The 54569-nt window shown below is 65.2% G+C and carries 56 protein-coding genes and 2 tRNA genes (2 of these 58 cut by a window edge); 32 read left to right on the forward strand and 26 right to left on the reverse strand.

All coding sequences use genetic code 11. The features are described 5' to 3' along the window. The 5 genes from AC1DGP_RS12665 to AC1DGP_RS12685 all read right to left on the reverse strand — a co-directional run. On the reverse strand, positions 1-1826 hold the 5' portion of the coding sequence (locus tag AC1DGP_RS12665) for an efflux RND transporter permease subunit (RefSeq protein ID WP_441505852.1). It extends 1315 nt beyond the left edge of the window; the window shows 1826 of its 3141 coding nt (coding positions 1-1826); the start codon lies at positions 1824-1826; its stop codon lies beyond the left edge, outside the window. Continuing rightward, entirely contained in the window at positions 1823-3031 is a 1209-nt protein-coding gene (locus AC1DGP_RS12670; protein WP_441505851.1) for an efflux RND transporter periplasmic adaptor subunit, read from the reverse strand. Before AC1DGP_RS12670 ends, AC1DGP_RS12665 begins: the two co-directional genes overlap by 4 nt. Positions 3032-3050: 19 nt before the next feature. Then, positions 3051-3542 carry a MarR family winged helix-turn-helix transcriptional regulator gene (locus AC1DGP_RS12675; RefSeq protein WP_441505850.1) on the reverse strand — a complete coding sequence of 164 codons (492 nt, stop codon included), beginning with the start codon at positions 3540-3542 and terminating at the stop codon, positions 3051-3053. A 94-nt stretch (positions 3543-3636) separates the two neighbouring features. Then, positions 3637-3957: a hypothetical protein gene (locus AC1DGP_RS12680; RefSeq protein ID WP_441505849.1), complete on the reverse strand. Its 321-nt coding sequence runs from the start codon at positions 3955-3957 to the stop codon at positions 3637-3639. Positions 3958-4163: 206 nt separating this feature from the next. Further along, on the reverse strand, positions 4164-4325 hold the full coding sequence (locus tag AC1DGP_RS12685; RefSeq protein WP_441479381.1) for a hypothetical protein: 162 nt from the start codon (positions 4323-4325) through the stop codon (positions 4164-4166). 490 nt (positions 4326-4815) lie between these two features. On the opposite strand from AC1DGP_RS12685, the gene AC1DGP_RS12690 reads away from it, so the two are divergent. From AC1DGP_RS12690 to AC1DGP_RS12715, 6 genes are read left to right on the forward strand one after another with little or no spacing between them, the layout of a single operon-like run. Continuing rightward, positions 4816-5418: a nitroreductase family protein gene (locus AC1DGP_RS12690; RefSeq protein ID WP_441489856.1), complete on the forward strand. Its 603-nt coding sequence runs from the start codon at positions 4816-4818 to the stop codon at positions 5416-5418. Positions 5419-5427: 9 nt separating this feature from the next. Then, a complete protein-coding gene (locus tag AC1DGP_RS12695) occupies positions 5428-6303 on the forward strand; it encodes an ABC transporter substrate-binding protein (protein ID WP_441489857.1) in 876 nt (291 codons plus the stop codon). Positions 6304-6332: 29 nt separating this feature from the next. Then, on the forward strand, positions 6333-7463 hold the full coding sequence (locus tag AC1DGP_RS12700; RefSeq protein WP_441489858.1) for an LLM class flavin-dependent oxidoreductase: 1131 nt from the start codon (positions 6333-6335) through the stop codon (positions 7461-7463). Positions 7464-7466: 3 nt separating this feature from the next. After that, positions 7467-7781, forward strand: coding sequence for an NIPSNAP family protein (locus AC1DGP_RS12705; protein ID WP_043235378.1), 315 nt, complete (start codon positions 7467-7469; stop codon positions 7779-7781). An 18-nt stretch (positions 7782-7799) separates the two neighbouring features. Then, complete coding sequence (locus tag AC1DGP_RS12710; RefSeq protein WP_441489859.1) at positions 7800-9668, forward strand: TRAP transporter large permease; 1869 nt, start codon at positions 7800-7802, stop codon at positions 9666-9668. After that, the gene (locus AC1DGP_RS12715; RefSeq protein WP_441489860.1) at positions 9668-10654 is read left to right on the forward strand and encodes a TRAP transporter substrate-binding protein; all 987 of its coding nucleotides are present in this window, start codon (positions 9668-9670) and stop codon (positions 10652-10654) included. Before AC1DGP_RS12710 ends, AC1DGP_RS12715 begins: the two co-directional genes overlap by 1 nt. Before the next feature lie 19 nt (positions 10655-10673). On the opposite strand, the gene AC1DGP_RS12720 is transcribed toward AC1DGP_RS12715, so the two are convergent. Next, the gene (locus tag AC1DGP_RS12720) at positions 10674-11501 is read right to left on the reverse strand and encodes an IclR family transcriptional regulator (RefSeq protein WP_441489861.1); all 828 of its coding nucleotides are present in this window, start codon (positions 11499-11501) and stop codon (positions 10674-10676) included. 182 nt (positions 11502-11683) lie between these two features. On the opposite strand from AC1DGP_RS12720, the gene AC1DGP_RS12725 reads away from it, so the two are divergent. The 7 genes from AC1DGP_RS12725 to AC1DGP_RS12755 are packed head-to-tail and all read left to right on the forward strand — an operon-like array spanning position 11684 to position 18339. After that, positions 11684-12757, forward strand: a complete 1074-nt coding sequence (locus tag AC1DGP_RS12725) for an ABC transporter ATP-binding protein (RefSeq protein ID WP_441489862.1) — start codon at positions 11684-11686, stop codon at positions 12755-12757. Beyond that, complete coding sequence (locus AC1DGP_RS12730; RefSeq protein ID WP_069880418.1) at positions 12754-13611, forward strand: ABC transporter permease; 858 nt, start codon at positions 12754-12756, stop codon at positions 13609-13611. The genes AC1DGP_RS12725 and AC1DGP_RS12730 overlap by 4 nt, the downstream gene beginning before the upstream one ends. Positions 13612-13616: 5 nt before the next feature. After that, on the forward strand, positions 13617-14411 hold the full coding sequence (locus tag AC1DGP_RS12735) for an ABC transporter permease (protein WP_113519132.1): 795 nt from the start codon (positions 13617-13619) through the stop codon (positions 14409-14411). Between the two features lie 10 nt (positions 14412-14421). Next, positions 14422-14712 carry a (2Fe-2S)-binding protein gene (locus AC1DGP_RS12740; RefSeq protein WP_441505847.1) on the forward strand — a complete coding sequence of 97 codons (291 nt, stop codon included), beginning with the start codon at positions 14422-14424 and terminating at the stop codon, positions 14710-14712. Next, on the forward strand, positions 14709-16097 hold the full coding sequence (locus AC1DGP_RS12745) for an FAD/NAD(P)-dependent oxidoreductase (protein WP_441505846.1): 1389 nt from the start codon (positions 14709-14711) through the stop codon (positions 16095-16097). The genes AC1DGP_RS12740 and AC1DGP_RS12745 overlap by 4 nt, the downstream gene beginning before the upstream one ends. Then, the gene (locus AC1DGP_RS12750; protein WP_441505845.1) at positions 16094-17290 is read left to right on the forward strand and encodes an NAD(P)/FAD-dependent oxidoreductase; all 1197 of its coding nucleotides are present in this window, start codon (positions 16094-16096) and stop codon (positions 17288-17290) included. Before AC1DGP_RS12745 ends, AC1DGP_RS12750 begins: the two co-directional genes overlap by 4 nt. Next, entirely contained in the window at positions 17287-18339 is a 1053-nt protein-coding gene (locus tag AC1DGP_RS12755; RefSeq protein WP_069880423.1) for a polyamine ABC transporter substrate-binding protein, read from the forward strand. Before AC1DGP_RS12750 ends, AC1DGP_RS12755 begins: the two co-directional genes overlap by 4 nt. Positions 18340-18409: 70 nt before the next feature. On the opposite strand, the gene AC1DGP_RS12760 is transcribed toward AC1DGP_RS12755, so the two are convergent. From AC1DGP_RS12760 to modA, 4 genes are all read right to left on the reverse strand, one after another. Beyond that, complete coding sequence (locus AC1DGP_RS12760; protein ID WP_441489866.1) at positions 18410-18787, reverse strand: winged helix-turn-helix domain-containing protein; 378 nt, start codon at positions 18785-18787, stop codon at positions 18410-18412. Positions 18788-18922: 135 nt separating this feature from the next. Beyond that, complete coding sequence (modC, locus tag AC1DGP_RS12765) at positions 18923-20017, reverse strand: molybdenum ABC transporter ATP-binding protein (RefSeq protein WP_476832197.1); 1095 nt, start codon at positions 20015-20017, stop codon at positions 18923-18925. Further along, positions 20014-20712: a molybdate ABC transporter permease subunit gene (gene modB, locus AC1DGP_RS12770; RefSeq protein WP_441489868.1), complete on the reverse strand. Its 699-nt coding sequence runs from the start codon at positions 20710-20712 to the stop codon at positions 20014-20016. Before modB ends, modC begins: the two co-directional genes overlap by 4 nt. Then, positions 20709-21512 (reverse strand): molybdate ABC transporter substrate-binding protein, encoded by an 804-nt coding sequence (gene modA / locus AC1DGP_RS12775; protein WP_441489869.1) that lies wholly within the window; start codon positions 21510-21512, stop codon positions 20709-20711. Before modA ends, modB begins: the two co-directional genes overlap by 4 nt. Before the next feature lie 128 nt (positions 21513-21640). Between modA and AC1DGP_RS12780 the strand changes: the two genes are divergently transcribed. Next, on the forward strand, positions 21641-21847 hold the full coding sequence (locus AC1DGP_RS12780; RefSeq protein ID WP_441479394.1) for a TOBE domain-containing protein: 207 nt from the start codon (positions 21641-21643) through the stop codon (positions 21845-21847). Between the two features lie 5 nt (positions 21848-21852). Beyond that, positions 21853-22347 carry a tRNA (N6-threonylcarbamoyladenosine(37)-N6)-methyltransferase TrmO gene (gene tsaA / locus AC1DGP_RS12785; RefSeq protein ID WP_441489870.1) on the forward strand — a complete coding sequence of 165 codons (495 nt, stop codon included), beginning with the start codon at positions 21853-21855 and terminating at the stop codon, positions 22345-22347. Here the strand turns inward: tsaA and AC1DGP_RS12790 are convergent. From AC1DGP_RS12790 to AC1DGP_RS12810, 5 genes are all read right to left on the reverse strand, one after another. Beyond that, positions 22344-22862 carry a cupin domain-containing protein gene (locus AC1DGP_RS12790; RefSeq protein WP_441489871.1) on the reverse strand — a complete coding sequence of 173 codons (519 nt, stop codon included), beginning with the start codon at positions 22860-22862 and terminating at the stop codon, positions 22344-22346. The genes tsaA and AC1DGP_RS12790 overlap by 4 nt on opposite strands. 53 nt (positions 22863-22915) lie before the next feature. Beyond that, the gene (locus AC1DGP_RS12795; RefSeq protein WP_441505844.1) at positions 22916-23707 is read right to left on the reverse strand and encodes an ABC transporter ATP-binding protein; all 792 of its coding nucleotides are present in this window, start codon (positions 23705-23707) and stop codon (positions 22916-22918) included. Positions 23708-23714: 7 nt separating this feature from the next. Further along, complete coding sequence (locus tag AC1DGP_RS12800; protein WP_441505843.1) at positions 23715-24707, reverse strand: ABC transporter substrate-binding protein; 993 nt, start codon at positions 24705-24707, stop codon at positions 23715-23717. Positions 24708-24775: 68 nt separating this feature from the next. Next, positions 24776-25600 carry an ABC transporter permease gene (locus tag AC1DGP_RS12805; protein ID WP_441505842.1) on the reverse strand — a complete coding sequence of 275 codons (825 nt, stop codon included), beginning with the start codon at positions 25598-25600 and terminating at the stop codon, positions 24776-24778. Next, positions 25597-26448 (reverse strand): IclR family transcriptional regulator, encoded by an 852-nt coding sequence (locus AC1DGP_RS12810; RefSeq protein WP_441505841.1) that lies wholly within the window; start codon positions 26446-26448, stop codon positions 25597-25599. Before AC1DGP_RS12810 ends, AC1DGP_RS12805 begins: the two co-directional genes overlap by 4 nt. 116 nt (positions 26449-26564) lie before the next feature. Between AC1DGP_RS12810 and AC1DGP_RS12815 the strand changes: the two genes are divergently transcribed. Both AC1DGP_RS12815 and AC1DGP_RS12820 read left to right on the forward strand, forming a co-directional pair. After that, positions 26565-27263, forward strand: coding sequence for a hypothetical protein (locus tag AC1DGP_RS12815; protein WP_441505840.1), 699 nt, complete (start codon positions 26565-26567; stop codon positions 27261-27263). Continuing rightward, positions 27263-28042: an SDR family NAD(P)-dependent oxidoreductase gene (locus AC1DGP_RS12820; RefSeq protein ID WP_441505839.1), complete on the forward strand. Its 780-nt coding sequence runs from the start codon at positions 27263-27265 to the stop codon at positions 28040-28042. Before AC1DGP_RS12815 ends, AC1DGP_RS12820 begins: the two co-directional genes overlap by 1 nt. A gap of 120 nt (positions 28043-28162) precedes the next feature. Here AC1DGP_RS12820 and sseA read toward each other — a convergent pair whose 3' ends face one another. Then, positions 28163-29020: a 3-mercaptopyruvate sulfurtransferase gene (gene sseA / locus AC1DGP_RS12825; protein WP_441505838.1), complete on the reverse strand. Its 858-nt coding sequence runs from the start codon at positions 29018-29020 to the stop codon at positions 28163-28165. Between the two features lie 39 nt (positions 29021-29059). Beyond that, positions 29060-29776, reverse strand: a complete 717-nt coding sequence (locus AC1DGP_RS12830; protein ID WP_441505837.1) for an alanyl-tRNA editing protein — start codon at positions 29774-29776, stop codon at positions 29060-29062. 199 nt (positions 29777-29975) lie between these two features. On the opposite strand from AC1DGP_RS12830, the gene AC1DGP_RS12835 reads away from it, so the two are divergent. Continuing rightward, the gene (locus tag AC1DGP_RS12835; RefSeq protein WP_441505836.1) at positions 29976-30773 is read left to right on the forward strand and encodes an SDR family NAD(P)-dependent oxidoreductase; all 798 of its coding nucleotides are present in this window, start codon (positions 29976-29978) and stop codon (positions 30771-30773) included. On the opposite strand, the gene aac(3) is transcribed toward AC1DGP_RS12835, so the two are convergent. Together aac(3) and AC1DGP_RS12845 are read right to left on the reverse strand one after the other, a co-directional pair. Continuing rightward, positions 30742-31590 carry an aminoglycoside 3-N-acetyltransferase gene (gene aac(3) / locus AC1DGP_RS12840; protein ID WP_476770036.1) on the reverse strand — a complete coding sequence of 283 codons (849 nt, stop codon included), beginning with the start codon at positions 31588-31590 and terminating at the stop codon, positions 30742-30744. The genes AC1DGP_RS12835 and aac(3) overlap by 32 nt on opposite strands. Positions 31591-31649: 59 nt before the next feature. After that, positions 31650-32582, reverse strand: a complete 933-nt coding sequence (locus tag AC1DGP_RS12845) for a LysR family transcriptional regulator (RefSeq protein ID WP_441505834.1) — start codon at positions 32580-32582, stop codon at positions 31650-31652. 71 nt (positions 32583-32653) lie between these two features. On the opposite strand from AC1DGP_RS12845, the gene AC1DGP_RS12850 reads away from it, so the two are divergent. Further along, positions 32654-33631 (forward strand): hypothetical protein, encoded by a 978-nt coding sequence (locus AC1DGP_RS12850; protein ID WP_476832198.1) that lies wholly within the window; start codon positions 32654-32656, stop codon positions 33629-33631. After that, a complete protein-coding gene (locus tag AC1DGP_RS12855; protein WP_441505832.1) occupies positions 33618-34625 on the forward strand; it encodes a DUF2891 domain-containing protein in 1008 nt (335 codons plus the stop codon). The genes AC1DGP_RS12850 and AC1DGP_RS12855 overlap by 14 nt, the downstream gene beginning before the upstream one ends. Positions 34626-34648: 23 nt before the next feature. Here AC1DGP_RS12855 and AC1DGP_RS12860 read toward each other — a convergent pair whose 3' ends face one another. From AC1DGP_RS12860 to AC1DGP_RS12870, 3 genes are all read right to left on the reverse strand, one after another. Further along, positions 34649-36103 carry a cryptochrome/photolyase family protein gene (locus AC1DGP_RS12860; protein WP_441505831.1) on the reverse strand — a complete coding sequence of 485 codons (1455 nt, stop codon included), beginning with the start codon at positions 36101-36103 and terminating at the stop codon, positions 34649-34651. Between the two features lie 127 nt (positions 36104-36230). Beyond that, entirely contained in the window at positions 36231-36524 is a 294-nt protein-coding gene (locus tag AC1DGP_RS12865) for a hypothetical protein (protein ID WP_441489886.1), read from the reverse strand. Between the two features lie 154 nt (positions 36525-36678). Next, positions 36679-36752: transfer RNA gene (locus tag AC1DGP_RS12870), tRNA-Cys, on the reverse strand. 193 nt (positions 36753-36945) lie between these two features. Between AC1DGP_RS12870 and AC1DGP_RS12875 the strand changes: the two genes are divergently transcribed. From AC1DGP_RS12875 to AC1DGP_RS12890, 4 genes are all read left to right on the forward strand, one after another. Further along, a tRNA-Asn gene (locus AC1DGP_RS12875) sits at positions 36946-37020 on the forward strand. A 579-nt stretch (positions 37021-37599) separates the two neighbouring features. Next, entirely contained in the window at positions 37600-38241 is a 642-nt protein-coding gene (locus AC1DGP_RS12880) for a protein-L-isoaspartate O-methyltransferase family protein (protein WP_441505830.1), read from the forward strand. 160 nt (positions 38242-38401) lie between these two features. Beyond that, positions 38402-39802 (forward strand): TolC family outer membrane protein, encoded by a 1401-nt coding sequence (locus tag AC1DGP_RS12885; protein ID WP_441489888.1) that lies wholly within the window; start codon positions 38402-38404, stop codon positions 39800-39802. A 236-nt stretch (positions 39803-40038) separates the two neighbouring features. Beyond that, positions 40039-40641: a PopZ family protein gene (locus AC1DGP_RS12890; protein ID WP_441505829.1), complete on the forward strand. Its 603-nt coding sequence runs from the start codon at positions 40039-40041 to the stop codon at positions 40639-40641. A 125-nt stretch (positions 40642-40766) separates the two neighbouring features. Here AC1DGP_RS12890 and AC1DGP_RS12895 read toward each other — a convergent pair whose 3' ends face one another. After that, a complete protein-coding gene (locus tag AC1DGP_RS12895; RefSeq protein WP_441489890.1) occupies positions 40767-40994 on the reverse strand; it encodes a hypothetical protein in 228 nt (75 codons plus the stop codon). 211 nt (positions 40995-41205) lie between these two features. Between AC1DGP_RS12895 and dps the strand changes: the two genes are divergently transcribed. From dps to AC1DGP_RS12930, 7 genes are all read left to right on the forward strand, one after another. Further along, on the forward strand, positions 41206-41685 hold the full coding sequence (gene dps / locus AC1DGP_RS12900) for a DNA starvation/stationary phase protection protein Dps (RefSeq protein ID WP_441489891.1): 480 nt from the start codon (positions 41206-41208) through the stop codon (positions 41683-41685). 118 nt (positions 41686-41803) lie between these two features. Then, positions 41804-44623, forward strand: a complete 2820-nt coding sequence (locus AC1DGP_RS12905) for a valine--tRNA ligase (protein ID WP_441505828.1) — start codon at positions 41804-41806, stop codon at positions 44621-44623. Between the two features lie 71 nt (positions 44624-44694). Then, on the forward strand, positions 44695-46323 hold the full coding sequence (locus AC1DGP_RS12910) for an alkaline phosphatase D family protein (protein ID WP_441505827.1): 1629 nt from the start codon (positions 44695-44697) through the stop codon (positions 46321-46323). A gap of 160 nt (positions 46324-46483) precedes the next feature. After that, on the forward strand, positions 46484-47065 hold the full coding sequence (locus AC1DGP_RS12915) for a YqaA family protein (RefSeq protein WP_441505826.1): 582 nt from the start codon (positions 46484-46486) through the stop codon (positions 47063-47065). Positions 47066-47343: 278 nt separating this feature from the next. Continuing rightward, on the forward strand, positions 47344-49074 hold the full coding sequence (gene ilvD, locus AC1DGP_RS12920; protein ID WP_441505825.1) for a dihydroxy-acid dehydratase: 1731 nt from the start codon (positions 47344-47346) through the stop codon (positions 49072-49074). Beyond that, positions 49061-50014: a tetratricopeptide repeat protein gene (locus AC1DGP_RS12925; protein WP_441505824.1), complete on the forward strand. Its 954-nt coding sequence runs from the start codon at positions 49061-49063 to the stop codon at positions 50012-50014. Before ilvD ends, AC1DGP_RS12925 begins: the two co-directional genes overlap by 14 nt. Before the next feature lie 392 nt (positions 50015-50406). After that, complete coding sequence (locus AC1DGP_RS12930; RefSeq protein WP_441505823.1) at positions 50407-50847, forward strand: hypothetical protein; 441 nt, start codon at positions 50407-50409, stop codon at positions 50845-50847. A gap of 64 nt (positions 50848-50911) precedes the next feature. On the opposite strand, the gene xth is transcribed toward AC1DGP_RS12930, so the two are convergent. After that, the gene (xth, locus tag AC1DGP_RS12935; protein WP_441505822.1) at positions 50912-51697 is read right to left on the reverse strand and encodes an exodeoxyribonuclease III; all 786 of its coding nucleotides are present in this window, start codon (positions 51695-51697) and stop codon (positions 50912-50914) included. A gap of 188 nt (positions 51698-51885) precedes the next feature. Beyond that, positions 51886-52335: a BA14K family protein gene (locus tag AC1DGP_RS12940; RefSeq protein WP_441505821.1), complete on the reverse strand. Its 450-nt coding sequence runs from the start codon at positions 52333-52335 to the stop codon at positions 51886-51888. 272 nt (positions 52336-52607) lie between these two features. On the opposite strand from AC1DGP_RS12940, the gene AC1DGP_RS12945 reads away from it, so the two are divergent. Further along, positions 52608-53174: a TIGR00645 family protein gene (locus AC1DGP_RS12945; RefSeq protein WP_476832199.1), complete on the forward strand. Its 567-nt coding sequence runs from the start codon at positions 52608-52610 to the stop codon at positions 53172-53174. A gap of 8 nt (positions 53175-53182) precedes the next feature. Here AC1DGP_RS12945 and AC1DGP_RS12950 read toward each other — a convergent pair whose 3' ends face one another. Then, positions 53183-54569, reverse strand: partial view of a helicase HerA domain-containing protein gene (locus AC1DGP_RS12950; RefSeq protein ID WP_069880451.1) — the 3' portion only. The gene runs 128 nt beyond the window's last position; 1387 of the gene's 1515 nt are visible here — the last part of the coding sequence; the start codon falls outside the window, past its right edge — the gene reads right to left on this strand; it ends in the stop codon at positions 53183-53185.

The following is a 54569-nucleotide window of genomic DNA, read 5'->3' on the forward strand; positions in this document are numbered from 1 at the left end:
CCACCGCCGCCTCCGCCTCCGACTGAGGACGCGACATGGCTGACATAGGGCGAGTTGCGGAAGACGTCGGCAACCTCCTTCTGCAGCCTTTGCATCGCGGGGAATGAGATATCCTGCCTCGCTTCCGTCGCGACCTGGAGCTGACCTATATCCTCTTGCGGGAAGAAACCTTTGGGCGCGGTCTGGAAGAGCCAGACCGTGCCGATCACTGTTGCGAAGAAGGCAGCAAGCATCAGCGGCTGCACACGCAGACAGAGAGTCAGCGCGCGGTCATAGCCGCGGAGCACGCTCTCAAAGCCGCGTTCGAGCACATGGCCAAGGCCGTGCTCGGGAGCGTGCTGGTCGGCGTTGGTCAACAGCCGCGAGCAGAGCATCGGCGTCAGTGTCAGGGACACGAAGGCCGAGGCGAGGATCGCGACGGTGACGACCACCGCGAACTCGTTGAAGATCCGGCCAATGACACCACCCATCAACAGCACGGGGATGAAGACCGCGACAAGCGAGAGCGAGATCGAGATGATGGTGAAGCCGATTTCGCGCGAGCCCTTGAGAGCTGCGTCAAAGGCTGAGAGCCCATCCTCTTCCATGTGCCGCACGATGTTCTCGAGCATGACGATGGCGTCGTCGACGACGAGGCCGACCGAGAGCGTCAGGCCAAGCAGCGAGATGTTGTCGATGGAGAAGCCGAGCACATACATCGCCGCGAGCGTTGATATGATCGAGATCGGCACGGCAACTGCCGGGATCAGGGTCGCGGTGAGCCTTCTCAGGAAGACGAAGATCACCATGATGACCAGAACGATGGTCAGCCCCAGCGTGAACTGAACATCCTCGACCGCGGCGCGGATCGAGGTCGAGCGGTCATTGAGCTGCGCCAGTTGCGCTGCCGCCGGCAACTGCTCGCGGAACGCCGGCAGCATGGCCTTGACCCTGTCGACGACGTCGACGGTGTTGGCATCGGGCTGGCGCTGCACTGCGAGCACGACGGCCGGCATGCCGTCATAGGTGCTGGCTGTCTGCGTATTCTCGACCGAGTCGATCACCTTCGCGACATCGCCGAGGCGCACGGGCTTGCCGTTGCGCGTGGCGATGATGACATCGGCGAACTGGGCTGCATTTGCGAGCTGTGTGCTGGCCTGGATCGTCAGCTGCTGCCGGTCGTTCTGCACCGTGCCGACCGGAGAATTGTCGTTGGCGGAGGTGATCGCATTCTGCAAGGTGTCGACGCCGATGCCGCGAGCCGCCAGCGCGGTCGGGTCGATGCGGATGCGCACCGCATATTTCTGGCTGCCGAAGATCAGGACCTGCGCAACGCCGTCGACAGTCGACAGGGCAGGCGAGATCACCTGCTGTGCGAAAGCATCGAGTTGCGAGAGCGGGATGATATCGCTCTTCAGCGCGAGCAGGATGATCGGCGCGTCGGCCGGGTTCACCTTGCGATAGCTCGGCGGCGCGGTCATCTCGATCGGCAGCTGCTTCTGGGCGCGCGCAATCGCGGCCTGCACATCGGCGGCGGCGGCATCGATGTTGCGATTGAGTACGAACTGGATGGCAATCGAGGTTGCGCCCTGGGAATTTGTCGTCGCAATGCTGTCGATGCCGGCGATCGTGGCGAACTGTTTGATCAAGGGCGTCGCGACCGAGGTCGCCATGGTGTCGGGAGAGGCGCCGGGCAGTTGCGCCGAGACGTTCACCACCGGGAATTCGGCGCGGGGCAGGGCCGCGACCGGCAGGAAGCGATAGGCGAAGAGCCCTGCGAGGACCAGCGAGACCGACATCAGGATGGTCGCCACGGGGTGGCGGATGCAGAAGCCAGAGATGCTCATGACCGACCTCCGTCGGCGATGGTCTCCTTGCCTGCCGCGGGCTTGGTATCCGCTCCGGGGGGAGCGCGCTCGCGGACGCGGGTTCCGGGCTTGAGCCGCATCTGGCCGTCGACGACCACGCGCTCGCCTGCCGCAACACCGTCCGTGATCACCGTCCTGTCGCCATCGACGAGGGCGATGCTGACCTGCCTCAGCTCGGTCGTGTCGTCCGGCTTGATGACATAGACATAGGAGCCCTTCTGCCCCACCTGCACGGCGACCGTCGGAATGATCGTGGCATTGTCGAGCCTGTCGGCCTCGACTGCGACATCGACATACTGGCCTGGCCAGAGCGAGAGGTCGGCATTGGCGAAAGCAGCCTTGGCCGCGATGGTGCCGGAAGCGATGTCCACACTGGAATCGACGAAGGTGAGGGTTCCTTCTGCCGGCGGGCGCGGCGAGTCGGCGGGTTTCGCGGTGACCTTGAGAACCTTGCCGGCCGTGAGCGCCGCTTGCAGCATGGGTACCTCGCGTTCGGGCAAGGTGAAGGCGACGCGGATCGGCTTGACCTGCGTGATCGTGACGAGGCCCGGGCCCGCGCTGTTGGCGCTGACGAGATTGCCCGGCGTGACCAGCACGGCGCCCGCTCGTCCATCGATCGGTGAGGTGATCTTGCTATAGCTCAGCTTGAGCATGTCTGACTCAAGCGCTGCCTTGTCCGCCAGGATCGTCGCGGCTGCCGTCTTCTCATCGGCAATACCCTGGTCCACGGATTGCTGCGTGCCGGCGTTCTTCGCCAGCAATTGCTGGAAGCGGGCAAGGTCGGCCTGGGCACGGTCATGGGTCGCCTGGTCGCGGGCGAGAGCAGCCTGATCCCTGGCAATCTGAGTGCGCAGATCGCGGTCGTCGAGTGTGAAGAGCAGGTCGCCGGCCCTAACGAATTGCCCGTCCTTGACGTGCTGCTCCATGATCTGGCTGTCGAGCCGCGATTTGACGGTGACGATCGCAGGGGATTCGACGAAGCCGATAGCCCGCTTATGTACGGGGACGTCGTCCGTTGTCGCCTTGGCGGTCACGACCGAAACGGGTGCTTCGCTGCGCGTCGTGGTGGCGCGGGAGCCGCCGTCCTTGCCCTGGTTTGCGCTTGGGAGCTTCAGCCACAGGCCGGCGCCGACGGCGCCCACGGCGAGAATGGCGATCACCCAGAGTGATTTTGAGCCTTTCATCGAGCCTACTCCGCGCAACTCAAAGGGCGCTGCCAGCAGGCACGCGACGCGCGGCTGGCTTCGTCTCGGCGCGCTCCGGGGCTCCGTGCCTCAGCCTGTCCCGGACAGATGCGAGTGTCGCGAGGGTCGTCGAGAGAGAAGGTTCGTCGATACTGTCGAGTACCTCGCCGGCGATCTCTGCGCGCAGCGCATCGAGATCGTCAACGAGCTTTCGACCCGCAGAGGTCAGGTGCAGGAGCCGTGCGCGTCGGTCCTGGGGATCAAGGCGGCGCTCGACGAGTTCCTGGCCTTCCAGCCGGTCAAGCAGGCGCGTCAACGAGATCGGTTGCAGCTCGAGCATCTCGGCGAGCGTGGCCTGATTGAGACCTTCCGCGCGGCGCAGACGAGCCAGCACGCTCCATTGCGCGCGGGTCGTGCCATTTTCCCGTGCGCGCTGGTCGACATAGCTGCGCAGTTGTCGGGAGGTCTCGAGAAGCTGGAAAACGAGTTCGCGCTTGAGTGGGCGCCGCATGCTCAGGCCTCCATATCATAAGCTAGCTCATGGTATGGAGGCGATTGCGGCATTTCGGCGTTGCGGTGGTGGAGATTTGAAGTCGAAGCCGATGTCAGGATGCAGGGTGAGGAGGCTGCGGCACCCGGGCCGGCTTCGACTGCCCGACATGACACGCCAGTTCCGAGAAGGAGAGCGGGGAGTCCCCGGTATTCCTCAAGGCGGCGCTCAGAAAGCGCACGGGGAATGTGACGGCGTCGGCATTGCTCTCCCGGAGTTGGCCCATGCGTCTGTGGTCGGAGCGGAGGCTCGTTTCCGCACGGTCCAGCGCCCACTCGACCTCGGCTTCCTCGACAAGTCCCTTGCGAACCAGCAGGCGCGTGAGTTCGGCTACGGCGACAAGCAGGCCTTCTAGCTGCAGGTTGGCTGTATTCATCGCGAACTCCCATCTGGACCGTGGGCTGCGAGGCCGGCGGCGGCCGCCACCTCAAGTCTGGTCAAAACCCGCCTATGCCTGGTGGCAAGGCTCGGACAGCGCAGACGATCCTACGCTCAACTCTGGCCGGGGCGAAGCAGCAAGCAGGATGCAGCGCGAGCCTTCGTAACGAAGGGCGCCTTTCACACCAAAGAGCAGACAAGAATTCAGCTCGAGGCTTCGATGCCTGCGATGGTGATCAGCCCAGCCAAGGCTAGCCCTGACCAGACAAACTCAGCGAAAAATCCGTGGGTGGGAATACTCCCGGTGAGGACCGAAACGATGCCTCCGCAAAGGACGACTGCCGAGGCGAACACCACGCCATTCATGACCGCAACCTCCCGCATTTCGCCGCAAACGCCGCAGCGACGCAAAGGTTCCGCCTGCTGTCGGAATTTTTCTCGCGGCGGCCGGAGAAGAACCCGGGCGGAGCGTCAGAGGAAGGAAGGGCAAGTTCACGTTCGTTCGGCATGACGGATTCTTGTGCGGTGATCGTGCGGCAGATTTGGGTTTTTGGGCTGCATTCCCCAACGGCAAACGGCAATGGAGAATTGGTTGCTCGTATCTAGAGGCTGTTCGTAAAGAATCTTCCAAATCGATCGTTCGTTTAAACAGACAATTCTATTGACCGGGGCCGGTCCAAGCTCGATGCTTTCTGCACGATATCAGGCGGTCTTCGTAAGCGGCGAAGGCTCGCTCGGCCAGTCGTGAGAGCGTTATCGCGGACGTTCCCTGCCCGAACGTTCGCAATTCTGCGGCGAACCTGCCTCAGTGCTTTGGTGTCATACTTCTCAATACTGCCTCACGGACATCCGGATCATGCCGACGACTGCCAATGACCGCGCCGCTGACCATGCGATCGATCCACTCTTTCTCGAACGCTGGTCGCCTCGTGCATTCAGTGACGATGAGATCAGCGAAGCCGAGTTGCTCTCTCTGTTCGAAGCCGCGCGCTGGGCGCCATCCTCGTACAATTCCCAGCCCTGGCGTTTCATCTATGCCCGGCGTGCCTCCGCCCATTGGCATCGGCTGCTAGGCCTGCTGAATGCGTTCAATGCGTCATGGGCCAAGGACTCGGCGGCACTCGTCGTGATCGTCTCGAAGTCGACGCTTGCCGTTCCGGGCAAGGTCGAGGAAATCGCCTCCCACACTCATTCCTTCGATGCCGGTGCGGCCTGGGCCCATCTCGCATTGCAGGCGACCCGCTCGGGTTGGCAGGCGCATGGCATGGCGGGGCTCGATCTTGAGCGGGCTGCGGTGGAGTTGAATGTTCCCGGCGGCTATCGGGTCGAGGCGGCCGTCGCCATCGGCAAGGTGGGCGACAAGGCGCAATTGCCCGAGGCACTGCAGGCCCGCGAGGTTCCGAGCCAGCGCAATCCGCTTTCGGCCAGTGTCTTCGAAGGCGCCTTCCCGGCTGGCTGAGGGGACGAGATGAGCGGTCTTCATTCGCCTGGCCGCCTTCGCGTCGGGGTCCATGCCAACAACCTGCATCTGCGCCTTGCGCGGCTGCTCGCGGAGAGGGAGGGCGATCAGCGCTGGGCGTTCGTCGACTATGCCGATGGCCGCGCGACCGGAGAACTGCTCGCCGGCGGCGAGATCGAACTCGGCGGCACCGGCTCGACGCCCCCGCTGACCGCGCAGGATCTGGGGCTCGAGGTGGTCTATCTCGCGGCCTCTCAACCGCGCCCGGCCAATGGTGCCATCCTGAGGCGGAAGGACGAGGCTGAGGTCGCATTGGCAGGCCTCAAAGGCTGCCGGATCGCCCTCGTCGAGGGCTCGTTCCATACCTATCTGCTGGCGCATCTCGCCGAACGGGCTGGCCTGGGCCTTGCGGATTTCAACCGCATCGATCTTTCGCCAGTGGCTTCGGCAAGGGCTCTGCGGCAGGGCGAGGTCGCGGCCTGGATCGCGATGGATCCTCACCTGCCTGTGGAGCTGGATCGAGGCGGGCTTGTCGCCATGGCGGATACGCGAGGCGTCATCCCAAATCGCTCTCTGTTCTGGACGCATCGTCCGGTCCTCGATCGGCGGCCGAACCAGATCGCCGCCTTCCACAAGCACATCGCGCGCATCGCGAGCTTCGTTGAGGACCATGCAGAAGCGGCTGCTCGCCAGCTCTCGGCATCGGGGGATGTCGATGAAGCGCAATGGCTCGCCGTTCTGCGCTCGCGCGATTGGCGCATCTCTGCGATCGACGCCGCCGTTCTGGCCGAACAGGAGCAGGAGGCCGCCTGCCTCGTCCGCCATGGCATTCTTCGGCGAGCGCTCGGCCTCTCCCGGTTCGAAGACGCCGCCGCTTCGGCTTAAGCATCACTGCAAATCATGAGACAAAGCCTATGAATGTGCTCTGGTATCTGACCGCCCCTGACGGCCGCTATCCCTGGAAGAAGGACGGCGCCCGCAAGATGGATCATGCCTATCTGCAGCAATTGGCGCGGGCCTATGATCATCTCGGCTTCACTGGCGCGCTGCTGGCGACCGGTGCGCATGACGTCTGGGTTCTCGGCGCATCGCTGCTGCCCTTCACCGAGCGAATGCGCTTCCTGACGGCGATCCACCCCGGGCTGATCCCGCCGGTGCTGCTGGCCAAGATGGCCGCGACCTTCCAGGAATTCTCCAAGGGGCGGTTGCTGCTCAACATCGTCTCGGGCGACGCCAAGATGCTCGGCGCCTATGGCATGCTGCTGCCCCATGACGAGCGCTACGTGATGGCCGACGAATATCTCACTGTGTTCCGGCGCATCCTCGCCGGCGAAACGGTGACCTTCAAGGGACGCCATGTCGAGACGATCGAGGCCAAGCTCGCTCTCTCGGGTGCTGATCCGATCGTGCAGCCCGATCTCTGGTTCGGGGGCTCTTCCGAGGCTGCGATCGAGGTCGCTGCCAAGCATGTCGATACCTATCTGTCCTGGGGCGAAACCCCGGACGAGATGGCTGCAAAGGTCGGGCATGTGCGGGCGCGCGCCGCGGCCCATGGCCGCGAGTTGAACTATGGCATCCGGCTCTATGTGGTCGTCCGCGAGACCGACGAGGAGGCCTGGGCGGCGGCTCAGGATCTCCATGATCAGATGGACGACGCCGCCATCGCGGCCAATGCCCGTTTCGTGGCCGGCACGGATTCAGTCGGGCAACAGAAGATGACGGCACTGCATGGCGGGTTGAAGCCCAAATTCGCGCGTGACCTCGAGATTGCGCCAGGACTTTGGGCTGGGTTGGGGCTCGTGCGTCCCGGGCCCGGCACTGCAATCGTCGGCTCGCCCGAGACCGTGATCCGGACGTTGCGCGCCTATCAGGCGGCGGGCATCGAGACCTTCATTCTGTCCGGCATGCCGCTGCTCGAGGAAGCCTACCGCTTCGCCGAACTGGTCTTGCCGCATCTCGACGTGGCAAGAACTCCCCGGGCGGGCTCGGCCTTCACCTGGTCCAACCTGTTCGACCGCGACCTCTCAGCGAAAGCCGCAGGCTAAGTCATGATCCTCGACGAACGCACCTATGCCATCAAGCCCGCCCATGTGCGCGATTATCTCGACCTCTATGTCCGCGAAGGCATGGAACTGCAGGTCTCGCATCTCGGCCATCTGATCGGCTGGTTCACCACCGATACCGGCGTGGTCAACGAGGTCGTGCATATGTGGCGCTTCGAGGATGCCGGCGACCGCGAACGTCGGCGTGCCGCAATGGAAGCCGACCCTGCCTGGCAGGCCTTTCGCGCCAAGGCTGCGCCCTATGTTCTCGAGATGCGAAGCCGTATCCTGCGGCCGACCGCCTTTTCGCCCCTGCGCTAAGCTCCTGGCGAACGCGTGATGACAACCTTGGCTGATGTGAGGGCGGAAACGCCCGGGCTTTTGCGTCGCCCTGCCGCGCGCGCGCTGTCGCGCCTCGTCTCGGTCCTCGAGATTGCGGGCGCGGCGTTGCTCGCGATCCTGTTCAGCGTGGTCATTGCGGCTGTCATTCGTCGGTATGTCTTCGGCGGCGGCTTCGTCTGGTCGGACGAGTTGGCGATCTGGCTTCATGCCGCGCTGATCGCCATCGGAGCGCCGCTTGCCGCGACCAGCGCGCTTGCCATGCGGCTCGATGTCATCGTCAGGCTGTTGCCGGCCTCGGGACAGCGAGGGGCGGCGATCCTGGCCGATGGTTTTGCCGTGCATGGCTCACTCGTGCTCGCGCTTGGCGGCGCCGGGGTCGCGGCGCAGGTCGGCGGCGTCTCGACCGTGCTGGGCTTGCCGGAGTCGCTGCGCTTCGGCGTCTTCGCGATCGGGGGCGGACTGACGCTGCTGGTCGTTCTGGCTCGCGCTGCTTTGGACCGCTCCTGGCTCTCGGCAGCGCTTTCGCTTGCGGTCGGGACCGGCTCCTACCTGCTGGCGCAGCAGGTCACCGGGCTCTTCGTCGAGCCACCGAGCCTCATCGCCGCCGGATTTGCCGGGCTTGGCCTGATCCTGGGCGCGCCTCTGCCATTCGCGCTGCTGGCCGGCGTCTCGCTGACAGGGGCCTTTGGCGGGCTGCTTCCCGAGCCAGCGATCGTGCAGAACACGGTCTCCGGGATCAGCAAGTTCCTGCTGCTCGCGGTGCCCTTTTTCCTGTTAGCGGGCGAGTTGCTGACCGAAGGCGGCCTTGCGGAACGGCTCGTGCGCTTTGCCGGCGCGCTCGTCGGGCACCTGCGGGCGGGCCTCGCCCAGACGGCGCTCGTCGCGAGCGTCCTGTTCTCAGGGGCGTCGGGTTCTTCGGTGGCGAATGCCGCCTTCGGGGCCAAGGTGATGGCGCCGACGCTGATCGCCCGTGGTTATCCGCCGGCGCAGGCTGGCGCGATCGTCGCCGGCGTCTCGATGCTGGACAATATCATCCCGCCCTCGATCGCGTTCCTGCTGCTGGCGACTGCGACAAACCTTTCGGTCGGCTCGCTTCTGGTTGGCGGTTTTATCGCTGGTGGGGTGTTGGCGCTGGCTCTCGCCATCGGCATTCATCTCAGCGTGCGCAATGTCGTCGACGCTGCGCCGAAGGCGACCGGTGTCGAGCGCGTGCGAAGCTTTGTCGGGGCGCTGCCCGCGATCGGACTCGGGATCGTCGTGGTGGTCGGCATCCGCTTCGGCGTGGTGACCGTGACGGAAGCGTCTGCGCTCGCGGTGGCCTATTCGTTGGTGACCTGCCTCGCGCTACGGAGCTTGAATGGTCGCACCGTCTTCGCCGCCTTGCGGAAATCGGCGACGGAGGCAGCGGCCGTCGGCCTGCTCATCGGAGCCTCCGCGCCGTTTGCCTTCATGCTCGCGGTCGACCGGGTCTCGGACCAGATGGCAGCCCTGGTGACCGCTCTCGGCGCCGGTCCCTATGCGGTGATCCTGCTCGCCAATCTCGTGCTGCTGGCGGCGGGGCTCTTCCTCGATATCGGCGCTGCGATCCTGCTGCTCGGTCCGCTGCTGTTGCCGGTCGCCGTCGCGGCCGGACTGGACCCGATCCAGTTCGGCGTCATCCTCGTCGTCAACCTGATGATCCACGGGCTGACGCCGCCGCTCGGCATCCTCGTCTATGTCGTCAGCGGCATCTTGCGCATTCCCGCGGGCTCGGTCTTCCGCGCTGTGCTGCCCTTGCTCGGCTCGCTGCTGGTGGCGCTCGCCGTTCTCTCGCTCGGTGCAGCCGTCTGGCCGTCGCTCCCGCTTTCCATCAAGGAGTTCTTCTGATGTCGTTGACCCGCCGCCAAGTCGCCGCAGGCCTGCTTGCCGCGCCCGCGCTCCTCTCGGCTCGTGCGGTCCATGCCGCTGGCCGGCCGGTGACCGTCGCCTCGCTCTTCGGCGAGGACAAGCCAGAGACGAAGATCTGGCGCAGGATCGCGGAGACGCTGAACAGGACCGCGCCCGGCCGCTTCGATCTGCGCATCGTCGGCAACGCGGCACTCGGCGGCGAGAAGGAGGTCGCGGAAGGGATCAGGCTCGGTTCGGTCCAGGCCTCGCTTTCGACGATCTCGGCGCTCTCCTCCTGGGTGCCGGACGGCCAGATCCTCGATCTGCCCTTCCTGTTCCGCGATCGTGGCCATCTCAAGCGCGTGCTTGATGGTGCGCTTGGCGCCGAACTCAAGGCGAAATACGAGGCGCAGGGTTTTGTCGTGCTCGGCTTCATCAATTACGGCGCGCGCCACCTGTTGGCGAAGGAGCCGTTGACGACGCCTGAATCGGTCAAGGGCAAGCGCATCCGCGTAATCCAGAGCCCGCTTCATACCGAGCTCTGGTCGGGACTCGGCGCCTATCCGACGCCGATTCCGATCCCCGAAACCTATAACGCGCTGAAAACCGGCGTCGTCGATGCCATGGACCTCACCAAATCGGCCTATGTCGGCTTCAAGCTGCACGAGGTCGTGCCCTATCTGATCGAGACCGGGCATATCTGGGCGAGCGGCGTCGTCTATGTCTCGGCGTCCTTCTGGAAGGGGCTTACGGCGGAGGATCGCAAGGCGCTGTCCGAGGCGGCAGCCGAAGGCACGTCCTATTTCGATGACCTCATCCTTGCCGACGAGGAGGCATCGATGGCCAAGGCGCAATCCGAGGGGGGCAAGCTCGTCCAACCGGAGGATCGTCCAGGCTGGGAGGCCGGTGCCCGCAAGGTCTGGATCTCATTCGCCCCGAAGCTCGGCGGCATCGAGAAGATCGAAGCGATCGCCAAGGTGGAGTGATCGCGCCCGCCTCGCTTTCTCAGGGATACTGGCGGGCCGTGCTGCTGAGGCTGCGTGAGGGATAGCGCAGCGAAACATCGAACGGATTGAGGCTCGCGCCGAGCGTCGCGGCCTCCCGCTGGAGAATCCGCGCGACATTCGGGCCCCGCTCGTCGCTGAGGCGCTCCGCCAGAGTGCCGATGCTGAGCGCCGCGACGGCGCGGCCTTCTGCATCGAAGACCGGCACGCCGAGGCCGGCCATGCCCGGGATCAGCCCGGTATTGAGGCTGACCCAGCCCAGCTCGCGTGCCTCGGCCAGCGCGATGCGCAGGCCGGCCTCGTCCAGAAAGCCGCGATCGAGCAGACGCGGGATATTGAAGCGGATCACGGCCTCGCGTTCGTCCTCGGGAAGATGCGCGAGAATGGCGAGGCTGCCCTGTCCAATGCCGAGCGGCACCTTGCCGCCGATATCGCCCGTGAAGGACCGGATCGGGAAGGGGCCTTCGACCCGATCGAGACAGACAGCATCGTAGCCGTTGCGGACCAGCAGGAAGATGGTGTCGTGCAGCGTCGCCGAGAGGCGCAGCAGTACCGGCCGTGCAAGATCGCGCAATCCGCTGGCCTGGCCGGCGCGGGCCGCCAGCACGAAGAAGTCCAGGGCCAGCCGGTAACGCTTCCCACCGGTGACCTGCTCGGCGAAACCTTCCGCGATMAGGTCCTGCAAGGCGCGATGCGCCGTCGGCTGGCTGCAGCCTGCCGCCTCGGAGAGGTCCTTCAGGCGTATACCGGCCGGATCCGCTGCCGCGAGGATGCGCAGGAGACCGAGCGCGCGACGCAGGCTCGATGTCGCTTCGGCTGAATCGTTCATTCGGTTGTCCGAATTTGCATTTCGATGTCCTTTAGAAAATTCCATATGTCGAAATTAAGTCAAATGAAATTCTCTTCTATGAAATTATAAATTGACGAATTCGTGCCCCTGCCGCCTCCTTGCGCCGTTGCAGATCGGCGCCCCGTTCGATGCTCCCGGGGTGTCTACCAGGCGAGGTGGAGATGGGCTTCCTGACGCTGGCGTCGCTGAGCAAGGTCTATGGCGATCACGCCGCGGTGCGCGATGTCGACCTCAGCGTCGCCAAGGGCGAGTTCGTTTCGCTGCTCGGTCCGTCCGGCTGCGGCAAGACCACGACGCTTCAGATGATCGCCGGCCTCGTCGAACCGACAGGCGGAAAGATCGCTCTCGACGGGCGCGACATCACCCGTGAGAAGCCGAACACGCGCGGTCTCGGCATCGTCTTCCAGAGCTATGCACTGTTTCCGCACATGACCGTGGCGCAGAACGTCGCCTTCGGCCTGGAGATGCGCAAGGTCGCCCGCGCCGAGCGCGACGAGCGCGTCAAGACGATGCTCGGGCTGGTGCATCTGGCCCAGCTTGCCGACCGATATCCGCGCCAGCTTTCGGGCGGCCAGCGCCAGCGCGTCGCGATCGCGCGTGCACTGGTGATCGTGCCCCCGGTGCTGCTGCTCGACGAGCCGCTTTCCAATCTCGACGCCAAGCTGCGCGAGGAAATGCAGTTCGAACTGCGCCGGATCCAGCAGAGCGTCGGCACGACGACGATCATGGTCACGCATGACCAGGCGGAAGCCTTGTCGATCAGCGATCGGGTGGTCGTGATGGAGCAGGGTCGCATGACCCAGATCGATGCGCCCTACCGGCTCTATGAGCGCCCGGCTACGGCTTTCATCTCCTCCTTCGTCGGCAAGATGAACCGGCTGGACGGCATCTGGCGAGGGCACGGCCCCGCCGGAACACCGCAGATCAACGGCGTGTCCCTGCCTTGCGAGCAGGCGAGCTTCCCGGACGGCCAGACGGTCGCGCTCTCGCTGCGTCCTGAAAAGATCCTGCTGCGGTCGCAGGGCCAGGGCCGGCTCGACGGTACCATCGTCAATCGCTTCTTCCTCGGTAGCTACTGGCTCTTCACCGTCGAGACGCCGGTTGGAGCGCTCTCTGTCTCGGTTCCCAACCATGGCGAAGAGCCGGCAGGCGAGGGCGATGCCGTTGCACTGGACTGGACGCCTGCGAGCCTGCGGGTCGAGGCCGTTACCGCTACGACCGGAGCCGCGGCATGAGTCGGGCCCGCTCGGCGCTGACGCCCTGGCTGCTGGTCTCGCCCGGCGCCCTGCTGTTCCTGGCTCTGGTCATCGTCCCGCTGGTGCTGACGGTGATTTTGTCATTCCACGTCTATGACCACGGCACGGGCATCAAGAACGAATTCACGTTCGCCCACTACCTCGCGGTGGTCACGGACGATTATTATCTCGGTATCTTCTTGCGGACGCTGCGCGTGGCTGCTCTGACGACACTGCTCTGCGCGCTGATCGGTGTGCCCGAGGCCTATATCCTGGCGCGGATGCGCGATCCCTGGCGCTCCGTCTTCCTGCTGGTGATCATCGGGCCGCTGCTCGTCTCGGTGGTGGTGCGTGCCTTTGGCTGGAGCATGCTGCTTGGCTCGACCGGACTGGTGAACCAGGCACTCCAGGCGCTTGGGCTTGGCACCGTGAAGCTGCTCTACACCGAGACGGCGATCGTGATCGCGCTTGTCCACGTCATGCTGCCCTTCATGGTCATCCCGGTCTGGACTTCGCTGCAGAAGCTCGATCCTTCCGTCGAGGCTGCCGCCTGGACGCTTGGCGCCTCGCGTTTCACCGCGCTGCGCCGGGTGGTGATGCCGCAGGTCAGCATGGGCATGCTATCTGGCAGCCTGATCGTCTTCGGGCTCTCGGCCAGCGCCTTCGCGATCCCCGGCCTGCTTGGTGGCCGCCGGCTCAAGATGGCGGCGACGCTCGTCTATGACGAGTTCATGCATGAGCTGAACTGGCCGCTCGGCGCCACGATCGCGATCATCGTGCTCGTCGCGAACCTCATCATCATGCTGGCCTATAACCGCATGGTCGAAGCCCGCGCCCGCCGGACCCTGGGATAAGCGCCATGCAGAAAAATGGTCCGATCGCGCTCGCCTTCCACACGCTCGTCGTCGCCTTCGTGCTGGCGCCGCTGCTGGTCATCTGCCTCGTCGCTTTCACGCCCGAGAACACGCTCTCGATCCCGACCACCAGCTTCTCGCTGCGCTGGTTCCGCGAGATCTTCGTGCACCCGGATTTCGTCGCCTCCTTCGTCAACAGCCTGTGGCTCGCGACACTGTCGGCAACGATCGCGATCGCACTCGCCGTGCCGGCCGGGCTCGCCATCGACCGCTACGACTTTCCCGGCCGTGATGGGCTGAACGCGCTCTTCCTGTCGCCGCTGATCATCCCGCATCTCGTCCTGGGCGTGGCCTTCCTGCGGCTCTTCGCCCTGATCGGCGCGACCGGAAGCTTCACCTGGCTGGTGGTCAGCCATGTCATCATCGTCACGCCCTATGTGCTGCGGCTGGTCCTTGCGGCGCTCTCGGGCATGGATCGCAGTGCCGAGCAGGCGGCGATGACGCTCGGCGCCTCGCACTGGACGGTATTCCGCCGCGTCACCGCGCCGATGATCCTGCCGGGCATCACCGGCGGCTGGCTGCTCGCCTTCATCAACAGCTTCGACGAGCTGACGATGTCGATCTTCGTCACCTCGCCGGCGACCGTGACCTTGCCGGTCCGTATGTACATGTACGCGACCGAATCCATCGACCCGATGATGGCGGCGGTCTCGGCGCTGATGATCGCGCTGACGGCCGGCGCGATGCTGGTGCTCGACCGCGCGTTCGGGCTCGACAAGATCCTCGTCGGACAGAAGTGAGCGCGGACCGATGCCATTGCTTCACCGCATCGCACGCAAAAGCCACCCGGTCATCGCCTTCATTCTCGACGGCGAGCCTTGCGAGGGGCGGGCCGGAGACACCGTGCTGACCGCCATCCTCAATCGCAGCGAGGTGCTGCGGGTGAGCGAGTTCTCGGCTTCGCCGCGCGCCGGCTTCTGCCAGATGGGCGCCTGCCAGGATTGCTGGGTCCGTCTCGAAGGCGGGGCACGCCTGCGCGCCTGCACCACGGCGCTCGCCGCCGGCATGCGGATCGTGACAGCCAAGGGGAGGGTGGCGTGACGGCGCGTGCGCAACCGCTGATCGTTGGCGCCGGGCCCGCCGGCGTCCGGGCCGCCGAGGCACTGGTCAAGGCTGGCCTGCGACCGCTCGTCGTCGACGAGGCGCCCGCCTGCGGCGGTCAGATCTATCGCCAGAGGCTGGTTGCCGACGAACGCAGCAGCGCGGCGCTCTATGGCTCCGAAGCGTCGAAGGCCGAGCGGCTGCACAGCGATTTCGCCGCCCTTGCCGGACGGCTCGACTACTGGCCGCAGGCGCTGCTCTGGAACCTGCGGGACGGCCAGGCCGATATCGCAGTGGCAGGAACCAACCGGCAGATCGCCTATGATGGGTTGATCCTGGCAACCGGGGCGACCGATCGCATCCTGCCGATTCCGGGCTGGACCCTGCCGGGCGTCTTCACCCTCGGTGGTGCCCAGATCGCACTGAAGGCGCAAGGCTGCGCCATTGGCTCGCGCGTCGTCTTCCTCGGCTCCGGGCCGCTGCTCTATCTCGTCGCCTGGCAGTATCTGAAGGCTGGCGTCGACGTCGCCGCGGTGCTGGATACCGCTCCCTTCAACGCGAAGCTCAACCTGCTGCGCGGCCTTGCGCTCGAACCTGCGGTCATCTTGCGCGGCATGCGGATGACGGCCGAACTCAGGCTGCGCGGCGTCGCGCTGCATTATGGCGTGGAGGATGTCCGCGTCGAAGGGGACAGGCGCGTCGAGGCGATCCTGTGGCGCCAGGGCACGCGCTCGCGGAGGCTCTCCTGCGATGGCATCGGCTACGGCCTGGCGCTGCGCTCGGAAACCCAGCTCGCCGATCTCGCCGGTTGCCGCTTCGGGTTCGACGAGCGTGACCGTGCCTGGCTCCCTGAACGCGATGCGGCCGGTCGTGGCAGCGTGCCAGGCGTCTATCTCGCGGGTGACGGGGCTGCCATTGCGGGTGCCGATGCGGCGGAACTCGCGGGCGAGCGCGCCGGGCTAGCCCTGCTCGAGGATCGCGGCTTGCCGCATGACCCGGAGCGCGCCGAGGCCATTGGGCGCGCGCTTTCCCGCATCGGCCGCTTCCGCAATGTCCTCGAAGCCGCGTTCCCGTTCCCGGCGCATTGGGCGAAGGACATTGCCGACGAGACCCCCGTCTGCCGCTGCGAAGAGATCAGCGCTGGCGAGGTTCGCCGCGCGGTCGGTCATTTCGAGATCAGCGAGCTCAATCGGCTGAAGGCCGTCAGCCGGATCGGCATGGGCCGTTGCCAGGGGCGGATCTGCGGCAGCGTGGCGGCCGAGCTTCTCGCCGGAGAGACGGGCCGGGGAATCGACGCTGTCGGCCGGCTGCGGAGCCAGGCGCCGGTCAAGCCGATCCCCCTCGCGTTGACGATGGCCGAGACCGGTGCGGAGGCCGCGGAATGAGCCGGCGTCTTGATGTCGATGTCGCCATCATTGGCGGCGGCCTGGTCGGCAGTTCGGCGGCTCTTGCGCTGCGCGGCATGGGCATGTCGGTGGCGCTGCTCGACAAGGGCTTTTGTGGCGCGCAGGCGAGCGGCGTAAACTATGGCGGTGTGCGTCGCCAGGGACGGCCGCTCGAGCAGTTGCCGCTGTCTCAGCGCGCGCATGCCATCTGGCCGCGGCTGCAGGCGTTGATCGGCATCGATGGCGAGTTCCTGCGCTCCGGCCACCTCAAGCTCGCGCGCGACGAGGCCGACATGGCTGCACTTGAAGCCTATGCCGAGACAGTTGCCGGACAGGGGCTCGGCCTCGAGCTGATTGGCCATAACGGCCTGCGCGAGCGCTTCGGCTGGGTCGGCGGCGACGTGTTCGGCGCCTCCTTCTGCGCCGGCGACGGCCATGCCAATCCGCGACTGGTCTCGACCGGCTTTGCCAGCGCAGCGCGCCGTGTCGGTGTCCATGTGCTGGAGAACACGCCGGTGAAGGGCGTAACGCGCAACGGTGCGGGCTTCGCGCTGGAAGCGGGCGATGATCTCTCGCTGAGCGCGCGTTTCGTCATCAACAGCGCGGGCGCCTGGGCTGACAGCTTCGCTGCGGCATTTGGCGAGCCTGTGCCGCTTGCGCGCATCTATCCCTCGATGGTGGTGACCGAGCCGCTCGAGGCGATCATGACCGCCAATATCGGCATGGAGGGCGGCGGCATCTATGCCCGGCAGGTCGAGCGCGGCAATTGCGTCGTCGGCGGCGAACGCGCCTTGCCCCTGGACGATCCCGATTTCTCGCGCCCACGCGGCGAGGGCGCGCTTGCCATCATGAACCGCGCGGCCGAACTCTTCCCGGGCCTGCGCCACGCCCATGCCATCCGCTTCTGGAGCGGCACCGAGGGAGCGATACCCGATCGCAACCCGGTGATCGGGCCGAGCCTGACGACACCCGGCCTGATCCACGCCTTCGGCTTCACCGGGGCCGGCTTTCAGATCGCTCCCGGCGTCGGCGAGGTCCTCGCCGAACTTGTCCGCGACGGGCGCAGCACGACGCCCATCGACGCGTTCACGATCGGACGCTTCGCGCCCGTTCCGATTTCGACCCGCACAGACCGAGGCTCGGGTGCGGGAGAAGCATCAGAGCCACCACACACAAGGGAGACACGTTCATGATCAACCGCCGTACCGCTCTGGCGAGCACTGTCGCCGCATTTGCCGTCGTCGCCTCCGGCGCCGCCATGGCGCAGTCCAAGACGCTCTATGTCGGCATGAATGGCGGCAATTTCGAGCGCACCTTCACGCAGGCTGTCTTCCCCGAGTTCGAGAAGGCCAATGACGTCAAGATCGTCGTCGTGCCGGGCACTTCCTCGGACATCCTGGCCAAGGCGACTGCGGCCAAGGACAAGCCGCAGATGCATGTGATGTTCCTCGATGACGGCGTCATGGTGCGCGCGATCGGCGCCGGCCTCTGCGAAAAGCTGAAGCCCGGTCCGGAGCTGGCCGAGCTTGCTCAGGGCACCCGGATGAAGGACGACATGGCAGTCGGTATCGACCTCGGCATGACCGGGCTCGCCTATAACAAGAAGATGTTCGACGAGAAGGGCTGGGCTGCGCCGACTTCGTGGATGGATCTCGCCGACCCGAAGTTCAAGGGCAAGGTCGTGTTCCAGTCGGCCTCGGCGTCGTCCTTCGGTCTGCACGCCTTCCTGATGTTCAACCGTATCCAGGGCGGCAACGAGACCAATGTCGAGCCGGGCTTCAGCAAGTTCCGCGACCTGATCGGCAAGAACGTGCTCGAGTTCATCCCGAGCTCGGCCAAGATCTCGGAAATGGTCCAGACCGGCGAAGCAGCGATCTTCCCGCTGACGCCGACGGCGGTCGCGACCTTGAAGGAAAAGGGCATTGCGGCGGAATATGCCCAGCCGAAGGAAGGGTCCGTCGTGCTGATGGTGGCGCAATGCGTCATCGCCAATAACTCGGAGCCGGAGCTGGCACAGAAGCTGGCGGCCTATCTGCTTTCGGCCGATGCGCAGAGCAAGGCGCTGGCTGCCGGCAATGTCGTGCCTTCCAACACCAAGGCAAAGGCCACGACGCCGGAGGCCGAGGAGAAGCTCAAGGCCTTCCACGCCAACATGAAGACCGCAGTGACGCTGGACTGGGATGCGATCAACGCCAAGCGCCCGGAATGGAACAGCCGCTGGAACAAGATGATCGAACGCTGAGCCTGAGGCCCGGCTTCCACGGCGCGCGGTCGGTTCGACCGTGCGCCGTTCTCGTTTCAGGACTTGCCGATCAGGACTTGCCGCCCCGCTCGTCGACGAGCCCGCGCAGGGCTTCGATATGAAGATTGCCCGCCTTCAGTGCCTTGCTCTCGACAGCGCGGTAATGCGCCACGACCTCGCGTCCGAGCGGCGTCAGATGCGCTCCACCGCCCTTGCTGCCGCCGGGCTGGGCTTCCACAAGCGGTTGCCGGAACATCCTGTTGAGTTCGTCGACCAATAGCCAGGCTCGCCTGTAGGACATGGTCATCGCCCGTCCCGCTGCAGAAATCGAGCCCGTCTGCTCGACAGCTTCGAGCAACTCGACCTTGCCCGGGCCGAGTCGGCCGCCGGGCGAGAAGTCGAGCCTGAGGCTGAGTTCGACGGCGGGGGGCGGCGGCGTTTCGGGCATTCAGGCGTCCTTGTTGCGCAACCAGTCTAGCCGGCTTCGGTCAGGCCCGCATCGTCGTTTCCCGCCGCATAGCCATATATGCCGAACTACAGCGCAATGGCACCGCCAGTCTCCATTGCATGCGGCAGGACATCGTCAGGGCGCATCGACCGAGACGCTTTTGATGACCGCATAGATCGGGCTGCCCGGTTTCAGCCCAAGCTGAGACACCGATTTCGTGGTCAGCCGGGCAACGAGCATGGCGCCATTGCAATCGATGCGCAGGTCGACGGCGGCTCCCTCCGTTCCGCGCCCCATGCCGACCTCGGCAATGGTACCCGGCAGCACATTGAGTGCACTGATGCCTTCCAGCGGGTTGAGGCTGAGGAGAACGTCGCTGGCGAGGATGCGGACGCGCAGCCGCGCTCCCGCGCGCAGACCGGGACGCGCGACAAAGAGCCGGCCTGCCTGGGTCGACAGCGTCGCCAGGTGATGGACAGGGTCAAGACCCGTGACTTCGGCGTCGAGGACGGCGCTCGCTTCCGGCGCCCCGGGCAGCATCGCGACATCGAGCCGCGACATCACCTCGGCCGTCGGGCCCGACGCCTTGACCGCGCCCTGGTCGACGATGACCAGATTCGTCGCAAGGCGTGCGACCTCGGCCGCCGAATGCGAGACATAGACGATCGGCAGGCCCATCTCGTCGCGCAATCGCTCGATATAGGGCAGAATCTCGGCCTTGCGTGCTTCGTCAAGCGAAGCGAACGGCTCGTCCATCAAGAGCAGGCGCGGCCTTGCCAGCAGGGCTCGGCCGATCGCCACGCGCTGCTTCTCGCCGCCGGAGAGCCCCGCGGGGCGGCGCTCCAGCAAATGGCCGATGCCGAGCAGTTCGAGTACGCTTGCAATCTCGGTGCCGTCATGGCCGTGGTGCCGGGCGAACCAGCGTCCGAAGAGCAGGTTCTGGCGGACGGTGAGATGCGGGAACAGCCGCGCTTCCTGGAAGACATAGCCGATCCGGCGGCGATGTTTGGGGACGAAGATGCCGCGGTCGGTATCGACCAGGGTTTCGCCGGCGACGACGATCCGGCCACGTGTCGGGCGGATCAGGCCGCCGATGACATTGACCAGCGAGGTCTTGCCCGAGCCGGAGCGCCCGAAGAGAGCCGTCAGACCGCCATCCGCAGTGAAGCGGGCGTCGAGCAGGAAGTTCCCGAGCCGATGCTCAACCGCGACATCGAGAGCCGGTGTCATTCGATCGCGATCCGGCGCCCGACAAACCGCGCCATCGCCTCGGAGGCAAACAGTGCGATGACGGATATGGCAATCGAGATCAGCGTCAGCCGCATGGCTCCGGCCTCGCCTCCCGGCACCTGGGTGAAGGTGTAGATCGCCGAGGGCAGAGTCTGGGTCTCGCCGGGGATGTTCGAGACGAAGGTGATGGTTGCGCCGAACTCGCCCATCGCCTTGGCGAAGCTCAGGATCATGCCAACGACGATGCCGGGCAGGCACAGCGGCAGGGTCACGGCGAGGAAGACCCAGAGCGGACTGGCGCCAAGGGTGCCGGCGGCATCCTCCAACTTGCGATCGACGGCCTCGATCGAGAGCCGGATCGCCCGCACCATAAGCGGAAAGCCCATCACCCCGGCGGCAAGCGCGGCACCGGTCCAGCGGAAGGACAGGACGATGCCGAACCAGTCATAGAGGAACTGCCCGATCGGGCCGCGCCGTCCGAAGCCGATCAGCAGCAGGTAGCCGGTCACGACAGGCGGCATGATCAGCGGCAGATGCACGAGGGCGTCCAGGAGCGACTTGCCCCAGAAACGGCCTCGCGCCAGCAGGAACGCGATCGCGATGCCGATCGGCAGGCTCGCGATCGTGGCCGTCGTTGCGACAAGCAGGCTGAGCCTGACCGCCGTCCACTCCTCAGGGGACAGCCAGTCGCTCACGAAGAGCTGGCAGCCTTGTTCAGCACCGTGAAGCCCTGCTTCTCGAAGGCGCCCTTTGCCGCGGGACCGCGCAGATAGGTCAGGAAGGCCTGGGCGTCAGCATTGGCCGAGTCCTTGGTCACCGCGACCGGATAGATGATCGGCGGGTGCGAGTCCTCGGGGAAAGTGGCGACAACCTTGACCTGCGGGTCCGCGGCGGCATCGGTGGTGTAGACGATGCCGAGCGGCGCCTCGCCGCGCGAGACCAGCAGCAGGGCGGCACGAACGTTGTCGGCCTGTGCCACCTTGTCCTTGATCTTGTCCCAGCCGCCGAGCTTCTCGAGCGCAGCCTTGCCGTATTTGCCGGCGGGCACGGAATCGACATTGCCCATGGCGAGCCGGCCGGAGCCGAGCACGGTGGCCAGATCGACGCCTGGCTTCAGTTCGACCTTGGCAGCCGAATCCTTGGCGGCGATGAGCGCGATCCGGTTGGCCAGCAGACTGACGCGGGTGTCAGACTTGATCAGGTTCTTCGAGGCCGCGTAATCCATCCAGTCGAGATCCGCCGACATGAAGATATCGGCTGGTGCGCCCTGTTCGATCTGCTTGGCCAGCGCGTTGCTCGCCGCGTAGGAGATCTTTGGCGCCGGCTTGCCGCTTTCCTTGACCCAGCTGGCCGCGGCCTCGTCGAGCGCATTCTTGAGGCTCGCAGCCGCGAAAATGACGAGCTCCTTGCTCTGTGCCTGGGCCTTGCCAGAGACAGTGGCCATTCCGAAAAGGAAGGCTGCGGCAAGGCCGAGTACGTGGCGGCGGGTTGTCATGGTCGCGTTCCCTCGAAATCGCAATCGCTGTGCATCGTGGAATATAGCGATCGTTGCGTGGCGTCGAGAGCCGTGTCAATCACCATGAGTGAGGGGATGGCCCTCCGGACATGCTGAGGAGAAAGCTCGTGAAGATCAGCGCCCGCAATCAGCTCAAGGGAAAGATCGTCGAGATCACGAAGGGCGCGACGACCGCCCATGTCCGCATCGACATCGGCGGAGCGATCGTGACCTCGGCCATCACCAACGCAGCGGTCGACGAGCTCAAGCTCACGGTCGGGCAGCAGGCCTACGCCGTGGTGAAGGCCTCCGACGTGATGGTCGCGATCGACTGACGGCGATGGTGCGCGAGAACGAGATCCGCGACCACGAGGTTGCGGTCGCGCCGCCCGTGGCGAGCGATGCCGGACTGGTCTTCATTGGCAGAATCCGGACGCCGTGGAGTTCTCGGTTGACCTGCCCGCGCCAGGGGCGGATCGATGGGCCGCTCTGTCGGATCGAGCTGTTCGAGCCCTGGGATGCGGCGCTTGCCGGGATCGAGCGCTTCGAGCGCCTGGAGGTGCTGTACTGGCTGCACCGGTCCCGACGCGACCTCGTGCTTCAGAGTCCTGCAAGTGACGGGCAGACCCACGGCACTTTCGCGCTTCGCTCCCCCGTCAGGCCCAATCCGATCGGCACCTCGATCGTCACGCTGGCCGCCCGGGAGGGGCCGGTGCTGCTGGTCCGTGGGCTCGATTGTCTCGACGGGACGCCGCTGCTCGACCTCAAGCCCGACCGCACGCTGTTCACGGCGATCGCGCCCGCTCAGCCGGGCGATTTCGAGGTCGGCGGTTAGTCTCGGGAGCCGCCGCCCGGTGGGTGCTTGTGGATCGGGTCGATCCAATAGACCTCTTCAGGCGCCTCGACCGGGTCGACATCGGTGATGTTGACCACTACGGCCTCGTTGTCGGAACGCACCAGCACGCATTCGAGAGGCTCGTCCGGATTGGCGTTGATCTCCTGGTGCGGCACGAAGGGCGGCACGTAGATGAAGTCGCCCGGCCCGGCCTCCGCGACGAATTCGAGCCTCTCCCCCCAACGCATGCGGGCCTTGCCGCGCACGACATAGATCACGCTTTCCAGCTCGCCATGATGATGCACACCGGTCTTGGCATTGGGCTGGATCGAGACCGTGCCGGCCCAGATCTTTTGCGCACCGACCCGGGCGTGGTTGATCGCAGCCTGCCGGAACATGCCAGGCGTCTGGGCGGTGTTGGGATCGAGCTTGTCGCCGGTGATGACGCGCACGCCGTCATGTTTCCAGCGTGGCTCGTCATGGTCGTGCGAATGCGGGTGATCGTGCTCGGCCATCGCAGGCTCCTTCCATCCGGGAAGGCTAGTCCGATGGGCGCTGCTGGCAAGCCTCAATACCGGATCACGCCAAAACGCCTGAAGGCGTCGTGGATGCGGTCGGCATAGGCGTTGAAGCTCGGGTAGTCGCCGAGATGGGCGGGGCGTAGCCGCGGCAGCTCGATCGCGATTTCGTCGACGATGCGCCCGGGTGTCGGCGACATCACCAGCACGCGGTCGGAAAGGCCGATCGCCTCGTCGATGCTGTGGGTGATGAACACGACCGTCTTGCCGGTCTCCAGCCAGAGCATTTCGAGATCGTGCCGGATCTGCGTGCGGGTGATGGCGTCGAGGGCGCCGAAGGGCTCGTCCATCATCAGCACCGACGGATTGTGGATCAGGGCCCGGGCGAGCGAGACGCGCTGGCGCATGCCGCCCGAGAGCTGCTTCGGATAGCGATCGACCGCATGCGAGATGCCGAGCTTGGCGAATAGATCGAGCGCACGGGCGCGTGCCGGCGCCAAGGGCAGGCCACGGATCTCGGCCTGGAGCATGACGTTCTCCAGAGCGGTCCGGAACTCCAGCAGCAGATGGTCCTGGAAGACGATGCCGATATCGGTGAGCGGTTCGGTCAGTGTCCGGCCGTCGACCAGCAATTCGCCGGCGCTGACCGGCATCAGCCCGGCCGCCATGAGCATGAAGGTGCTCTTGCCACAGCCGGAAGGGCCGATCAGGCTGACGAATTCGCCGCTCCGGATATCGAGGGTGAGACCGTCGACGGCGGTGAAGCTGCCGAAGGTCTTGATGACGCCGCGTCCCTGGATGGAGGCGGCGCCGGAGCTCGGGGCTTGAGTCGCGAGGCTCATGGAATCCTCAGGAACAGGCTGGTGCCGAGGCGGGCAGCAGCTCGGTCGAGTAATAGTCTGTGATCGGCTTGTCCTTGGGCAGACCGAGATATTGCGTCAGCAGGTCGAAGCTGACGGTCCAGTTCTTTTCCGGAACCTTGCCGAGTGACGTCGCGCCCGGTGCGCAGAGCAGCTTGTTGACGACGTCGAACTGCGCCAGCACCTGGGCCTTCTTCACCGAAGGAAATTGCGCCACCACTGCATCGGCCGCAGCGTCGGGGTTCTTGCGGGCGGCGTCCCAGCCCTGGAGGCTCGCCTCGACGAATTTCTTGAACAGATCGGCATCGGCCTTGATCCGGTCGTCGCGGGCGATCATCGAGAGGCCGACGGTCGGCACGCCGACATCGCGATAGAAGATGTCGCGCACCTTGAAGCCGCGCTCGCGAATCTGGATCGAATGGAAATCGGCACCGCCGAGGATGGCGTCGACCTTCTTTTCCAGCAGCGCGCCGACAAAGGCGCCGGGATCGATATTGATGATGTCGAGCTTGGTCTTGTCGATCTGGTTGCTGGCCAGGATCGCATCGAGCAGCGTCGTCTGGGCCGTGCCGGGCTGGACCGCGACCTTCTTGCCGATCAGGTCCTTGGGGGAGGCGATGTGGCTCTCTTCGAGCGAGATTATGGCAAAGCCGTTGGTCTGCAGAACCGGGGCGATGATCTTCACCGGCGCGCCCTTAGTGCGCAGCTGCATCGCGGCAGGCGCGTCGGCGAAGCCGATATCGGTCTGGCCGGTCGCGACCATCTGCGCAGTGGTGCCTGAGCCTTTGCCTTCCTCGATGGTCAGGTTGATGCCGGCCTTCTCGTAGAGACCGAGTTGCTTGGCCATCATGAAGCCGGCATTGGGCGCTGCGGCGAGGAAGTTCAGCGTGATCTTCATCGGCTTGCCGGCGCCCTGAGCGAAGGCGGTCGTGGCGCTGAGCGCGATCAGTGTTGCTGCGGCGATGAGACTGCGGCGGTTCATGTTGGTTCCTCCCATGATCATTGTCCGGTGCCCCGGTTCGAGCCGGGTATTTCTTGGTCTTGGATAGGTCAGCCCTTTCGCTGCCAGGGCATCAGCAGCACTTCGAGCCCGTCGACGAGATAGCTGAAGACGATGCCGACGAGGCTGAGCGCAACGAGGCAGGCGAAGATCAGCGGCATGTCGAGGAAGCTGGTGCCGCGCAGCAGCAGATACCCGAGGCCGGCATTGGCGCCGACGAACTCGCCGACGATGGCGCCGGTGGCAGCGAAGACGGCGGAGACCTTCAGGCCGGAGAAGATATAGGTCAGCGCTGCCGGCACCCGGACATAGCGGAAGGTCTGCCAGGCTGAGGCGCCCATCGAGCGCGTCAGGTAGAGCACCCGCTCGTCCAGCGCCCTGAAGCCGGTCATGCTGGCGACCAGTGTTGGGAAGAAGCAGAGCAGGAAGGTCAGCAGCACCTTCGGGAACAAGCCGAAGCCGAACCAGACCACGAAGAGCGGGGCGATCGCGATCTTGGGCACAAGCTGGAAGAAGACGATGACCGGGTAGATCGCCTTCTCCAGGATCTTCACGGAGACGATGATGTAGCCGAGCGGGATCGAGATCACCGCCGCCATCAGGAAGCCGAGCACGATCTCATTGGCGGTCACCAGCGTGTGCTGGGCGATCAGGGCCCGGTCGATCCAGAGCCGCTCGAAGAAGGCGCTCGGCACGGGCAGGATGTATTCCGGGATGCCGGCCATCGGCACGAACCACTGCCAGGCGAGCAGCAGCACGGCAAAGCTGGCAAGAGGCCAGGCAATCGCGGAGACCCAGGCGTGGGCAGGGCCGGTGGCCGGAACAGGTGTCGCGGAGGATGCCGCGGCAGGCGCGATGGCACCATCGTTGCTCATGCCTGGATTCCTGTCTGGAGGAGAGGGCTCGGCCGGCCATTCAGCGAAGGGCTCTGCAGCGATGAACTCTGGCGACGGCGCAACGGCCAGATCTCGGCCATCTCGACTGCGGCCCTGTGCAGAGCGTCGGCAATCGAGCCATGGCGCGCGACCTGCATCCGGGCCGCAGGGCCGGCGACGCTCAATGTGCCGGCGATCGGCGCCTCGGCTCCAGGCGCGGAGCGAAAGGTCGTCGCCATCGCCACAGTGCCGATCTCGCCTTCCTCCACGGCGAGTGCAAAGCCGCGCTGCCGCGTCTCGGCGAGATGGCTGCGCAAGGCCTCGACGCCGGTGACGGCATTGGGACCCGTGCGCCCCTCCGCCTGAAAGCCGCGCGCGCAAACGATGCGAAGCGCCTGGTCTTCGGGCAGGGAGGCGAGCCAGGCCTTGCCGGTCGCCGTGGCATGCAGGACGATTTCCGAGCCCATTGGCGGCTCGTAGCGCAGGCCGGCGGTCGCGCCCTGCGACCGCGCGATCCAGACCAGATTCTCCCCCTCGACCACGGCCAGGCGACAATATTCGCCCGTCGCCTGGGCGAGCCGGTCGAGCACGATCTGACCGGCATCGGGCAGATGACGCAGGTCGAGATTGCGGAAGGCGAGGAGCGAGAGCTTCAGGGTCAGCGCATAGGCGCCGCTAGCGGGATCCTGCGCGACAAAGCCGCGCTCGGCGAAGGTGGTCAGCAGGCGGTGGGTCGCACTGGCAGGCAGGTCGAGCCGCTCGGCGAGGGCGCCGAGATCGATGCCGGCGGGTTCGCCCGACAGCATTTCCAGCATCTTCAGCGCGCGGTCCACCGCTGCGATCGTCACCGTTCCACCCTCATATCTTCTTTTTGGAATAGCATTCCATTTCGGAATTTGATTTCGTATATGAGCGAGGACAGGCCGAGTCAACGGCCCTGCGATGGCTGGAGAGGGGAGCGACCATGAGTTTGGCAGGCGAGGGGGCGGTCGCAATCTGGCACGACATCGCGCCGGAAGGACGCGAGGTCTTCTATGCCTGGCATGGTCAGGAGCACATGCCGGAACGGGTCGGCATTCCTGGATTCCTGCGCGGCCGGCGCTATGTCGCCATTGAGGCCGATCTCGAATTCTTCAATCTCTACGAGGCGCTGAGCGTCGAGGTTCTGAAGGGACAGGATTACACGGCACGCGTGAACGCGCCGACACCCTGGACCCTTGCCGCGGTCAAGCATTTCCGCTCGGTCGCCCGCTCGATCTGCCGGGTGGCGCATAGCGCCGGGCCGGCGCAGGGTGGGCTGATCGCGACGCTGCGCTATGATGTGCCGGACGTGCAGGCGGCGGAACACAAGGCTGCCTTGCTTCGGCAGCTGGTTCCCGATCTGCTGGGGCGACCGGGCGTCGCCGGCGTGCATGTGCTCACCGCCGATGCCGAGGCGAGCGGCGTCGCCACGGCCGAGCAGAAGGCGCGTGGCGTCGCCAATGCCGTCCCACGCTGGGTGTTGCTGCTCGAAGGCTGGGGAGACGAGGCGGAATTCGTGAGCTTGGCCAAGGTGGAGCTCGCGGCTGAGAAACTCACGGCGCTTGGCGGCGAGGGGCCATTCGATCTAGGGCTCTATCGTCACCAGATCACCCGAACCAAGACTGCCTGGAGTGCGGGCTAATGACTGCGACCTACGAATTCGGCGGGCGCCGCGCGATCATCACCGGTGGGGCTGGCGGGCTCGGGCGTGGCATGGCCAAGGCGCTGATGGATGCCGGCGCCGAAGTCGAGCTCTGGGACATGAGCGCGTCGGCGCTGGCGCAGGCGCGGTCGGAACTCGGCCCGGCCATCAGCGTCCGGGAGGTCGACATCACGAATGTGGCGGCGGTCGAACATGCCGCCGATACCGTCTTTACCGGTGGCCGGGTCGATATCCTCGTCAACAATGCCGGTGTGCTCGGCGAGGTCAAACCGGTCTGGGAAACCTCGCCGGAGAATTTTCAGCGCGTGCTGCAGGTGAACCTGTTCGGAGCCTATCTCGTGACGCGTGCGGTCGTCGGGCGCATGCGGGCACAAGCAGCGCGCCACACCGCACAGAACCCGCACCCGTTGCGCGGCCATGTCGTCAACATTGCTTCGATCCAGGGCAAGGAAGGCATGGCGATGGCGGCTGCCTACAGCGCCTCCAAGGCAGGATTGATCGCGCTGACTAAGAGCGTCGCCAAGGAAACCGCACGCGACGGCATTATCGTGACGGCGATCACGCCGGCCGCTGCCGAAACCGCGATGGCCAAGGAAATCTCGGCCGAGCGCCGCGCAGACATCCTTGGCCGTATCCCGATGGGCCGCTTCGTCGAGATCGAGGAGGTGGCCAGAATGGTGCTCTGGCTCTCCTCCGACGAGTGCTCCTTCTCGACCGGGGGCATTTTCGATCTGTCAGGCGGCAGAGCGACTTACTGAGTCAAACTCCAGCGCTTTCTTAGATCGTCGGATCGGATCTGGTGTCCGGTCCGACGACCCAGCCTTCTGCGTTTGGATCGGCTTTCCCGAAAGCCGCAATCCAGTTTTCGAGCCGGTGCTTTAGCTCTTCCTGGCCGGCCCCGTTGCGATCGCCCGGTCGCTCGCGCCCCATTCGGCCCAGGAGCCGTCATAGATGGCGCGCGCCGGTTTGCCGATGGTCTCGAGCGCGGTCGAGAGGATCGCGGCCGAGACGCCCGAGCCGCAACTGGTGATCATCGGCTTGTCCAGATCGACGCCAGCCTCGGTGAAGGCGGCAGCGATCGCCTCCGGCGAACGGAGCCTGCCATCGGCGATGATTGCCGGGAAGGGCAGGTTGAGCGAACCCGGCATATGGCCCGAGCGCACGCCGGCGCGCGGCTCCGGCGCCTCGCCGCGGAAGCGGTCGGCCGGACGGGCGTCGACGACCTGGATCGCAGCGCCATTCAGCGCACGCTCGACATCGCCGGCATCGGCCACGGCGGAGTGGTCGAGACGGGCGGTGAAGGTGCGGGCGGCGCGGGTACGGGGCGGGCCTTCCTCGATCGGGCGACCTTCGGCCTGCCATTTCGGGAAGCCGCCTTCGAGGATGACGACGTCCTTCGCCCCGAAGGTCTTGAAGGTCCAGCGGACGCGCGCGGCCGAGAACAGGCCGAGCCCGTCATAGACCACAATGCGCATGCCGTCGCCGATTCCCATGGCGCCGACAGCGGCCGCGAAGGCATCCGGCCGCGGCAGCATGTGCGGCAGATCGGACTTGGCGTCCTTCACCGTATCGATGTCGAAGCGCACCGCACCAGGAATGCGCCGTGCCGCGTATTCGGCGGCGGGATCGCGGGCATGCACGGGGAGATACCAGGAGCCGTCGACCACCACGATATCGGGCGCGTTCAGGCGCTCGGCGAGCCATTCGGTGGAGACGAAAACATCGTTGCTGGCCATGGTCGGCGTTTCCTGCTGATGAGGCGAAGTCTGGCGGGCTCAGGCAAGCGCGATGCGCACGCGCCTGTTCTGCTTGCCCTTCTTCTCGATATCGGTGATCGCAACAACACCGATCTCGGAGGTGTTGCGGACATGAGTTCCGCCGCAGGGCTGGAGATCGATGCCTTCGATCGAAACCAGCCGGACGCGACCGGACCCGCGCGGTGGCTTCACCGACATGGTCTTGACCAGGCCGGGATTGGCGTCGAGCTCCTCGTCGGTAATCCAGCGCTCGCTGACGGCGGCATTGCGGGCGATCAGCGCGTTCAGCTTCTCGCCGATCTCCGCCTTGTCGAGCCCGCCTTCCGGAATGTCGAAATCGAGACGGCCGTCGCCATCGCCGATCGAGCCGCCGGTGACGGGGAAGGGCAGCACGACGCTGAGCAGGTGCAGGGCCGTGTGGATTCGCATGCGCTTCAGGCGGCGCTCCCAGTCGAGCAACAGGGTGACAGTGTCGCCGGGCTGAGGTGCGGCCTGGCCCTCGAGCGGCACATGGATGACGCGGCTCTTGTCCTCGGGGTCGTATATCGTGGTGCCGATGGCGATCTCGCTGCCGTCGGCGAGGCGGATCCGCCCGGCATCGCCCGGCTGGCCGCCGCCGGTGGCGTAAAACACCGTGCGATCGAGAACGATGCCGCCGCGCTCGTTCAGCGCCTCTACCTTGGCCGGGGTCTCGGCGAGGTAGGAGTCCTGGCGGAAGAGCAATTCTGTCGGCATCGGTCGTGGTCCTGATTCATCTGCGGCTGGCGCTGCGGCCGGCAGACTGCACCGATTGCGTGGCGTGCGCCACATGCCATGACGCCGTGTGGGGATTGCGGCGATCGAGGCGCTGCAGAAGCGGGACGGGCAGGGCGGCAAGGTTGCGCCGATCACTTGTGGGGCTGTATGTCCGGGAGGCCTCTCGTCCGGAGAAACCATGTCATTGCCGCGCATGCAGCCGCAGGACGGCGTCGCCTGGGTCACCGGCGCGAGTTCCGGCATCGGCGAGGCCGTCGCACTCGAACTGGCCGCTCGCGGGTGGACGGTGGCGATCACGGCGCGACGGCTGGAACAACTCGAAGAACTCGCACGACGCGCGACCGGATTGCCCGGTCGTATCGTTGCCCATGCCGGCGACGTGACGGATGCCGCAGCCATGCGCGTGGTGGTCGATGCCATCGAGAGCGTGCATGGGCCGATCGCGCTGGCCTTCCTGAATGCCGGCGTCGCGCCAGTCACCCGACCCGGCGTGTTTGACATCGCGGCTCTCGAGGCTGCTCTGGCGGTCAACACCCTTGGAGCAGCCAAGGGGCTGGCCGCCGTGCTGGAGCGGATGAAGCCGCGGGGCCGTGGCCATATTGCGGTCAACGCCTCGATCGCCGGTTTCGGCGGCCTGCCGAGAGCCGCCGCCTATGGCGCTTCCAAGGCGGCGACGATCTACATGTGCGAGGCGCTGAAATTCGACTGCGACAGGCTCGGCATTCGTCTTCAGGTCGTCAATCCGGGCTTCGTCGATACGCCCCTGACGCGCCAGCACGATTTCTCGATGCCGCTCCTGATGACCGAGGCGGTTGCAGCAAAACGCATCGTCGACGGCTTCGCGCGCGGCGGCTTCGAGATCAGCTTTCCACGCCGGCTGTCATGGGCGGTGAAGCTGATCAACCTGTTGCCCTACCCGGTCTATTTCCGGGCGATCGGGTGGTTTACCGGCCGGGCGAAGCGAGAGCAGGCGTAAGCTGCCCGCCGAAGCGGCTCTCCAGCCAAGCGACGCCGAAATGGGTGATCGCCGCAGCGTCGACGAGGATGCTTGCTGCGGCGCCGATCTGTCCCTGCCGACCCTGTCCGGAGGCAAGGAATGCACCGACGATCTCGGCAAAGTAATCCTCATCGAGCCCGGCGACGATGGGATCGCCCGTGTCGAATTCCTCGATCATCCGCCACAGCGTGCCGGATGCGGTCGCGAACGGGACTTCCCGGCGCAGGATGCGCTTGCCCGGGATCTGCGCGAGGTGTTCGGCGTGATGCAGCAGGGTCAGCGTGTCGCGGGGGGCGCCGACCATGAGAACCTTGCCGCCGATGGAGACGAGCTTCGCCAGCGGAGAACCTTCGCCATAGCCATAGTCGAGCGGGTGATCCTGCGTGATCCAGTCCGCCCTGGCACCGAGTGCTGCAACCGAAGCGCCGGGATTGCCACTGCGTTTCGCGCCGGGGGTGGTGCGCAGGAATTCCGGCAGCACGCCATTGTCGCGAATGGCACGTGACGACGCCGGATCGAAGGGCGGGAGATGCGCGCGCCAGGTTTCGGGAACGCGGCCCTCATCGTCGAGCAGGTCGTCATAGGCGCCGTCCCAGTCGGTATAGGCCAGCAGCGTTCCCTGAGCGCCGATTGTGTCGAGCAGGGCGCCGATCAAGGCATCGGGACCGTTCAGCAAGCGTCCGACGCGGCTCATCGCGGCATGGACCATCACGGTGTCGCCGGGCTGCAGGCCGAGGCGCTGGAGGTCCGCACGCAGGGCCGCGCGGGTGAGGAAGGCGGGGAGTGTGTCCGACATGCGAAATTGATCCGGCGCTGACTCAACGTCATGGCCGTGACGGACGATTGTGGCGCGTTTCAGATTGTCCGGCAGGTTTTGACGATGAGATCGACGAACCATTGCATCGCCGGGTTCGACGTTGCGCGCAGTCCATGCACGAGGTCGATCGCGAAAGCCGGAACCTCGTAGGGTAGGGGAAGGATCGCCACGCCTGCCACGTCGGCAAAGCGCAGGGCGATTCGCTCCGCCATGGTCGCCACGAGATCAGTCCCTGCCAGTACAAAGGGCACCGCCACGACATGCGGAAGCGTGACCGCGACCCTGCGCTTGTGTCCGTGTTCCGACAGAATGGCATCGACGGCACTCGGTGAGCCATCGCCTCCCATCGACGAGAACAGGACATGGGGGAGGCGCACGAAATCAGCACGGTCGAGCGAGATGCCCGGAGCTGCGCGGGATGCATCGCGAACGCAGGTGAAGCGCTCCATCAGCAGGAACTGCCGGGTTGTGCGGGAGGAGGCGGGCAGATGGCCGCCGATCAGGGCATCGACCTCGCCGCGTTCCAGCCGCGCCAGGCTCTCGACCGCATCGGTGATGGGACGCACGGTGAGATCGACCCCGGGCGCGTCGCGCCGCAGCGCTTCGACAAGGGCCGGCACGATGACGAGGTCGCCGTAATCCGTCACTGCGATGGTGAAATGCCTCCGTGCCGAGCCTGGATCGAAGCCCGGCCCGGAATCCAGCGTTCTGCGAATCTGTTCCAGCGCCTCGCTGACCGGTCGGGCCAGGGCAAGCGCCCTGGCGGTCGGCTGCATGCCCTCGGCCGTCCTGACCAGCAGGTCGTCGTCGAACAGGGCTCGCAGGCGCGCCAGCGCGCTGCTCATCGAGGGTTGTGCCAACCCGATGCGCTGCCCTGCGCGGGTCACATGGCGCTCCTCCATCAGGGCCTCGAAGGCGACGAGGAGATTGAGATCGATCGCAGCCAAATTCATGGCGACGATTATGGTCATGCCGATAATCGATTTCCAAGATGGCGATATGCCTGCCTATCGTCTGCGCCCCAGGCAAACGGGCGTGTCTCATGCGATCCAATCTTCCGCGCCTGATCCCGCGCGGGCCGACATTGCTGGCGCTCGGCGTCATGCTCGGGCTGATTTTTCCCACGCTGGCCGAGCTGGCGCGCCCGCTGATGCCGGCGGCGATCTTCCTGATCGTGCTCGGGACGCTGCTGCGGATCGACATGATCGCGGTGGTCGCCGTGATCCGGCGTCCTTCGCTGTCGGTCTTCCTACCCTGCGTCGCGATGATCGCATGTCCGATCCTCGCAGGCATCGCCGCGCATCTGATCGGCCTTGCCCCTGAGCTCGCACTGGCGCTGGTTCTGGCCAGCTCAGTGCCACCGTCGAGTGGCACCGCGGCGGTCGCAAGAATGCTGGGGCTGGATGGTGCGGTGCCGCTGGTCGTCACGCTCCTGTCCATGGCGCTGGCGCTCCTCACCATACCGTTGCTGGCAAGCTGGTCCGGCGGGCTCTCCGTCGCGCCTCTTGACCTCGCGCTGAGGCTTGCGCTGCTGATCGGAGGGGCTGAGGGCGTCGCGCTCATCCTGAGGCGGCACGCCGCAGCCGCGCTGGCTGCCCATGGCGCCGCGGTCGATGGCATCACTGTCGCAGCATTGCTGGTCTTCGCTCTGGCGACCATGGCCGGCATGCGCAGCCAGATCGAGAATGATCCTCAGGCGGCCATCATCTGCCTGGCGCTTGCCTTCGCCTGCAATCTCGGCATGCAGCTTGGCGGGGTCCTGGTGCTGCCGGGTTCCTTGCGCGAACGCCTGGCGGTCGGCCTGATTCTCGGGAACCGCAATGTCGGTCTGGTCTGGTCGGCGCTTGGTACTGCTGCAACCCCGCGGATGGCACTTTACTTCGCAGCGACTCAGCTGCCGATCTACATCATGCCGCGCCTGCTCGAGGCGCTGCTCGCAAGGTCACGCAAGGATTGTCCGGTCACCGGAATCTCCGGTCGTGCCATGTCAATCGAAGGGAATGCCGATGACACGATCTGATCTTACGCCGGAACTGGCGGCTCGCTTCGCCGCCATTGCGCTGGGGCACGTCCGGCGCGAATACCCCAACAAGCCTGATCATGTCCTGGCCGGCCCCGAAGACGCCCGAACGCCGCGTGAACTCCATCCGGTCTTCTATGGCAGCTATGACTGGCATTCCTGCGTTCACAGCTACTGGATGCTGGCGCGCCTGCTGCGCCGCTTTCCGGACCTTCCGAATGCCGGAGATATCTGCGCCCTGTTCGACGAACAGTTCGTCGCGGACAAGGTCGCCGTCGAGTGCGCCTATCTTGCGGCGCCGACGGCGCGCGGCTTCAAGCGGCCCTATGGCTGGGCTTGGCTTTTGAAACTGGCCGAGGAACTGCACCTGCATGACGACCAGCGCTGGTCGCAGATGCTCGCGCCGCTGGCGGACGCATTCGCTCAGCGCTTTCGCGACTTTCTGCCGCTCGCGACCTATCCGGTCCGCGTGGGCACGCATTTCAACACGGCCTTCGGCCTCAGGATGGCGGCAGACTATGCTGCGGTGACGCGGGACGACGCCTTCATGGCGCTGCTGCGAGACACCGGCAGGCGCTGGTACGGCGGGGATGCGGATTGCCCGGCCTGGGGCGAGCCGAGCGGCGACGACTTCCTGTCCTCGGCGCTGATCGAGGCGGAATGCATGAGGCGTCTCCTGCCAGGGGAGGAATTTCTGCCCTGGTTCGACGTCTTCCTGCCCAGGCTTGCCGACAGCGGACCGGAAACCCTGTTCCGGCCGGCGACTGTCAGCGATCGCACGGATGGCAAGATCGCCCATCTCGATGGTCTGAATCTCAGCCGGGCGTGGTGCTGGCGCGCGCTCTCCGCGGCGCTGCCGCCGGGCGATCCGCGCCGAACCCTGGCAGAGGACGCTGCCGCACGGCACCTGGCGGCCGGGCTTCCCCATATCGCCGGCGACTATATGGGCGAACACTGGCTCGCGAGCTTTGCCGTGCTCGCGCTCGAAGGATGAGGGCACGAAGCACGGCAGGCAGGCTATGCGCGACCCAGGGACGCAAGGGCATCGAGCGCCCGCTGCCGGCCAAAACCGAGATCGATGATCGGGCGTGGATAGGTTTCTCCGAGCCGGACGCCAGCGGCCGCGAGCTTGCCAGGCGAAAGCGTCCAGGGACTGTGGATCTCCGGGGCTGGAAGCTGACCGAGTTCCGGAATCCAGCGTCGGACATAGGTGCCGTCGGGGTCGAATTTCTCGCCCTGCGTCACTGGGTTGAAGATGCGGAAATAGGGAGCGGCATCGGCGCCCGATCCCGCAACCCATTGCCAACTCGTGGGATTATTGGCGGGGTCGGCGTCAACCAGAGTGTCCCAGAACCAGCGCTCGCCTTCGCGCCAGTCTATGAGCAGGTGCTTGATCAGGAAGGACGCGACGATCATCCGCACGCGATTATGCATCCAGCCGGTCGTCCAGAGTTCGCGCATGCCGGCATCGACGATCGGATAGCCTGTCAGCCCGCGTTGCCAGGCGTGCAGCGCGGCATCGTCCTGTCGCCATGGAAAAGCGTCGAAACGCGCGTTGAAGTTCTGCGTCGCCAGGTCAGGGTGATGGAAGAGCAGGTGGTAGGAGAATTCACGCCAGCCGATTTCGGAGAGAAATTTCTCTGCATCGCCGGCGCTGCCCGGGATTTCTCCTGCATGCCGGGCTGCCAGCGTGGCGTGCCAGAGCTGGCGGGGCCCGATTTCACCGAAGCGCAGATGCGGAGAGAGGCGCGAGGTCGAGACCTTGTCGGGACGATTGCGACCCTCGCTGTAGCCTGCGATCGCCTCGCCGAGGAAAGAGGAGACGGCGCCCGTCGCGCCAGCCTCGCCCGGAATCCAGGCCTCGCGCATGCCTCCAGCCCAATCGGGCGCGGTCGGTTCCAGCATCAGCCTCTCATGATCGAGGGCAAGCGGTTTCAGCGATTCGGGGAGAGGCAGCGGTCTCAGCTGTGTGGGGGCTGGGGCAGGAGCTGCCGGCTCGCCGCGCGCCCGGACTGCGCGCCAATAGGGCGTGAAGACCTTGAAGGGCGTGCCGGAGCCCGTTGCGATCTGCCAGGGTTCGTTGAGCAGGCTGGCATTGTAGCTCGCGACGGTCGTGCCGGCCTGGGTCAGTTCGCGCTTCACCTCAGAATCAAGCGCAATGGCGGCGGCCTCGTAGCGACGATTCCAGGTGACGAGGTCGACGCCTGTTGCGGCCACGACCATGGGAATCAACCTGGCAGGGTCTCCCCGCATCAGGACGAGCCTGCCGCCGCGCGCGCCCAGCTCTTCGGCGAGCGCGGCGAGAGAGCGTGACAACCACCAGCGCGCTGCGCCGCCCAGCACGCGCCGTTTCGGTGATTCGTCGAGGATGTAGAGGCAAAGGACGGGGCCATGGGCCGCAGCTGCGCAAAGGGCAGGATTGTCGGCGAGACGCAGATCGTCGCGGAACCAGAACAGGGAGGAGGCGCTCATCCCTCCTGATAGCCTGCCTCCCGATAGCCTGCACCAGCGGCTCACGCGAAATCGGCGCCGTCAAGGCGCCGATCCTGGCATTGCTTCCGGGCGGGAGAATCGACCTCCGGGCCGGTATGCGGCGCTATCAGCGGTAATAGGGCCGGCCGTAATACTGGCGATGGCGCCAGTGCCCGCGTGCATAGCCATAGGGCGGCGGGCCGTAATGGCGGCGGCCGTAATAGCCGCGTGGGGGACCGTAGCGATAACCGTGAGAATAGTGTCCCCGGCCATGGCGCCAGTCGCGATACTGAACCTGCTGAATGTCGGACGTCCCGCTCAGCAGGTCGCCAGCCGTGGTCGGTGGCGCTGCGAGTGCGGCTGCGGGCAGGGCAGCCGTCAGGCCCAGCATCAGGGCCGAGGCGAGGAAAAAGTTTCGCATGATTCGTCTCCAGGTGAATCGGATCGACAGCATGGAAGCCGATCGGGCTCGAACCGGTGATGAACGGGATTGTCCGGAACCGTTCATCTCGCGCAAGGCACAGATGCCTCGCTTTCGCGAGGATCAGGGCAGTCAGCGCATCATGTTAAGGAGGTGGAGGCCTCGCCCGGAATCGAACCGGGGTGCAAGGATTTGCAGTCCTCTGCGTAACCACTCCGCCACGAGGCCATCCGGGGACAGTCACGCTGCGGTGATGTCCTAGGGCCGCCTATAACCACATGGCGCGCCGGCCCGCAACCGGGAACAGCAGCATTCGTCATGATGACCTATGGTCACCTGTGGATGAGCGGAATTCCTGCCATCGAAGTGTCTTAAAGGGCTTGCGCCCGGACAAAGGCGTCGCTATTACCCCGGCCATCGGTCCCGGATAGCTCAGCGGTAGAGCAATCGACTGTTAATCGATTGGTCGCAGGTTCGAATCCTGCTCCGGGAGCCAACACTTCTTACATTCATGAAATTGATGCCCGTGTGCCATCTCCTCTACGAGGGGGCGGCAGCGTGTCGGCTCGCGATTTCAGAATCTTATGCGCTTTTGCTGATCCGAGCTCTCGGCATGTCGGCGCGTAATGCGCGTCCGCCCTTGCGCGATCCCCTCACCACGATCCGCCGAGGTTCGTTGATCAGGGCGTGGCCGCCAGGCGCCGATCGACGGCGCGGGCGCGGAGCTGCCTGGAGAGGATGGGCCGAGCCCTCTCGATGTCATGATCAGGATCGAGGGATCGCTGAGCGATCGCTATTGGGCAGAATGACCGAATCCAAACCGGTCTGATTCAGAGGCCGCGATCGCAGATCAATCGAGATGTCGCCGGCAGAATCCTGCCGGTCGAATCTTGGCCGGATTGCCTCGCGACGACGCCGTCAGGTCGTCTGTGGATGCGGCGCGCATGTGCTCCTCAGCTGTGAGAACTCGCTGCAGCCGAACCGGTGTCCTGCCGCGGCCATCTTGCCTTTTGCGACCGCCTCGAACAAAAGCTGAGGACGGCGAACACGCGCCGCGCAGACGGAGATTGAGGATATGGACAGCTTCACCGAGCTGCGCCGGATGATGGTCGATTGCCAGTTGCGGACCTATGACGTGACGGACCGTGCGGTTCTCACGGCTGCCGACCGCGTTCCGCGCGAAGCATTTCTTCCCGCCGAACTCTCCCACCTTGCCTATCTCGATCAGTCTGTCGCCTTGCCGGGTACGAGCCGGGCGCTGATGACGCCGATGGTGATCGTGCGGATGATCCAGATGCTCGGCATTCAGCCTGGCGAGCGCGTGCTCGAATATGGCGGCGGCACGGGATATGGCGCTGCATTGATGTCGGATATGGGCGCGGTCGCCACGCTTTGGGAGCCTGATGCGGCTGCCCTGGATCAGGCTCGTGGCGCGCTTGCGCTGGCTGGCGCTGTTGGCGTCACGCTCAGCGCCACACGGCCTGCCGAATCTCATTTCGACGCGATTCTCGTCAGCGGCGCCTGCGAGACCGTTCCAGAGAGCCTTTTTGGTCTCGTCAGCGATAACGGCCGGCTGATCCTGGTCGAGGGGCAGGGGCGGGCCGCGCGGGTGCAGCTTTATCAAAAGAGCGCCCAAACCATGTCGGCGAGGCCGGTTTTCGATGCTGCCGCGCCTGTTTTGGAAGAATTCCGCCGCGTTCCGAGTTTCGAATTTTGATTCGGCAGTGTCGCATTTATGCGGCACTGCGCCATGGAAACGATTGTTCGCGCCTTGGTGAGATTGGCGCGGGCCGCGGCTCCGGGTATGAATCACTACAACTATGCCGAGGCTGGGGCGATGCCTGGGCGAGACTTGAGTCCGCACAAGAGGCGTCCACGTGAACGAAAAAGAAATTAGGCGGAAGTCGGCCGGATACGGTCTCGCTGCGGTTCTGGCCACCGTTTTGGCCGCCAGCCAGATCACGACGGCTTCTGCGCAGACGATGGATGCATCGCTGGCGCGGGCCTATAATGGCAACCCGACGCTGAATTCGCAGCGCGCCTTGGTGCGCGCCACCAACGAGAACGTGCCCCAGGCACTGTCCGGCTACCGGCCGCGCATCACCGCCTCGGCGGATATCGGCGCGAGCCTGCTTGACGCCAATCAGCCCGGACAGGGCAACAGCACGTCCCGCCTGGCGCCGCGTGGCGCAGGCGTCCAGATCGACCAGAACATCTTCGACGGTGGCAAGACCCGCAGCTCTGTCAGCCAGGCGGAATCGCAGGTGCTGGGTGCGCGGGCGACGTTGCGCAATACCGAGCAGAACGTGCTGCTCGATGCCGCCACGTCCTACATGAACGTGCTGCGCGACACGGCGATTCTCAGTTTGAACCGCAACAACGTCGAGGTTCTCGAGGAGCAGCTGCGCCAGACGCGCGACCGATTTCAAGTCGGTGAAGTAACCCGGACCGACGTGGCGCAGGCAGAAGCCCGGCTGTCGCAGGCGCAATCCGCGGAGATTCTGGCGGAATCGAACCTCAAGACCAGCATCGCGCGCTTCCGCCAGAATGTCGGTGTCGAGCCAAAGCAGCTCGCGCCTGGACGTCCCATCGAGAACCTGCTGCCGAAGTCGCTGCCGGCCGCGCTTGACATCGCGTTGGTCGGGCATCCTGCGGTCATCGCGGCTCTGCACGGCGTCGATGCGGCGGAGTTGCAGGTGAAGGTCACGGAAGCGGACCTCTATCCGACCGTGGGTGTGCGCGGCTTGGTCGCGCAGCGCTATGACAGCCAGCTTTTTGGTGACAATCGCTTCTCGGCGAGCGCTGTGGCGACGCTGACAATCCCGATCTATGAGGGCGGCCAGGTCTACTCACGGACCCGGCAGGCCAAGGAGACGGCCGGCCAGCGCCGGATCGACGTCGACACGTCGCGCGACACCGTGCGTGCTGCGGTCGTCTCCGCCTGGGGCGCCCTTGATGCCGCCAAGGCGCAGATCATTGCGGCTCAGGCACAGGTTCAGGCGGCTGAGACCGCGCTTGCAGGCGTCCGCGAGGAGGCCAAGGTCGGTCAGCGTACCACGCTCGACGTGCTCAACGCGCAGCAGGAACTGGTGATTGCCCGGTCGACGCTGGTGACGGCGCAGCGAGATCGGGTCGTCGCATCCTATGCCGTGCTCTCGGCCGTTGGCCGGCTTTCGGCTGAGACGCTGAAGCTCAAGACCGCGGTCTACGACTCCCGCAAGCATTACGATCAGGTCAAGGGTCTGCTCTGGGGCACCCAGGTTCCTGACGGTCGCTGAGACAGCCTTGAGTGTTAATGACGGGGGCTGAAGCCCCCGTTTCTGTTGTGGTCCGCCCGCTCTGTTTTGCAGCGGGCTTGCGCGCTGATCGATGGGAGACATTCCGGCAACAGACCGGATTTCTCCTGTGGGTGGGCCGGAACCTGCCTTGCTTGGCGCTCTTTGCGTGGAATACTCAATGTTGGGGCTGCGTTTGATTCGATCCGCGCGCCCGGTGTCGAGTGGTCGGACCCAGCATGAGCGCGCAACCCAAGCCCAACGAACCGTCGATGGAGGAGATTCTCGCCTCCATCCGCCGGATCATCGCGGATGACGAGGTCAAGCCCGCCGAGGCTAGCGCACCTGCGCCGACGCCAGAGCCGTCACCCGCGGCGCCCCAGTTGCAGCTCGTCGAGGAGATCGATGACGACGTGCTCGATCTCGGAGCCGAGGCGAGCCTGGTCGTATCACCGGCGATGGCTGAGCCCGAGCCTCCGGCCGTGGCCATTCAGCCCAGCCTGGATGTCGATTTCCTCGAAGCGGCCGAGCCCGAGTTCAAGCCGCAACCGGAGCCGCCGGCGCAGATGTTCGTGCCGCCAGCCTTCGTCCCGGCACAGTCCGCGCCGCCATCGCTCGATATGGCTGCTCTGATTTCGGAACAGGCCGGCTCCGCCGTGAACAATGCCTTCGGTGCGCTCGCCCACACAGTCCTGACCAACAACGCGCGTACGCTCGAGGATCTGGTCAAGGACATGCTGAAGCCGATGCTCAAGACCTGGCTCGACGACAATCTGCCGACCATGGTGGAACGTCTGGTGCGCGCCGAAATCGAACGCGTCGCCCGCGGTAACCGGCACTGAGGCATTTCCCGCTCACCAGGACGAGATTGGTCGGCTAAGGTATCGGCCTGAAAGGTGGATTGCAGTCTCGATGCAAACACAGAAGGTCGGTTCATCCGCCCGGATACGAAATCCAGTCCGATGATCTAACGCCCGCGTAGCCGTCCGTGGACCCGTTGTGGCACTCTGATGTCGTCAAAGGCGCCGGCATCGTGCAACTGCTTGATGGCGAACCCGGCGAGGGTCAACGCGGCGGTTGGCCCGCCAAGTCGTGAGACCAGCATCGCCAGGCCGACCGCGACAGGGCGTGAAAAACGTCCCGAAGCCGCTTCGACGGCGAGCCATGCTCCGAGACTGTGAACGAGGAGCTTCATCCGGTCATCCTGCTGTGCTTGAGGGGCGGGGACAATCTGATCGATGAAGGCCTAACCGCTGAGACAGGTCGTGGTTCCGTATCTCCGTCGTTTGACGATTGCGCCGGGGCGTGCCTGATTCGGATCCGAAGGAGTGCGAAGCCGTCCTCGGGGGCAGACAGTTTCGCGAGCCCGACGCCACCTTCAGCGAGTCTCAACGCGAGGACTGACCATGAAGAAGCCGACGTCACGCATCGATCTGAAGTCCAACACCAAAACCTCAATGATCAGCCTGCTCAATGCCCGCCTGGCGGACGGCATCGATCTTGCGCTTGTCACCAAGCAGGCCCACTGGAATCTGAAGGGCCCGGGCTTCATCGCTATCCACGAGATGCTCGATGGCTTCCGCGCCGAGCTCGATACCCATGTCGATACAGTCGCAGAGCGCGTGGCACAGCTTGGCGGGATTGCGCTGGGCACAACGCAGACTGTCGCGTCGGGCACGACGCTGAAGCCCTATCCGACAGAGATCGTTGCGGTGAAGGATCACCTCGCCGAACTGATCGAGCGCTACGCCGAGACCGCCAAGACCGTCCGCACCGCGATCGACACCGCGGCTGAGGCTGGCGATGCGGACACGGCCGATATCCTGACCGGCTATTCTCGGGCGCTCGACAAGGCGCTCTGGTTCCTGGAGTCGAGCGCGGCCTGACATCCGCATTGTCGAAAGCGTTGACGGGACGCCCACGCATGGGCTCTTAAGACCAACGACCTTTTGGCCTGACCTTCGGCCGGGGCTTTCCCCGGCCATTTTGCGTTCGAGCGAAGCAATGATGGACAAGACATTCGAGCCCGCCACCGTCGAGGCGCGCATCAGCAAGGCCTGGGAAGAGGCCGAGGCCTTCCGGGCAGGGCGTGGCGCCGAGCCGGGCGCTGAGCCCTATTGCATCGTCATTCCGCCGCCGAACGTGACTGGCTCCCTGCATATGGGCCATGCGCTCAACAACACGCTGCAGGATGTGCTCTGCCGCTTCGAGCGCATGCGCGGCAAGGACGTGCTCTGGCAGCCGGGCACCGACCATGCCGGCATCGCGACCCAGATGGTGGTCGAGCGCAAGCTTGCCGCCGAGAACAAGACCAACCGCAGGACCATGGGCCGCGAGGCCTTCCTCGAGGAGGTCTGGCGCTGGAAGGCGGAGTCCGGCGGCACCATCGTCAACCAGCTGAAGCGGCTCGGCGCCTCCTGCGACTGGTCGCGCGAGCGCTTCACCATGGACGAGGGGCTGAGCGCGGCCGTGCTCAAGGTCTTCGTCTCCCTGCACAAGCAGGGGCTGATCTACCGCGCCAAGCGGCTGGTGAACTGGGATCCGAAATTCCAGACCGCCATTTCCGATCTTGAGGTCCTGCAGGTCGAGAAGACCGGCTCGTATAAATGGCAGCGCGGCGGCGAGGAGGAATTCGACTCCGCCAAGCTCGACAAGGCGCTGAACCGCGATCCGAGCGGGCATCTCTATTATTTCAACTACCCCCTCGAAGGCGTGGTCTACGACCTCGACGACGCTTCGACCTTCATCACGGTTGCGACGACCCGGCCGGAAACGATGCTGGGCGATACCGGCGTCGCGGTGCACCCCGAGAACGAGCGGCTGAAGGGCCTGATCGGCCGGAACGCGATCCTGCCGCTGGTTGCGCGCGTCATCCCGATTTTTGGCGACGACTATGCCGACCCGGAGAAGGGCACAGGCGCGGTCAAGATCACGCCGGCGCATGACTTCAACGATTTCGAGGTCGGCAAGCGCCACAAGCTTGCGGTCATCAACATCCTCGACGGCGAAGCGCGCATGCTTCTCGAAGCGAACGAGGACTTCCTGGCCGGCGCCAAGCCCGAGCAGGCGGTGCAGGCTCTGCACGGCCTCGACCGCTTCGCTGCCCGCCGTCTCGTCGTTGCACTGATGGCAGAGCGCGGCTTGCTGGTGAAGATCGAACCGCATGCGCATACCGTGCCGCATGGCGATCGCTCCGATGTCGTGATCGAACCCTGGCTGACCGATCAGTGGTATGTCGACGTCAAGCCGCTGGCGGAACGCGCGCTCAAGGCCGTGAAGGATGGGCGCACCAAGATCACGCCCGATAGCTGGACCAAGACCTATAACGACTGGCTCGAGAACATCGAGCCCTGGTGCGTCTCGCGTCAGTTGTGGTGGGGGCACCAGATTCCGGCCTGGTACGGACCGGATGGCGAGTGCTTCGTCGCCGAATCCGAGACCGCTGCACAGGCTCTGGCGGTCGGCCATTACGGCGGCCCGGTTGCGCTGACGCGCGACGAGGACGTGCTCGACACCTGGTTCTCGTCGGCGCTCTGGCCGTTCTCGACGCTGGGCTGGCCGGAGGATACGCCGGAGCTCAAGCGCTATTACCCAACGGCGACGCTCGTCACCGCCTTCGACATCATCTTCTTCTGGGTCGCCCGGATGATGATGATGGGCCTCAACTTCATGGACGAGGTGCCATTCAAGGACGTCTATATCCACGCCATCGTTCGCGACGAGAAGGGCGCGAAGATGTCGAAGTCGAAGGGCAACGTCATCGATCCGCTGACGCTCGTCGACAAGTATGGTGCCGACGCCCTGCGCTTCACGCTCGCTGCCATGGCGGCGCAGGGGCGCGACATCAAGCTCGCGACCTCGCGTGTCGAGGGTTATCGCAACTTCGCAACGAAGATCTGGAACGCCTCGCGCTTCGCCGAGATGAATGGCTGCCAGCGCGTCGAGGGTTTTGATCCCGCTCTGGTCACGCAGCAACTCAATCGCTGGATCCTCAGCGAGGCGGCCCGGGCCGCCGACGAGATCGCGGCCGGCATTGCCAGTTTCAAGTTCAACGAAGCGGCAGGCGCCGCCTATCGCTTCGTCTGGAACGAGTTCTGCGACTGGTATCTCGAGCTGGCGAAGCCCGTTCTGCAGGGCGACGGTGCAGCCGCAGCGGAGCGGGCTGAGACACAGGCGACCGTTGCCCATGTCATCGACCTGATCTGCCAGCTTCTCCACCCCTTCATGCCGTTCCTCACCGAGGAGCTCTGGGCCGTGAAGGCGGGAGAGGGGGCTCAGCGCAAGCTTGCCAAGGGTGATGCCGCGCTGGTCTGCCTGACGCGCTGGCCCGAGCTTGCCGGCCTCACGAACGAGGCGGCCGAGGCTGAGATCGGCTTCGTCGTCGATCTGATCTCCGATATCCGCTCGGTCCGCTCCGAGACCAATGTGCCGGCCGGCGCGCAAGCGCCTCTGGTACTGGTCAAGGCGAGTGCTGCGACCAAGGCGACGATCGAAGCCTGGGCTCCGATGATCGAACGGCTGGCGCGCGTCTCCGCGATCGGCTTCGCCGAGATCGCCCCGCCGCAATCCGCCCAGATCATCGTGCGTGGCGAAGTCGCGGCTCTGCCGCTCGCCGGCATCATCGACCTCGACGCGGAGCGGGCGCGCCTGACGAAGGAGCTCGCCAAGCTCGACCAGGACATTCTCGCGGTGGAGCGCAAGCTCGGCAATCCGGATTTCGTCGCTCGTGCGCCGGAAGAGGTCGTCGAGGAAAACCGCGAGCGCAAGGCGCAGGCCGAGGCACGGAAGGTCAAGATCGGCGAAGCGCTGGTGCGGATGCAATAGCCCGGTAGCGCGTCACTCCCGCGTTATGCAAAGACTGGTAGGGTTCCAAACGCGCTTGCTGGAGCCCTGCCATGTTTCGCCGCAATGCCTTCGATCGGTTCCTTGTCGATGACTTCCTGACGGAAGCGGGTACGCCCTCGCGCCGGCGTTTTCTGCAGGGGCTTGCGGCCTCGGGCCTGTTGCTCACCGGCGGCGCTGTGCTCGACCAGCGGGTCTGGGCCAATCCGGTCTTCGCTGCCTATCCTTTCGGGCTCGGCATCGCCTCGGGCGATCCGTCTGCCGATGGCTTCGTGATCTGGACCAAGCTCGCGCCCCTGCCGCTTGCGCGCAATGGCGGCATGCCCATGAAGGCTGTCGAGGTCACCTACGAGATCGGTGCCGAGGCGAATATGCGCCAGATCGTGCAACGCGGCTCGGCCCTGGCCCGGCCCGAGCTCGGCCACGCCGTCCATGTCGAGGTCTCCGGGCTGGAACCGAACCGCGACTATTTCTACCGCTTCACGTGCGGCGGCGAGCGCACCATCACGGGCCGTGCCCGTACCTTCCCGTCGGCGAATGTGTCGGTTGAGCGGGTCCATTTCGGTGTGCTCGGCTGCCAGCGCTACGAGGACGGCCATTTCACCGCCTTTCGCCATGTTGCGGATGAGCACTTCGATTTCATCTACCATTACGGCGACTACATCTACGAGTACCGCATGGTGCGGCCGAACGAGCGGCCCTTGGCTGTCGCGCGCGTCATGCCCGGAGATCCCGACGAGATCTATTCGCTCGCCGACTACCGGCATCGTTATGCGATCTACAAATCCGATCCCGACCTGCAACTGGCCCATGCCTCGACATCGTGGCTGGTCTCGTTCGACGATCATGAGGTCGACAACAATTTTGCAGGCCTGGTCTCCGAGCAGAATGTTCCCCCGGAGATCTTCGCGCTGCGCCGCGCTGCCGGATTCCAGGCCTGGTATGAGCATATGCCGTTGCGCCGGGCGTCGATCCCGAGCGGTCCTTCGATCCAGGCCTATCGGCGCTTCCTCTATGGCGATCTGGCCCAGATCGATGTGCTCGACACCCGCCAGTTCCGCTCGGACCAGCCTTGCGGAGATGGCTCGCACGCAGCCTGCGCTGACGCGCTGAAGCCTGAAAACACGATGCTTGGCGAAAAGCAGGAGGCCTGGCTTGCCGAGGGCCTGCGCAGTTCGAGAGCGCGATGGAACGTGCTGGCTCAGCAGGTCATGGTGATGCGCCACGACCGCGATCCCGACCCCAGGAAGGTCGGCTACAGCATGGATAAATGGGACGGTGCAGTGGCGGCACGCCAGCGTCTGTTCGACACGCTGGAGAGCGCTGGCACGGCCAACGCAGTCGTGCTCACCGGAGACATCCACCAGAACTGGGCGGGCGAGCTCAAGGCCAATTTCGACGATCCCAAGTCCAGGACGCTTGGCGTCGAGTTCGTCGCCACCTCGATCACCTCGGGCGGCGACGGAGCCGACACGACAAAGGCGGGACAGGTCGCCCTGCAAAAGAACCCGCATATCGGGTTCTTCAACAATCAGCGCGGCTACATGCGCCATACCCTTTCACAAGGCGGCTGGCAGGCCGATTACCGCGTGCTGGACCGGGTTACCACTGCCGGAGCCGCGATCTCGACCCGTGCCAGCTTCGTCGTCGAGGCCGGAAAACCGGGGATGTCGCCGAAATGAACCGCTGTCTGCGCTGCCCGTATCAGGACATGAATCGGTCGCCAAATTGACCTTGAACTAAGAGACCTCTGGCAAATTCCCGGGGACACGATTAGATGCGCGCGGGGTGCAAGTCTGCCATGCGCCGTTCGATCCACTGCACGAGACACTGAACCGACGCATGCTCAAGCGAGCTTATGATTGGTGCGTTTCCTACGCATCCCACCCCGCCGCGCCGTGGCTGCTCTTCGCCCTGACTTTTGTCGAGAGCTCGGTCAGCCCGTTGCCTCCGATTCCGCTGCTGCTGCCGATGTGCATCGCGCGGCCGGACCGGGCCTGGTTCTACGCCGGGATCTGCTCGCTCGGCGCCGTCACGGGGGGCTATCTCGGCTATGCGATCGGCGCCTTCCTGTATGAATCCGTCGGCGTCTGGCTGATCAGCATCTACGGGCTTCAGGACAAGGCCGCCCATCTGATCTCGAGTTCGCAGGATTTCTGGTTCTGGGTGCTCGTCACCAAGGGGCTGACGCCGATCCCGTTCAAGATCGTCACGATCATGTCGGGCTTCCTGCATTTCGACATCTGGAAGTTCACCATCGGCATGGTGATCTCACGCGTCACCTTCTTCGCCATGATCGCGCTCGCGCTACGCTTCTACGGCGACAACATCCGCATCTTCATCGAGAGGCACCTGCCGCTCAGCGTGACGCTTCTGCTCGTGGTGGTCGTTGGCGGGTTCTTCGTCCTGCCCATGGTTCTCTGAGCTGCGGTTCCTCAAATTGTGACATCGTGGCAACACCGCTGAGGCATCGCATGCGCGCTGTCCTGAGCTGGATCAGATGCCGCGATGCCGCCACAAAGCGCCCCCAGCAAAGAGGGACGTTAAGTCACTGAGATTTAGATGATTTAAAGTCGGGTTTGTCCGGTTGGAAGATTATGTCCTTCCCGAGCCTGCAAAGAGACTGAACGTTGCGCCTGGCGCGGGCTGCGTGGCACATCTGCCGCGCACTGCAAGCGCAGGGTGGAGCGAGGACAGGTAGAATGGACGCGCGCGTTTTCGATAAGTCGAAGCTACCCAGCCGGCATGTCAGCGTCGGGCCGGCGCGCGCTCCGCATCGTTCCTACTACTATGCGATGGGGATGACCTCGAAGCAGATCGCGCAGCCCTTCGTCGGCGTTGCGTCCTGCTGGAACGAGGCGGCTCCCTGCAATATTTCGCTGATGCGCCAGGCCCAGGCCGTCAAGAAGGGCGTTGCTTCGGCCGCGGGCACGCCGCGCGAGTTCTGCACCATCACGGTGACCGACGGCATCGCCATGGGCCACCAGGGCATGAAGTCGTCGCTGGCCTCGCGCGAATGCATCGCCGACTCGGTCGAGCTCACCATGCGTGGCCATTGCTATGACGCGCTGGTCGGCCTTGCCGGTTGCGACAAGTCGCTTCCGGGCATGATGATGGCGATGGTTCGCCTCAACGTGCCGTCGATCTTCATCTATGGCGGCTCGATCCTGCCGGGCACCTTCAAGGGCAAGCCGGTCACCGTCCAGGACGTGTTCGAGGCCGTCGGCAAACACTCCGTCGGCGCCATGTCGGACGAGGACCTGAAGGAACTGGAGGAGGCAGCCTGCCCGTCCTCGGGCTCCTGCGGCGCCCAGTTCACCGCCAACACCATGGCGACTGTTGCCGAGGCTATCGGCCTTGCGCTGCCCTATTCCTGTGGCGCGCCTGCGCCCTACGATGTGCGCGACACCTTCTGCTACACCGCCGGCGAGATGGTGATGGAGCTGATCGCCAGGAACATCCGCCCGCGCGACATCGTCACCCGCAAGGCGTTGGAGAATGCGGCCATGGTCGTGGCGGCCTCGGGCGGCTCGACCAATGGTGCGCTGCACCTGCCGGCGATCGCACATGAATGCGGCATCGATTTCGATCTCTTCGCCGTCGCCGAGATCTTCAAGAAGACCCCCTACATCGCCGACCTGAAGCCAGGTGGGAAATATGTCGCCAAGGACATGTTCGAAGTCGGCGGCATTCCGCTGTTGATGAAGACCCTGCTCGACCATGGCTACCTGCATGGCGACTGCATGACCGTGACCGGCCGCACGATTGCCGAAAACCTCGCTTCGGTGAAGTGGAACGATGAGCAGGACGTAATCCGCCCCGCCAACAAGCCGTTGTCCGACAATGGCGGTGTCGTCGGTTTGCAGGGCAATCTCGCCCCTGAGGGCGCGATCGTGAAGATCGCGGGCATGCCGGCCGAGAGCCTGGTCTTCACCGGGCCGGCCCGCTGCTTCGACTGCGAGGAGGACGCCTTCAGGGCCGTCACCAATCGCGAGTACAAGGTCGGCGACGTGCTGGTCATCCGCTACGAGGGCCCCAAGGGCGGCCCCGGCATGCGCGAGATGCTGTCGACGACCGCGGCCCTCTACGGCCAGGGCATGGGCGACAAGGTCGCGCTGATCACGGACGGGCGATTCTCCGGCGCGACCCGCGGTTTCTGCGTCGGCCATGTCGGCCCCGAAGCCGCCGTTGGCGGGCCGATCGGCCTCATCCGCGATGGTGACATTATCGAGCTCGATGCCATCACAGGAAAGCTCGCGTGCCGCCTTTCTGATGCCGAACTTGAGGAGCGTCGTAAGGCCTGGAAACCGCGCAGGACCGACTACAATTCGGGCGCGCTGTGGAAATACGCGCAAACGGTCGGCTCCGCCAAGGGCGGGGCCGTGACCCACCCAGGAGGGGCGGCAGAAACCCATTGCTATGCGGATATCTGAGACCATCATAGCTGGAACATTCCTGATCCTGGGCTGCCAGTCGGCAGCCTGGTCGCAGGATGTCATGGGCCGGGCACCGATCCCGCCGCGCTCGATTCCGGGCGCTCCGCTGCCGGAGCCCGAGGGGCCGCCTCCCGCGGGCCTGCAGGCCCTCCCCAATGGCCGCGTGCTGGCGCCTGCGCCGAACGCTCCCGCCGCGCATGCCGCGCTGCCGTTGGCGCCCTTCGCCAGCGCGCGCGATGCGCTGAAGGCCTGGATGCGCGATTCGACGGCTGGTGATCAGGCCGGCGCCGTGCGCGCGCTCGAATATGCCGCGGCTCACGGCCACCTCACTGCCCAGTACAAGCTCGGCCGGATGTATGCCGGTGGCGAAGGCGTTCCCAGCAATGATCTGAAGGCCTTCGAGTACTTCTCGAAGATTGCGGACGAGAATGCCGATGCGATTCCCGGCACGGCCGACGGGCGTATCGTTGGCAGCGCCTTCGTAGCGCTCGGCAGCTATTTCACGGACGGCATCAAGGGCTCCTATGTGAAGCCCAATATCGACCGGGCCTTCGATATGTTCCACTATGCCGCATCCTATTTCGGCGATCCCGACGGGCAGTACAATCTTGCCCGGCTCTACATGAACGGGCAGGGCACCGGCCGCGACCAGCGGCAGGCAGCGCGCTGGATGAAGCTTGCAGCCGAGAAGGGGCATGTGCCGGCGCGTGCCGTTTTTGGCGACATGCTGGTTCGTGGCAGCGATGGCGTTCCGCGTCAGGTCTCACAAGGGCTGATGTGGCTGGCTCTGGCACGCGATGCTGCCGATCCGGCGCGTGAAGCCTGGATCTTCGAGCGCTATGACGCGGCCTTCGCTGCGGCTTCCGTGAGTGACCGCAACGCGGCGCTATCGCTGGTTGAGCGCCAGCAGGTTGCAGGCCGCTCCAGCGAACGCTGAAAGCCGTACACCGACGTCTCTGGCCGCCCCACGCGGCGGCGTAACGCATGGCGGGCAAGTACGCCCTGCCGTGCCCACCGCATCGCTCTCTCCTTCAGCCCTGCATACATCCTCGCCTTGTCGTTGCGTGGGAAAACCGTTGCTCGCGCCCCGGCTCCGGATGTCGCCAGTCGGAGCTGCCGCGAACCGCGCCGGTTTTCTGGCGCGCGCCGTCTGCTCTTCGGCGGCCGCACAATTCCGGAAGCGGGCCGCGCCGGGCGAAACGGGCGCACACCGAGATGTGATGGCGCCGGCTTGTCCGAGGCCTGAACACGGATCAATGTTCATCGTATGTTCATGCGGTAAGGCGGAGATTCACCGCAAGGCGAGGCTCACTTGATGGGAGATTCGTCATGACCTCAATGCTCAGCATCACCAAGACGACTGCCGCTGCTTTCGCCGCGGTCATGGCAGTCGGTGTCATCGCATGGTCGGCGCCAGCCGAGGCGCGGTTCGGCGGCGGCGGCGGCTTCCAGGGTGGCGGAGGCTTCCATGGCGGTGGCGGAGGCTTCCACATGGCCTTCCACGGCGGCGGCGGCCGAATGGCTGGCTTCGGAGGGGGCGGTTTCGCCCATCCCGGTTTTGCCCGCCCAGTCTTTGCCGGTCGGTCGGTTTTCTTCCACCAACAGCGGTTCAACCATAACCGGTTCTTCGTCGGCCCGGCCTTCGCATTCGGCGTCGGGGCGCCCTATTACTACAACACCTATTACAATGACGGCTGCTACTATGCGTGGCAGCAGCACTACGACCAGTGGGGTTACGCCGTCGCTCGCCGCGTATTGGTCTGCTACTGACAAGCCGTTCCATGCGACGCGGACGACGCTTGGTCCGGGCAATAGCCGCGCAAGGACGCGCTGATCACGCTGCCTTCAACTCCACGATGACCGGCACATGATCCGACGGCTTGTCCCAGCCGCGGACATGTTTGGCGATCGAGACAGCGGCAAGCCTGTCTGCAGCGTGCGGCGAAAGCAGCAGATGGTCGATCCGGATGCCGTTGTTCCGCTGCCAGGCGCCAGCCTGATAATCCCAGAAGGTGTAAAGCCCGCCGGAATCCGTGGTCGAGCGCAGCGCTTCGGTGAAACCGAGATTAACGAGCCCGCGGAAGGCGGCCCGGGTCTGCGGGAGGAACAGCGCGTCATCGACCCAGGCCGCGGGGTCGCGTGCATCGCGTGGCTCGGGGATGACGTTGTAATCGCCGGCCAGGACCAGCGGCTCTTCCTGGGCAAGCAGCATTTGCGCATGGGTGGTCAGGCGGCGCATCCAGCCAAGCTTATAGGGATATTTCTCGGTATTGGGCGGATTGCCGTTCGGCAGGTAGATCGAGGCGATACGGACTACGCCACCGGCATAGGCCAGCACGCCCTCGAGATAGCGAGCCTGCTCGTCGGCATCGTCTCCCGGCAAGCCGCGGCGGACATCCTCGAGCCTGGCGCGGCTGAGAATCGCGACGCCGTTGAAGGTCTTCTGGCCATGGGTCTCGACCTGCCAGCCGGCCTCCTCGATTTCGCGCCGCGGGAAATCCCCGTCGACGCATTTCAGCTCCTGCAGGCATAGGGCGTCGGGCTCGGATTCCCTGAGGAAATCGAGCAGATGGCCAAGCCGCTGGCGGACCGAATTGACGTTCCAGGTGGCAATGCGCAACGGGCTGGCTCCGAGTCAGGTCGAGGGCTGAATAAGCGTCAGAGATCGGCCGCTGACAACCCTGCAGTGGTGCCGGTCATGCCAAATGGCGTCAGTATCCGTGCCCAAACAGCACATCTCCCCATCAAAAACCTCCCCATGTCGCCATGGAGAGGCTCGATGTCGTGGCGCTGAATGCGCGTCAGCGCTCAGGGACAGGCGCGCACCACGCCGCCCGCGCCGATATAGGTTCCGGTCTCGGGGTCGTAGCTGCGGAACCGGCGCGCGCAATAGGCGACTGCATCGGCATCCGGGGAGGCATAAACCGGGCCACCATAGACGGGGCCGCCGTAGACAGGGGCCGGAGCGGCGTAGACCGGACCAGGCGCAAGCAATGCGCCAGCTGCCAGTGCGCCGATGGCGCCCGCTGCAATGCCGGCACCGACGGCCGCACCGCGTCCGCCGCGATAATAGCCGCCGCGGTAGCCGTAGCCGGGGCCGTAATATCTCCGGTACTGCACGCTCTGAATCAGATCCTTGCCCGATTCGGCGACAGCCGCTGCTGAGCCAGTCGTCGCGCTCAACGGCGCGGCGCTCGCCGGGGCGGTCAGAACGACGCCTCCTAGCAGCGCGGTGGCGATGGCGAGGGTCTTGATCATGACGAAACTTTCTCCTTTCCTCTCGAACGTGAGAGGAACKCCAGTGTTCCTCCAATCCATGGCAATTTTATAGTGCAAGGCGACGGCGTGAAAGCCCCGACCGTCAAGATCCGTGAAATTTCATCCTTACGGCGCTTCGTCATCGCATTTCAGCATTTCGATGCAAAGTTCGGCTCAGGATTGGCGCTTGTCTCGCAGGCGCTTCCGCACCATCTAGCGACGGCATGATGTTGCTTCGCAACACGATCCCTTCCCGCATCCGGAACCACTCTATGCTGCACCAGAACCCGACGCTGCCCCCTGCCGAGGCGATGAAGCCGTTGCCGATGATCATTTTCGGCTCGCGCTGGCTGCAGGTGCCGCTCTATCTCGGCCTCATCGTCGCGCAATGCGTCTATGTCTTCCTGTTCCTGAAGGAACTGGTCCACCTCGTTACACATGCGACGCAGTTCGGCGAGCAGCAGATCATGCTGGTCGTCCTCGGGCTGATCGATGTGGTGATGATCTCCAACCTGCTGATCATGGTCATCGTGGGCGGCTACGAGACATTCGTTTCGCGCCTGAAGCTCCATGGTCACCCCGATCAGCCGGAATGGCTGAGCCATGTCAATGCGAGCGTCCTGAAGATCAAGCTCGCTATGGCGATCATCGGCATCTCGTCTATCCACCTGCTCAAGACCTTCATCGAGGCCGGCAATATCGGCAATACGGGGCGGGTGACGAATTACACCGAGACCGGGGTCATCCTGCAGACGGTGATCCACGTCGTCTTCATCTTCTCGGCCATGGGGATCGCCTGGGTCGACAAGATCACTCTGCCGGCCGGCAAGGGCCACTGAGCCGCGGGTCAGGCCCTGAGACCGCGCGGCATCCCCTTGGTGCTGCGCGGCTGCGCCTGGCCTGGCGCAGTCTCGACGCCGATCGTCGGCAATGCCAGCGTGCGTTGGCCGCGAAAATCGACATGGCAGACGAGGAGCCCACGCTCCTCGATATAACCCAGAACGCGGCGGGCGCGGCCCGGCGAATGGCTGCCATAGACCTCGGCGAGTTCGGCGTCGGTCGGGGCGGGAGCGCCCTCGATCGCGGTGCGGGCAATGTAGAGAAACAGGCTCTGGAGGTCGTCCGGCAGGGTGGCTGCGGCGTCGAGCGAGACCTGCCAGGCATGGGACGCCGTGATGTCCTCACTCGCGCCTGCGCGGGCTACGGCAAGCCGCCGGCGGAAGTCATCGAGGCTGAGCGAGGATTGACCGACGCGGCGCATGCGGCAGCGCACCGTAAAGTCCTGATAGACCACGGCGACCTGGCGGCTCCGCGTTTCCGGGTCCTCCATCAGATCGCGCAGGATCTCGGTCATGATCGCCTCGCGCTCTTCCGGTTCCATCGGAATCTCGGGCTCCGGCTCGACGGCGGGGGCAGGGCGATAGCTCTCGATCTGGCGGAGCACTTCATTGGCTGCCGGGCGCGGCCGCGGCGTGGGACGCGGGACCCAGGAGGTGACGGGAGGTTCGTTCTCGCCCGCTTCGAAAATGAGCTTGCTCGCATCCTCCGGGGCCTGTTCGGGCAGGGGCATCAGGCCGGGCGCACTGCCGCGATCGACCGAGGACACGGCGCCGATCCTGAGCGGCAAGGGGCGTTTCGACAGCGCCGGGCCCAATGCGACGAACTGGCCACGCTCGAGGTCGCGGAACATCTCGGCCTGGCGCCGGTCCATGCCGAGCAAGTCGGAGGCGCGCTGCATGTCGATATCGAGGAAGGTGCGGCCCATCAGGAAGTTCGAGGCCTCGGCCGCGACGTTCTTGGCAAGCTTGGCGAGACGCTGAGTCGCGATCACCCCGGCGAGGCCGCGCTTGCGGCCGCGGCACATCAGATTGGTCATGGCGCCGAGGGAGAGGCGACGCGCTTCGTCCGACGCTTCGCCGGCCATGACGGGCGCGAAGAGCTGCGCCTCGTCGACGACGACCAGGATCGGGAACCACATGCTGCGATCGACGTCGAACAGCCCGCCGAGAAAGGCGGCCGTCGCGCGCAACTGCTCGTCGGCGTCGAGATTCTCGAGGTTGAGCACGATCGAGACACGATGCTGGCGGACGCGGATGGCGATACGCTGCAATTCGGCCTCGCCGCAGGCGGCGTCGACCACGACATGGCCGAACTGACCGGCCAGCGAGACGAAATCGCCCTCCGGATCAATCACGGCTTGCTGGACCAGCGGTGCGCTTTGCTCCAGCAGCCGG

The sequence above is a fragment of the Allobosea sp. 05T433 genome (assembly GCF_056396065.1).

What these genes read in the sequence shown, in the direction of transcription:
- AC1DGP_RS12675 (WP_441505850.1), bottom strand. Translation starts at nt 3,542, where the DNA reads ATGCGGCGCCCACTCAAGCGCGAACTCGTTTTCCAGCTTCTCGAGACC.
- modC (WP_476832197.1), bottom strand. Translation starts at nt 20,017, where the DNA reads ATGACACCGGCTCTCGATGTCGCGGTTGAGCATCGGCTCGGGAACTTC.
- AC1DGP_RS12700 (WP_441489858.1), top strand. Translation starts at nt 6,333, where the DNA reads ATGAATGTGCTCTGGTATCTGACCGCCCCTGACGGCCGCTATCCCTGG.
- AC1DGP_RS12850 (WP_476832198.1), top strand. Translation starts at nt 32,654, where the DNA reads ATGCGATCCAATCTTCCGCGCCTGATCCCGCGCGGGCCGACATTGCTG.
- AC1DGP_RS12735 (WP_113519132.1), top strand. Translation starts at nt 13,617, where the DNA reads ATGCAGAAAAATGGTCCGATCGCGCTCGCCTTCCACACGCTCGTCGTC.
- AC1DGP_RS12740 (WP_441505847.1), top strand. Translation starts at nt 14,422, where the DNA reads ATGCCATTGCTTCACCGCATCGCACGCAAAAGCCACCCGGTCATCGCC.
- AC1DGP_RS12805 (WP_441505842.1), bottom strand. Translation starts at nt 25,600, where the DNA reads ATGAGCAACGATGGTGCCATCGCGCCTGCCGCGGCATCCTCCGCGACA.
- AC1DGP_RS12890 (WP_441505829.1), top strand. Translation starts at nt 40,039, where the DNA reads ATGAGCGCGCAACCCAAGCCCAACGAACCGTCGATGGAGGAGATTCTC.
- AC1DGP_RS12845 (WP_441505834.1), bottom strand. Translation starts at nt 32,582, where the DNA reads ATGACCATAATCGTCGCCATGAATTTGGCTGCGATCGATCTCAATCTC.
- AC1DGP_RS12895 (WP_441489890.1), bottom strand. Translation starts at nt 40,994, where the DNA reads ATGAAGCTCCTCGTTCACAGTCTCGGAGCATGGCTCGCCGTCGAAGCG.
- AC1DGP_RS12690 (WP_441489856.1), top strand. Translation starts at nt 4,816, where the DNA reads ATGCCGACGACTGCCAATGACCGCGCCGCTGACCATGCGATCGATCCA.
- AC1DGP_RS12790 (WP_441489871.1), bottom strand. Translation starts at nt 22,862, where the DNA reads ATGGCCGAGCACGATCACCCGCATTCGCACGACCATGACGAGCCACGC.
- AC1DGP_RS12925 (WP_441505824.1), top strand. Translation starts at nt 49,061, where the DNA reads ATGCGGATATCTGAGACCATCATAGCTGGAACATTCCTGATCCTGGGC.
- modA (WP_441489869.1), bottom strand. Translation starts at nt 21,512, where the DNA reads ATGACAACCCGCCGCCACGTACTCGGCCTTGCCGCAGCCTTCCTTTTC.
- AC1DGP_RS12800 (WP_441505843.1), bottom strand. Translation starts at nt 24,707, where the DNA reads ATGAACCGCCGCAGTCTCATCGCCGCAGCAACACTGATCGCGCTCAGC.
- AC1DGP_RS12715 (WP_441489860.1), top strand. Translation starts at nt 9,668, where the DNA reads ATGTCGTTGACCCGCCGCCAAGTCGCCGCAGGCCTGCTTGCCGCGCCC.
- AC1DGP_RS12855 (WP_441505832.1), top strand. Translation starts at nt 33,618, where the DNA reads ATGACACGATCTGATCTTACGCCGGAACTGGCGGCTCGCTTCGCCGCC.
- AC1DGP_RS12835 (WP_441505836.1), top strand. Translation starts at nt 29,976, where the DNA reads ATGTCATTGCCGCGCATGCAGCCGCAGGACGGCGTCGCCTGGGTCACC.
- AC1DGP_RS12880 (WP_441505830.1), top strand. Translation starts at nt 37,600, where the DNA reads ATGGACAGCTTCACCGAGCTGCGCCGGATGATGGTCGATTGCCAGTTG.
- AC1DGP_RS12750 (WP_441505845.1), top strand. Translation starts at nt 16,094, where the DNA reads ATGAGCCGGCGTCTTGATGTCGATGTCGCCATCATTGGCGGCGGCCTG.
- AC1DGP_RS12755 (WP_069880423.1), top strand. Translation starts at nt 17,287, where the DNA reads ATGATCAACCGCCGTACCGCTCTGGCGAGCACTGTCGCCGCATTTGCC.
- AC1DGP_RS12705 (WP_043235378.1), top strand. Translation starts at nt 7,467, where the DNA reads ATGATCCTCGACGAACGCACCTATGCCATCAAGCCCGCCCATGTGCGC.
- ilvD (WP_441505825.1), top strand. Translation starts at nt 47,344, where the DNA reads ATGGACGCGCGCGTTTTCGATAAGTCGAAGCTACCCAGCCGGCATGTC.
- AC1DGP_RS12725 (WP_441489862.1), top strand. Translation starts at nt 11,684, where the DNA reads ATGGGCTTCCTGACGCTGGCGTCGCTGAGCAAGGTCTATGGCGATCAC.
- tsaA (WP_441489870.1), top strand. Translation starts at nt 21,853, where the DNA reads ATGGTGCGCGAGAACGAGATCCGCGACCACGAGGTTGCGGTCGCGCCG.
- AC1DGP_RS12820 (WP_441505839.1), top strand. Translation starts at nt 27,263, where the DNA reads ATGACTGCGACCTACGAATTCGGCGGGCGCCGCGCGATCATCACCGGT.
- AC1DGP_RS12905 (WP_441505828.1), top strand. Translation starts at nt 41,804, where the DNA reads ATGATGGACAAGACATTCGAGCCCGCCACCGTCGAGGCGCGCATCAGC.
- AC1DGP_RS12815 (WP_441505840.1), top strand. Translation starts at nt 26,565, where the DNA reads ATGAGTTTGGCAGGCGAGGGGGCGGTCGCAATCTGGCACGACATCGCG.
- AC1DGP_RS12860 (WP_441505831.1), bottom strand. Translation starts at nt 36,103, where the DNA reads ATGAGCGCCTCCTCCCTGTTCTGGTTCCGCGACGATCTGCGTCTCGCC.
- dps (WP_441489891.1), top strand. Translation starts at nt 41,206, where the DNA reads ATGAAGAAGCCGACGTCACGCATCGATCTGAAGTCCAACACCAAAACC.
- AC1DGP_RS12945 (WP_476832199.1), top strand. Translation starts at nt 52,608, where the DNA reads ATGCTGCACCAGAACCCGACGCTGCCCCCTGCCGAGGCGATGAAGCCG.
- AC1DGP_RS12915 (WP_441505826.1), top strand. Translation starts at nt 46,484, where the DNA reads ATGCTCAAGCGAGCTTATGATTGGTGCGTTTCCTACGCATCCCACCCC.
- AC1DGP_RS12910 (WP_441505827.1), top strand. Translation starts at nt 44,695, where the DNA reads ATGTTTCGCCGCAATGCCTTCGATCGGTTCCTTGTCGATGACTTCCTG.
- AC1DGP_RS12760 (WP_441489866.1), bottom strand. Translation starts at nt 18,787, where the DNA reads ATGCCCGAAACGCCGCCGCCCCCCGCCGTCGAACTCAGCCTCAGGCTC.
- AC1DGP_RS12685 (WP_441479381.1), bottom strand. Translation starts at nt 4,325, where the DNA reads ATGAATGGCGTGGTGTTCGCCTCGGCAGTCGTCCTTTGCGGAGGCATC.
- AC1DGP_RS12670 (WP_441505851.1), bottom strand. Translation starts at nt 3,031, where the DNA reads ATGAAAGGCTCAAAATCACTCTGGGTGATCGCCATTCTCGCCGTGGGC.
- AC1DGP_RS12680 (WP_441505849.1), bottom strand. Translation starts at nt 3,957, where the DNA reads ATGAATACAGCCAACCTGCAGCTAGAAGGCCTGCTTGTCGCCGTAGCC.
- AC1DGP_RS12695 (WP_441489857.1), top strand. Translation starts at nt 5,428, where the DNA reads ATGAGCGGTCTTCATTCGCCTGGCCGCCTTCGCGTCGGGGTCCATGCC.
- AC1DGP_RS12865 (WP_441489886.1), bottom strand. Translation starts at nt 36,524, where the DNA reads ATGCGAAACTTTTTCCTCGCCTCGGCCCTGATGCTGGGCCTGACGGCT.
- AC1DGP_RS12730 (WP_069880418.1), top strand. Translation starts at nt 12,754, where the DNA reads ATGAGTCGGGCCCGCTCGGCGCTGACGCCCTGGCTGCTGGTCTCGCCC.
- AC1DGP_RS12795 (WP_441505844.1), bottom strand. Translation starts at nt 23,707, where the DNA reads ATGAGCCTCGCGACTCAAGCCCCGAGCTCCGGCGCCGCCTCCATCCAG.
- AC1DGP_RS12930 (WP_441505823.1), top strand. Translation starts at nt 50,407, where the DNA reads ATGACCTCAATGCTCAGCATCACCAAGACGACTGCCGCTGCTTTCGCC.
- AC1DGP_RS12830 (WP_441505837.1), bottom strand. Translation starts at nt 29,776, where the DNA reads ATGCCGACAGAATTGCTCTTCCGCCAGGACTCCTACCTCGCCGAGACC.
- AC1DGP_RS12710 (WP_441489859.1), top strand. Translation starts at nt 7,800, where the DNA reads ATGACAACCTTGGCTGATGTGAGGGCGGAAACGCCCGGGCTTTTGCGT.
- AC1DGP_RS12940 (WP_441505821.1), bottom strand. Translation starts at nt 52,335, where the DNA reads ATGATCAAGACCCTCGCCATCGCCACCGCGCTGCTAGGAGGCGTCGTT.
- sseA (WP_441505838.1), bottom strand. Translation starts at nt 29,020, where the DNA reads ATGGCCAGCAACGATGTTTTCGTCTCCACCGAATGGCTCGCCGAGCGC.